Source organism: Gillisia sp. JM1, from assembly GCF_000424645.1.
GTDB lineage: Bacteria > Bacteroidota > Bacteroidia > Flavobacteriales > Flavobacteriaceae > Gillisia.
The window spans coordinates 2,343,466-2,401,136 of sequence record NZ_KE384218.1 but is presented as its reverse complement, the minus strand read 5'-3'; the positions used below and the strand labels follow the sequence as shown (position 1 = coordinate 2,401,136).

Here is a 57,671-nt window from a genome sequence, read left to right as displayed (position 1 = left end):
GGTAAAATAGTAAAAGGTGTTGAAATATACATAAAGCTTACTATAATCGAAGATACAAATAAAGCTATTTGTATTTCATTTCATAAAGCAGAGCATCCAATGAATTTTCCATTTAAAAATTGATTATCATGAAAAGTCCAATTACAGGCAAGGAAATGTCTTTACAGAAAAAGGAAGAAATAATCACATTCAGAAAAGAAGAGTTTAATTACTTACATTTTAATTATTTATGTGAGGATAGTGGGGAGAACTTTTCCACTACGGAATTAGATGAATTAAATATTAATCAAGTTTATAATCAGTATCGCGATAAGCATAATTTGCCATTCCTAGACGAGATCAAATATTTTAGAGAGAAATTAGATATTCCAGCATCTAAAATGTCTCAAATATTAGGTTTTGGGGCTAACAGTTTTCGTAATTACGAGAAAGGTGAAGTTCCAAGTTTGGCAAATGGAAATTTAATTAAACTTGTTATTAATGATGTTAATCAGTTCAAAAATTTAGTTAAATCAAATGATGAAATCTCATTAGATGAAAAGGAAAAGATTTTTTTAAAAATTGATAATCTTTTAGAAGAGGAAAAAAGATCATATAGTGATGCTGAATTTGTAAAAAACTTATTTAATCACAATCTTTTACCTGATAATTTTTCTGGCTATATAAAACCTAATATGAATAAGCTCTCAGAAATGATAGTTTATTTTACTGAAAAACTGAAACCATCTAAAACAATGATGAATAAATTGTTGTTTTATTCAGATTTCTTGAATTTTAAAAAGTGTGGTTTTTCAATATCTGGCACTAGATATGTAGCTATACAATACGGCCCAGTTCCAGATCGGTATTATGGTATTTTTGATTATTTAACACATAAGGATTTCGTGAAAATTGTTTCCGAGGAATACGGTTATGGATACGTAGGAGAAACATTCTATCCAACTAAGAAGTCTTTTGATTTCGATTTGTTTACAGAAATTGAGTTAGAATCTATAAAGCATGTGTTTAATAAATTTAAATCTTTGAAAGCTACTCAAATAATGGAAATGAGTCACGAAGAGGAAGCTTGGTTAGAAAATAAAGATTCTAAAAATTTAATAGATTATAATTATAGTTTTGAACTGAAAAATATTTAAAAATAATTATGCCTAACGGTCTTGGTTAAGGCAAGTGGCGTGGAGTAGGGACGGCTTATTGTCGGCTTATTTATTTGTTTCTTGGTCTCTAAAATATTACTTTTTACTGAAATACCCGCTATTTGCGCTTAACCGATGTTGGCTAAAGTAAGTTCCAGATAGCTCTCAATATCATCTGTTAATTTCACAAGAATCTTTTCAATCTCAGTATTTGTCAATGAATTCAGAGGCTTGGTAGGGTCATTAGCTGCCTGAAATTGAGATAAATTTTCGTTCTTTGCAAATCTACTATGTCCAACAATCAATGGTATAATTTTAGTTCCTTTTTCCTGAGCATTTTCTAGGAGAACTGGTAACTCGTTATTTTGAATAAATTCTGAGGCTAAAAAATCTGTAGATATTATTAAAATTGCTATCGAGCAATCATCTAAAGCATTTTTTATTTCTTCTTTCCATTTCTCTCCAGATTTGATACGTGTGTCCTCCCAAATTTCAAATGGTTCATTCAGGTCAAATTGTAGAACTTTTAAATTAGTTAACACCTTTTTTAACCATTGAGGATCTTGATGAGAATAGCTTATAAAAATTTTATTCTGTTTTCTAGGTTCTAATTTTTTAAAATCATTATTTTTAATTTCTATTCTTTCCATTTGGCTTTTTAACCGTAATAAGGATGCCATTGCATTTCCTTTAATGGTGCTTAAATATTTATAATTTTTGTCAATCGAATTCCTGCTTTCTAATTGTCCATAGAAATAAATAGAATTTAAGCTGTTTAAGTTTTTTAAAATATCTTGAATAGGAAAGTCCTTAAAATCTAAATTGTTGAGCCATAATTGTTTTAATGTTTTAATTTTCAAAATTTCTTCAGGAAATGCCTCTATTGGATTTTTAGCAATATTTAGTTTTGTTAATTTCTCTAGAGCTGAAAATTCATTAGGTAATTTATGGATTCTATTGTTTGCAATTGATAAAGTATTTAAACTTTTCAGGTTTCCAATTTGCTTAGGAATTCTGCGAATTGAATTATTATTTAAGTTTAGTTTTTTTAAAGATGACAACTGACAAAGCTTCGCGTAAAAATCAGAAATTCGATTATTGGAAATATCGAGATTTTCAAGTAATTGTAATTCTTCAATTTCCTTAGGAATCGTTTTAATATTATTTCCGCTCAAATTTAATTTTCTAAGATTTTTCAGATCAAATATTTCTTTAGGAATTGTTCCTAGGTTTTTGTTTGATAAATCTAGTTTTGAAATGTTTTTATTGGGAATAGTCATTTGTGTATTTTTCAGTGGTCGAATTTAATAATTAAATGTTAAGTTTGCTATTCCCTTAGGAGGTATAGGGAATAATAAATTAACTAAAGGCTAATGACTCGGGTGGCTCTCAAGATGAAGTCAACCGAGATGGGTCAGGAGACTTTTTTGCTTCGGCATCCTCACGAATAAATAACTAGTTATTCTATCCCGAGCCGGTTCGACCACTCGGGATTTTTCTTACTTATTTTTGCCAACGGTCTTGGTTAAGGCAAGTAGCGTGGAATAAGGACGCGAACTTGTCGGCTTTGTTGATTGTTTCTTGGTGTCTAAAATATAACTTTTTGTTCGAATACCCGCTATTTGCGCTTAACCGATGTTACCTACTGTAGCGACCAGATTTGAGTAAGAACGAACGATTCCGCATTCCTCTCTTTATTGCTAAAATTTTCAGTAGAACTTTTGTATTTGATTGAGAGTAAGTATTTTCTGAATTTATTCTTTAGATTTATTTTCATCTAATTCCGTTCGAGTAAGATTTTTAGAGAGATATTTTCTTTTCTAATTTCTTAAATTTTTATTTTAGTTCTTTACTTCTATTTTTCATTTAATTCCGTTCGAGTAAGAATCAGAACGAATTATTCTCATTTCTGAATTGCTCATTTATAGCTTTTGTTCTTTAAGATATTTTTCATTTAATTCCGTTCGAGTGAGAGTCAGCTGGAATTATTTTCTTTGAAATATTCTTAGTTTTTGACGGTGGAGCTATAGTAGGTAAGGGTCTTGGTTAAGGCAAGTAGCGTGGAGTAGGGACGCTTTCTTGTCGGCTTAGTTGTTTGTTACTTGGTGTCTAAAATATAACTTTTTACTCGATTGCCCGCTATTTGCGCTTAACCGATGTTATGTTTAGTTTTTATAGTTCGGATATTGAATTGAATAGATCAAAATGATGTTTTTCAGTTCTAAGTTCAATTGTTAATTTATCGTTTTTATTTTCAATTTTATAAACTTCTCCAGATTTAAATAGAGGAGTCAATTTTTTTATCAGTTCAGTGATTAGCTCGGAATTGTTTGTCTTAGATATCAAAATATAATGATCAGAAACTTTTAATCTCTGTAATGATTTTGAAAACATAAATAGGAAAAAGTCAGTCCTGGTCTTTTTTCTTATCAAAAATCCAGAATTATGAGAAATTCTATTTGTTGTCCATTCCGCAAGAGTAAGAAGATTTTGATATTTAGAAGTAAAAAGTAAATTTCCACCGGAATAAGTTGCTTTCTTATATTTCAAGATCCAATTTTTTGGATTATTTATTTTGCCGAATATTGTATACGACCAAGCGTTATAATTTCCATTTACTTTTCCGTTTTTCTCAGAAATAAAATTTTCAAATTCTCGACAAAATTTCTCATTCGCAATATAAAATGGAGACGTTTTTTCATTCTCAGATGCATTTGGCTTAATAATCATTTTTTCTTTGAAAAATTAAACATAACGGTCTTGGTTAAGGCAAGTGGCGTGGAGTAGGGACGCGAACCTGTCGGCTTTGTTGTTTGTTACTTGATGTCTAAAATATCACTTTTCATTGGAATACCCGCTATTTGCGCTTAACCGATGTTGTGCAACGTATTTTTTTTTAGTATTTACATTAATCTTTTTTATGTTCTTGTTCAGTATGTGTTTGGTTTCCATTAATCATTTTATCTTCGTCATACATTGCATTGGACATTCCAAGCATAACAGCTGTAATGATTAAAATGAATTTTCTTTTTATCCAATGAGCAAAATGCTTAGATTTTTCTAAATAAATTTTATTCTTTTGTTTATACATTTTAGTAATGATAAATGATTAGACATTTATTATATCATTTTATGCAGCAACGTGCATATTCTCATAGAAAAGAGAGCTTTTCTATGCTATGTATAAACTTGAATATTGGATGTTAGATGTATTTATTTTTTTTAAAAATACGCGATGGGCAATTATAGAAGTTATTTTTTGGTAAAGCCCAATACGTAATTTTAAAATAATTAGAGTTTTAGTACTATAAGCCTTTCTTAAATTGTGATATGTAATTAATAGAATTGAAAATATACTTTCAGAAAGAACTTTTCCAGTATACACAAACAATTCCGAGTGCTTTTGTCTAAATTCTTTTCTACTATCAATGTATGAGACTTGAATATATTTTGAAGAACTTATTCCCGAATATGTAGAACACTCGTTAACCGTCAGACCGAAAATCAGAAGTAAAGAAAGTAGATATTTTAAATACTTTATCAATCTATTGTATTCAAATTATTTTGTCCAAGTTATCATTTTTTTTTAATATGTTGCACAACGGTCTTGGTTAAGGCAAGTGGCGTGGAGTAAGGACGCAAACTTGTCGGCTTAGTTGTTTGTTTCTTGGTCTCTAAAATAGAACTTTTAGTTTAATTACCCGCTATTTGCGCTTAACCGATGTTGCATAGCGGTTTTTACTACAATTATGTTGTTTTGTTGTCTGCCTTTTTTTTATTTTTCTTCTTTCCTGAATTATAATTTTATTTTTCACGTAGGAGTAAGAATCAGTTTTTTGATTTTTTGGTTTTTAATTGTTTTTGTCAATTTTCATTTTAGAGTGAAAGTCAGAGTTATAAATCGAAAGGCATCCAATTTATTCATTTTCGTGCTTGAGTAAAAGTCAGGATAATAAGCAGAATGCATCTATTTTTAGCTTTTACAGGTCCGAGTAAAAGTCAGCTTAGTGATTTTAAAAATCATCAATTATTACTTTTTCTTTTAAATTCAAATTTTATTTAGAATCCACGTACTGATTTTAAGATCATCTAATTTTCACATTTTTCATCTTTGTAAATTTTTCAAATAAACCTCAGAGTTGAGCAGTTTATGTTTTTTACTAAAATCTTAAAAAAGTCAGCGCAACAGTTGCGAGAGATGAGTTTTTTATATTCAGATTTTTTTGAGTTTTTTCTTTCTGAAAACTGATTTGCAACGGTCTTGGTTAAGGCAAGTAGCGTGGAGTTAGGACACGTTGTTGTCGGCTTAGTTGTTTGGTTCTTGGTCTCTAAAATATCACTTTTTACTGGAATACCCGCTATTTGCGCTTAACCGATGTTGGCTGTAGTCCTTTCAACCGAGTTTATTTTCATTCATCGGTATCAGCACTTGGACATTTATTGTGCTTAAACTTCCTGATTTTGTTTTTAAGTGATTTGCTTGATCAGTCCTTATTGAGTGTGGTTAGATTTATATTAAATCTACCCTCTGTAAGAAATGTCTTTTTATTGGGGTTCTCAGGATCAGTAAGAGTAATTTTTTGAAATTCTCCAATTATTAGGCTATCCTGCACTTCTGTTATTTTTATAAATTGAGGACTTACTTCTTCTTTTGTAAGGTAGAATATTAAACCAGGGTTACCAATAATTACAGATGTAGGTCTTACTCTAGGGATTTGGTTCGGATATTCTAGATCTACATTTTGAATTAAATAATTTCCTGGTTGCTCAACGTCATCAATTAAAATGTAAATACTTTTATCGGTTCTATTGTCGACATCTATATACCAAGCACCATCTCTTTTACGTGCCTTTAGACCGTATTGGGTACCAGAAGGAAAACGATGAATATTTTTAGGAATATATTTTTCCCCATTCAAACGGGCAAAAAAAGAATTTTCGCCACTTGTAGGAAGATCGTCTTCTACACTACAAGAATGGAAAAGGATACCTGTCGAAACAATAAATAAAATTTTTATGAATTTCATAAGATGGTGTTTATGGAATTAAATTAGTTATTTTTATATTGCTGACAAAGTTTAATTTCATATTGAAACTCTCAACTTCCTTAATTATTTTTTCTTTTTTTAACAAGATCGTTTTTTTTGGATTACAGCCAACGGTCTTGGTTAAGCCAAGTAGCGTGGAGTAAGGGCGCGAACTTGTCGGCTTAGTTGGTTTTTAATTGGTCTCTAAAATAACACTTTTCATCAGAATGCCCGCTATTTGCGCTTAACCGATGTTGTGCTGCGTTTAATTCTCTGATTCTACCTCTTTCAATATTTGTCCATCATTTAGTTTCCACTCGGTTAAACCGTTCGCACTTCTTCCCATTACAACTGCAGCTGCTGCAGATGGACTAGAAAACAAATAATCTTCTTTGAAAACGAGTTTGTTATTCAACGGAGTTATGATATTATCGTCAATTAAACTTTGTCTTTTATTAATCCAGTTTTTAGGAAAAGAGCTAGTCAGTGAAGTTGCAATTTCTGAATTTTGTAAAACTACGAATCCTTCGTTTGTCATTTGTCCTTTCGCATCTGCTCCTCTGGCGGAATTTATATAAAAAGTATTTTTGATCTGTTCTTCTAAAGTCTGATCTTTTCTTAATTCTTCGAATATTTTAAATCCTAAAGCATTCACTAGAAGTTTTATGTTATCAAGGAATGTTTCCATCTCTGCTTGGTCGGATTCTGAAATTGTTGATCTCGGTGGAATATTACCGTTTTCTAAATCATATCTATTGACTTTTATCGCAATTTCATGTAATCTACTTTCCAAATATTTGATGTGTGCTTTATTTAAGTTTTCATCTTTACTTACAAACACTAAAGCTTCATTCCAGAAATCTTTAGCTGATAAATGTTGATTTAATCTTTTATAAATCCCCTCAGCTTCACCAATATAAGCTAATTCTTTATTCTCAGATTTGTGAGATTTTCCTAATAAAATATAGATTCCGGTATTTTCTAATTCTGGTCTGTCATAAGAATCTTTTATTTTATTTCGAGGGATTTTCAATGCTTTCCCTGTCCAATTTGATAATTCGCATGTCATTCTTCCATTAGGTTCTCCGTCTATTAAGAAGATTTTTATAGTTTTACCAAAATTTCTCATTAATGTTTTTTAGTTGGATTTTGTGTTAAATGCTGCACAACGGTCTTGGTTAAGGCAAGTAGCGTGGAGTAGGGACGCGAACTTGTCGGCTTTGTTGTTTGTTTCTTGGTCTCTAAAATATAACTTTTTACTCAATTGCCCGCTATTTGCGCTTAACCGATGTTAGGCACAGGCACTACTACTATTTACTCAATGCTTTTAAAATCCGTTCTTCGTTTATTAAAATATCTCTAAATAAAACATGAGGGAACTCTTGATATTTGGATATTTTGAAAGCTTCAAAAATATTTGATAAAGTCAGAGCAGTCACAAGAGATAAATTCATTTCCGTATCCATTTCACAATCGGTAACAAAATCATCACTAAATTCAGGAGCTACAAGTAAAATTTTTACAATTCTCAAATCATTTTTTAGAGCCAAGTTTTGATATGATTTTAATTGGCGAGATACCGTACTAAATTTGTTATACCCACGTTCTTTACTGGTTTTGCATTCCACAATGATAACTTCATTATTTCCTAAGTTTAAAAGAATATCGATCATATCCTTGTTTGTATTCAGTTGATTTTTAAACTTCTCATCAACATCAAAACCAAGTCCGTTGAAAATTACCTTCGTTAATTCCTCGAATTTTATACCAAGTTCACTTTCCTTAACAGTAATTCCGTTTTCTTTTAATAAGTTAAGATTTCGATATCCAACATTCATGTAGTTTTCTAAATATAAATTTTCTACATCCTTGTAATGTTCTAAAATATTTAGAATATTTTCTCCTCTTTGTCGAATTCCATTTTCTTTAATGAAAAAGGTTAAATCTGATTTCGTTATTAAATCCAAGATGTCTCTTGGTTTGATATTATAAGCAAGTAAAAATTCAGCTTTAAGAACATATTCATCTTGTAATTCGAATTGATCTTTTATCTCTTTATTTAGCTTGGGTAATGATTGATTCAATTCAGTTAATAACTTATCAAACCCATCTAATGAAATTCCGACTTTTTCGTCTTTCTCAACAGAATCAAAATGTTCAATTAAACTATTGATTTTTTCATCCAAGGTGCTCCCTCTCAAATTTTTAATTTCAAGACCTTTTTCACACAGTTCATTTAGCGTCTTCTTACTTTCGGTCAATGTGCTTCCAGTCTTATAAATGCCTGTAAGCATAAGATTTGTAAATGATACTCCTTCTTTAATTATTCCTTCTATTTTTTGAGAATAGTCAAGTTTGCGGTCAATATTATGGTCTTTTGCAATTTGGTTGATGATTGGTTCTCTCAAAAGTTTTAAAGTTCTCCTGTAGAATTTTTCTGCAACTTCTTTTTGGCGAATTTTTCTTAGAACTCTTACCATTTCATCTGCAACATAAATAGTATTTTCTTTACTAGAATAGAAAATAACACCAATATTTTTGAGTCCTTTAATTACTTCTTGAATTTCAATTTTTTTGATTGGTAAAATTGAATAATTAATTAGTTTTATTTCTTCTTGGGATAGACCAAGTTGTTTTGAAAGAGTAAGGATTATAGATAGCTCATCTGAGCTAACTTTAGAATCTCGGTTGTTCTCAACATCATTATAATAAGCTGTGTGAAGACAAGCTTTATATATTTTATAGTCTCTTTTTCTTTTATCACTTAATTCAGATTTGTCATTTTCAAAATCTGCATTTAGTGCTTTTATTTTATTTTTAAGATTCTTTATTTCTGTATCATACAATCTTGAAAACCAATCTTGCTTCATTATACAATTTCCGTCTCTTATAATTATATCAATAAGAATATCTAATTGGGAAGTGATTTCCTGAAACTCACATTCAATATATTTCCTAAATTCATCAGAAGTTAAATTGAAGATTGTTGAAATATTCTGGTTATCAACCGACTTAAGACCTTTGTCTGAAGAACTCAATAGTTTTTCTATTTCTTTCCCGTTTTTAGGGTTTTTGGAGATTATATTGTCAATTATCTTTATAAATGAGTTCTTTTCTAGTGATCCTAGCTTATCCAAAATTTTCTCTAATTTCATAATTATGTTCTTTTGTCGGTTGTTTATTGCTTGTGCCTAACGGTCTTGGTTAAGGCAAGTGGCGTGGAGTAAGGACGCGAACTTGTCGGCTTTGTTGTTTGCTTCTTGGTCTCTAAAATAACACTTTTCATCAGAATGCCCGCTATTTGCTCTTAACCGATGTTGTGTGCAGTTTTAGTTCTTTAATTTAAAGTTAAATCTTTTATTTATTGAATCAAATGAAATTAATATTTCGTTTAAGTTCTCTTGTTTTAAATCAGATCGACTTATTCCAGCAGTATTAAAATTTAGATTTTTCTGGTTGTCTAATTGCGCTTTAACTTGAAAAATAATAAAAGGTTCTGACACATATTCTTGCCAAACTTTTTTAAAATTCAACTCATAGATAGGAGATGAATTATTCGCTAATATGGCGATGGTATCATGTTTAGAATTTCCACTCGTAAATATTAATTCCTGGATATCATAATCTGAACTGTTAATAAATTTCAAGTTTATGGGCACTGATTTTGAACATGAATTCAGCACTATTGATATTAGAAATAATAGATAAATTGATTGTTTTTTCAAATCGATTTTTTTTTAATTGCACACAACGGTCTTGGTTAAGGCAAGTAGCGTGGAGTAAGGACACGTTCTTGTCGGCTTAGTTGTTTGTTTCTTGTTCTCTAAAATAACACTTTTCATCAGCATGCCCGCTATTTGCGCTTAACCGATGTTACCTGCAGTGCTTACTAATTCTCTAATATAAATTTATTCCATTTATCAGAACTAAAGAACTTGCTAGGATGTTTGACAAAATATATTTTTGAACTATACTTGTTATTTAACTTAATTACTTTGGGATGAGTATTATTGATTTTTTCAGGAAAATGCAAGCTTTCTGAATTTATCATTTCTTTCTCTACAGATGCAAATTTATTCCAATCAGTACCAAGAAATATACAAGTTTCAATCTCTAATTTTTCAATAATTTTATTTAACAGTTTAGCTCCAAGTTCATAATCAGCTTTGGTTGGTCTTTCATCTATAGTTTTCATTGGCCTTTGAACTAATTCGTGGAAAGCGATATTCTCCCAAAAGTTAATATGTTCATTTTTATCAGATAATTTTCTCCCTTTAATTAATTTTTCAATATTTCTAGCGAAATATCTTTGTGGTATAATATTATCAATTCCATGATCATAAGCTACAACTCTAGAAAAGTCAAATTTGTCAAGAGCATTAAATGCTTCCTTTCTTTTATCTTCTTCTTTTTCCCAATTATATACACTTTCACCAACTATTAGAGTTTTATTGTCAGAAGAATTAAATTCTGTTCCAATCCAGGGATAATATTTCAGACCCTCTGTTTCCAAGGTTTTAAAAAAAATATCAGATTCAAAATTACAGTGTTCAGAATAAACCATATTAACTTAATTTAGAGATTTCAAAATTTGTATATCCGCAACTTCCTGCATCAATTTTAGTATTGTATTTTTCATTTATCTTTTCTGCAATAAGCTTCTGTGGTGGTTTATTAACACTGTTAGTTTGAAAAATTTCTACTGACATACCTTTTTCAAGTCTGCCATTTCTTTTTATTGCATTTAATTTCCATACGGAAGTTCCCATAATTATTTTGATTTGGTTAGTATAATTTTTAACGAATATATGTTTTTTTTCGGGGCATTGCAGGTAACGGTCTTGGTTAAGCCAAGTGGCGTGGAGTAGGGACACGTTCTTGTCGGCTTTGTTAATTGTTTCTTGGTCACTAAAATATTACTTTTTGTTGAAAGACCCGCTATTTGGGCTTAACCGATGTTGCCTGCAGTAATTTTGTAAATTAATTCGTATTATCATTCAAAAATATCATAATACAATTCCTTACCACATTCACATTCTTCTATCAAATTCGGTTCATAAAAATTTACCAATTTTCTTACTGATATTATTGCTTTTGTATAATCAAACTTTAATAATTTTCGGTAAATTATTTTATACTGAGTGTTTGTGTCTTTTTCAACGGGTTTTAAATGAATAATTTCATTTCGTAATTCTATTAATTTTCTAATTAATTGGTTATCCTTATTATGCTTTGTATTAAATGTTTTGTTTTTAATTATTGGTAACGTAGAATTTAATTTATGGAAAACGGAAGGTTCAAATTCATCACCGTTCTTGTCTTTATATTCTTGATCTTCTGGAATCAATCTATTTGCTAAACTTTCTAATGATGACTGTAAATTAATAATACAATTGGATGCAAGTTTAAAAAAATCACCAAAATGATTTGGATTTATTGGTTTTTGAAAATCTTTTAAAGTCGGTGAATTTTTAAAAAGATCTTCTCTAAAAGAAATTAATCTTTTATGAGACATTACAGCATTTGAATAGAAAATTGTTGTCGGATTAATTTCAGGAATTATATATTTTTGTCCATTGTGTAAATAGTCAAATCCAAATATCATTTCATCATCAAATACAATTGATAAATCTTTGTTGTAATCTTCTAAGAGTTTTTTTGATTTTTTGTATTTTTTCACCATTTCTAAACTCTCTGCTGGTATATCAACATTATTGTTAATACCCATAGGGTCAAAGTTTATATCAAATCTTTGTGTTGGTTTTAATTTAATGTGAGTGAAGTGCATTTATAGATGAATTTTGTGAATTATTGCAGGCAACGGTCTTGTTTAACGCAAGTGGCGTGGTGTAAGGACGCGAACTTGTCGGTTTTGTTGATTGTTAATTGGTCTCTAAAATAACACTTTTCACTAGAATGCCCGCTATTTGCTGTTAAACGATGTTGCATACCGTTGTGATGTTCAAATGTTGTTGTTTTCTTGTCAATCTTTTTTTGTTCTTTTTGTTCTTTTCTGAATCTCAAATTAACTTTCCACATTCGAGTAAGAATCAGTTTAGAATTTATTGGTTCTTAATTATTTTTTTCATTTTTCACGTTTGAGTGAAAGTCAGAATTATAAATCTAAAGGCATTCAAATTATCCCTTTTTCACGTCCGAGTAAAGGTCAGCGCACTGATCGGCAGGGAATTCATTTATCACATTTTTATCTTTTAAAAATTATTGTCAATAAAGTCAGAGTTGAGTGGTTTTTGTTTTTTACTAGAATCTTGAAAAAGGCAGCGCAACAGTTGCGAGAGATTGGTTTTTCTTCATTCAGATTTGCCGTTATTTTTTTGCGTTTTTCATTCTGAACAATGGTTTGCAACGGTCTTGGTTAAGGCAAGTAGCGTGGAGTAGGGACACGTTCTTGTCGGCTTTGTTGTTTGTTTCTTGGTCTCTAAAATATCACTTTTTAATCAAATACCCGCTATTTGCGCTTAACCGATGTTGCCTATAGTTTTCTTTACGGATTATAATTTCCGTTAGCCCAATTTATTGTCGGTTCAATCCACTCTTTTAGTGGTTTAAATAAAAATCCGTGATTCATCCCAGTGTTCAGTTCAATTTCCTTAAAATGTTTAATGTCACATGTTGAATTTTCTACTCGCACTTTTGCTGAAACACCAAATGGATCGGATTTCTCATATATCGTTAGAATATTTCCGCAATAGTTAATTTCAGGAATGTTCAAAATATCCTCATTTCTAAAACTTGCTATAAATACAAAATTCAGATCAGGATTATTCGCTAAAGTTGAAACATATTGGGCAATATATCCGCCTTTTGATGTTCCAACTATAGTTATATTTTTCGGTTCTGTTCCGATTTTTATTAAGCTGTCAATTTGTATTACAAGTCGGCCAGCGTATTCCCTAGCACTAGCATTTCCGTTTCTTTTTTCACTAATAACCTCAAATCCACTTTTTTTAAATTCGTTTATTATTTCTAAATATTCAGTTCTTCCATATTCTGGATGTAATTGACTTAAATCGTGTTCTTCTAAAAATCGATTGTGAAGGAAAAATATAAATTTGTCATCATTATTATTACCGCATGCGAATAAAGTCGAACAAAAAAGAATGCCAATTATTAGACTTATTTTCATTGAATTTCGATCTTTTAAAATTATAGGCAACGGTCTTGTTTAACGCAAGTGGCGTGGAGTAAGGACGCAAACTTGTCGACTTTGTTGTTTGTTAATTGGTCTCTAAAATAACACTTTTCAGCAGAATGCCCGCTATTTGCTGTTAAACGATGTTGTACACTGTTTTTATACTAATAGCCAATTATGAAAACAAATCAAAAATCAATTTTGAATACTTCAAATCTTTCTATTTTTCCAATGTTTTGTCAGCAAGTAAATTTTTGAATTTGTCCGCTACTTTCGAAGCTCCATTATCTCCACCATCATCGATATTAGACAATATGATTACAGTATAGTTATCTTCCATAAAGTTCATCAATTCACAATGTATTCCGTACCATCCACCACTATGACCTAAAATAGTTTGATTATATCTGTTATCTACATCAATTCCATAGCCTAGCTGCGTATTGTAACCTTTTATTTTTGGCTCAAACATCAATTCAGTTGTTTCTTTCTCCAATAATTTAAAATTTCTCAAGGCTTTAGAAAAATTAAATAAATCCTTCACTGTAGAATAATAAAATCCTGCTGGCGAAGCCTTAGTTAAGTAATAGTCATTTTTCTTTAGAATTTTATTTTCTCCGAACATTGAGGTATAACCACTAGCTTTATTTTTAACTATAGAATCAATTTCTAATTCTGTTGTTTCAAACATTTGAGATGGATTGAGAATATGCTTTTTCACATAATTGTAATAGCTATCTCCTGATATTTTTTCGATAATCAATCCAAGTACTACGAACCCAGATCCGCTATAATCATATTTAGTTCCTGGTTTCGATAACAAAGTATCATTTACAAATAAGGGCAGGAAACCCGAAATTTCTTTATAATCTAAATTCTTTATTTTTTCCCAATCGTTAATATAAAAATTATTTAGTCCAGAAGTGTGTGTCAATAATTGATGAACAGTTACTGAGTCTCTTACAAGTTTGATTGGATAATCTGGTAAATAGTTTCCAATTGGTTTTTTCAATTCTAATTTCCCCTGTTCATACAATTGTAATGTCGCAACGGCTGTAAACATTTTGGTGATAGAAGCAATATTGAACTTAGTATCAATTTTATTCTTAATCTCATATTCTATGCTAGAATATCCGTAAGATCTCTCTTGAAGTATCTCATTATTATGAGCAACTAATATTGTTCCTGAAAAATCTTCATTATCTATTTGATCTAAATATTTTTCTATTTGGGAGTTTGTCGATTGTGAATAACCGGAAAACACAAGTAATATCATTATCAATGTAATCTTAATTTTATCTCTCATTTAAAATCAATTTTTTGTTGAAAAATAGTGTACAACGGTCTTGGTTAAGGCAAGTAGCGTGGAGTAAGGACGCGAACTTGTCGGTTTAGTTGTTTGTTACTTGGTTTCTAAAACAACATTTTTCAATTAATTGCCCGCTATTTGCGCTTAACCGATGTTGTGCTGCGTTAGTTTGAATTAAATTAACAAATTGTCAATAGAATATAGGTCTAATTCTCTGAGTCTATCGTTCAAATTAACTAGTTCATTAATCTTTTGCTCCTTATCTGATCCAAGTACAGAAGTATTATTTAATTTTATAGCTGTACCGGCCATGCAGACCATTATCATTCCTTTTCCAGCTCCTAATTCTGAATAATCAATATCGGTAGCCAAAATTGCATTGCCACCCTTATCTAAAGCTTGCTTTCTTAATTGTGTAAAACACAAATCTTCGCCAGCTTTTAATTTTTGATTGTGACGTCCAGATTGCGCTCCAATTAAATCTGTAAATGAAGAAGTAAATTCAGAAATCACACCAGTTCCCGTAGTTGATTGTCCCGTTACCATTTCTAATATATTATAATCCCAATTTAATGGAGAATGAGTTGAAATTACAGGAATATTAGAAATTAAATTTCCAATTTTTTCTGTAAGTTGTTTCTTCTCTAATTGCATTTGCTTCTTGTATTTTTCATAAAGATCTTTTCCACATTTATTACAATATGAATCCGTCTGCTTATCATGATATTCATTAATGATTTTTGTTTTATTATCACTTAAGAGTTTCGAATTTGACATGAATCCGCCTTTTAAGTATTCATTGCAGTTAGGACATTGTATAATTTCGCTCATTTTATCAAATTTCGAGTTGGTTTTAATGCTGCACAACGGTCTTGGTTCTAAGGCAAGTGGCGTGGAGTAGGGACGCGTTCTTGTCGGCTTAGTTGTTTTGTTTCTTGGTCTCTAAAATAAGACTTTTAATTAGAATGCCCGCTATTTGCGCTTAACCGATGTTGTGAACTGGGGCGACTACCCGAGTGAGAACTTTTTTTTACAATTTGATCAGATTTTTATGTTTTAATACCACTCATTTTTGTCATTTTTCACGTCCGAGTCAAAGTCAATCTTCTAAATTAAAAGCATTCAAATTATCCATTTTTCATACTTGAGTAAAAGTCGGAATAATTGTCTAAATGTCCGTTTTTTTACTTTTTTACCTCCGAGTTAAAGTCGGTGAAATTATCTAATCTATTTGTTCTTTATTTCTACTTTTCAATTTACTTTTTCATACGCGAGTAATGGTTAGCATAACGTTTCCTTAATCAAATATTTTTTGTCATTTTGAAATCAGATAATAATTAAAATCACCCCGCTTTTATTTTTCTGTTTTTCGTTTCTTTTGTCCGTATTGTAGTGATGCAGAAATTATAAATGCAGGTGTAATAAAAACAGCAACGAGAGTTTTAATTTCAATCAGCTCATAATATCCAACAATTATTGATGCAAATAATATAATATTAAGAATAATAAATCCGGTTTTATTTATTTTCATAGTTTGTTTTGTTTTGTTTTTTTGGAGCCCTTGTTTACAACGGTCTTGTTTAACGCAAGTGGCGTGGAATAGGGACGCGGACTTGTCGGCTTTGTTGTTTGTTAATTGATCTCTAAAATAACATTTTTCAGCAGAATGCCCGCTATTTGCTGTTAAACGATGTTGGCAACTGGCTTTCTCCGCTTATTACTTTTCCTCTGTGATTTTATAATTCCGATTAAGATACTTTAACGTGTCAGAATATTTTTCATCCACATCGTCACTTATCTTTTTGAGAACTGCTTTGTATTTATAATCTAAATTCACATTATAAGGTTCAGCTGTAATTTGAAATTCATTTTTTTTAATCATTTTGTATTTGTTTAAAAAAACTATAGAATCAACTCCAACTTGTACTTTTTCAATTCCTCGTATTAAGTAAGTTGAGTCAGTTTTATAATCTATTCTGGCGATATGGTCATCTACATTCTCATAAGTTTCAATTTGAAAATTATTCAATCTATAAATTTTACCAATCAATTCGTCGTTTTCATACAATTCAAATGTTCCGTTTTTAATCGGATTTGTATTTTGAGCGCAAGAAAATATTAATAAAAAAAATAAAATCAGAGTAATAAAGTTTTTCATTTAGTTCGGTTTTTTTTAGCTTGTTGCCAACGGTCTTGGTTAAGGCAAGTAGCGTGGAGTAAGGACACGTTTTTGTCGGCTTTGTTGGTTTTTACTTGGTGTCTAAAATAGCACTTTTCACATAATTGCCCGCTATTTGCGCTTAACCGATGTTGGTTGCAGTACTTTAACCGAAATGATATTTTAAATTATTACTAAAATCTTTATAATTTATCCCTATTTCTTTCAATATGTATAAGGTCAATATAGCTCTTAGTGTTCTAGTTAATTCATAAAGTTCCGATCCTTTTTTGGCGGTTTCTTTTAGTTTTCGGTCATAATGAGTATAGTAATTTCTAGAGGAGGTAACTTCCCAGCAGAACTTTTTAATTTTGCCTGCTCTATCTTTAATAGTTTTGGATTCACTTACTTCGATAAGTTCTTTTAATCTATTTTTTAAAGTTGGTTCATTACCTTGTAATCTTCCAGTCAACCATTCGGAATCTTTTGAATCTAAATTAACTTGATTAATGATTTTAGATACTAATTTATCAAATCTCTCTTGAGTTATTCTTTCATTATTAAATTTTATTCGATGAAAATTTTCAACTGCACGAATAGTATCCATAAACTTATCAGACGAAAATCTATATTTATCTTTGAAATGTTTTAAGAATAATAAAAGAACTGAATCTAAATTTTCATAAAGTTCGAACCATTTAGAAATCAAAACTGGAAAATCAGATTCTATATCATCAAAATCGACTATGAACTCACCTATATGTCTAGTTTTATGCTGAGAATTGTAGAAGCTATTTTGATAATTACAATGTATTAATTTCTCTTCGTTTATCCTTGATTTCTCTCTCTTAAGGGAGCTATCCTTCAATGTGATTTTAGTTGGATAGCTTTGTTCGTTGGTAAAGATTGTAATAGAGTCTATAAAAGTTGTAATATCTTTGATAATAAGTTCTAGCTTCTTACTTTTTTGGTATTTCAATGTAACATAAGCTTCTTCGTGTAGCTCCATTCTATTTGCTTTTCCTCCTAAACTAACAGGACCATCAAAAGTTATACTTCCATCTATTTGCTTGTTTAAAGAAAAATTAATCTCTTCTATAGCCTTGTAAGAGATATAATATTCGTCAGAATTGTCATATTTAAAATCAGATTTCTGACCTGTTTTCCCAATCCATTCAAAAAGATTGAAAACTTGAAAAATAACTTTATCAAATTTTATATCATCAATTTTTTTAAAATTATGACCTTCCAGAATTATATTAGGATGATAAGTTCCAATAACTACATTGTCTCGAGTAGTCTTTGTTTTTTTATACCAATTGTCAATTAATGTAACTTTACCCTCTGAAGTATGTCCCATAATTATGGGCTTAGTTGATCGATCGAAAAGGAAGGGATTAAAGCTGCCAAAAATTTCTAATTCAGAACCTCTTTCAGGATCATAACTTAATGTTCCATTAAACCATTCATCTGAATCTGGAGTTTTAAATTTTCCTTTGTATGTTTTAGTAGTTATCATAGTGAGGTATTGCAACCAACGGTCTTGGTTAAGGCAAGTAGCGTGAGTAGGGACGCAAATTTGTCGGCTTTGTTGATTGTTTCTTGGTCTCTAAAATATAACTTTTAGTTCAAATGCCCCCTATTTGCGCTTAACCGATGTTGGCGTGTCGTGCTTAATAATACGAATACTATACTTTAGCTATTTTAAGTGCTGGTTCATGACAATCTTCATTTGTAAGATATAGGTCAAATGCTTCATTTAAGACCTCCTTTATAATTTTCTCAATTCGTTTTTCTAAACTTCCTTTTTTATCAGATTGAGAATTGTTTTCAATATAAAATAATATATCGTTCGCCTCTGTTTCGTAATTATTGAGATCCTTTATATCGATTGATTTGTCACCCAATGGATTCCAATCCACGAGTATTTTTTTTACTTCATTCACTTTTCTGTCATTCATAGCTGTGATGTATATTGAGATCGTGCTTGGCCTGTATTCTGAATATTTCTTTTTTTGCAATATTCATTTAAGTCATTTATGTCAATTGTCATTTCTTTAATCTTAAATCCGAAAGTTTTGAGTTCTTTTTTAGTTTTTAAAAAGGATTTATGCCAATCATTCCAATTTTCATGCATACTTTCTGGATCATCTATTGACTTTAAAAGTTTTTTCCAATCGGTTTTTCTGTAATATGCTATTTTTATTTCACTTTCCATTTTTATCTAAATGTATGTGCATGCACGCCAACGGTCTTGGTTAAGGCAAGTAGCGTGGAGTAGGGACACGTTCTTGTCGGCTTTGTTGTTTGATACTTGGTGTCTAAAATATCACTTTTTAAGCAAATGCCAGCTATTTGCGCTTAACCGATGTTGTGAACTGGGGCGATTACCCGAGTAAGAACTTTTTTTAGCGTTCTGATTAAAAATATCATCATTTTAATCCTCATTGGTTTTGTCACTTTTCACGTCAGATTAAGGTCAGATTTCTAGTTTTAAAATCATTTAATTTTTTATTGCTCACATTCCTGAGTAAAAGTCAGAATAATAACTCAAATCTTCGCTTCGAGCAAAAGTCAGCGAAAAGCTTTTAAATTATTTTTGTTCTTTAATTCTCATTTTTATACGACTTTTTCACGCCCGAGTAAATTCAGCGATTTAAATTTAAAAATCATTCAATTTTTTGTAGCTAACAATCCTGAGTAAAATTCAGAATAATCACTCAAATCTTTTAGGTTCGAGTAAAAGTCAACGAACTTCATTTTAAGCATTTTTCAATCTTATAAATTCAGCGCAACAGTTCCGAAAGATTGGCTTTCAATTAAGACCTGAATTTTGTTCTTACTTTTTTTTAGAGCCCTTGTTTACAACGGTCTTGTTTAACGCAAGTAGCGTGGAGTAAGGACGCGTTCTTGTCGGTTTTGTTGTTTTTTACTTGGTCTCTAGAATAACACTTTTCACCAGAATACACGCTATTTGCTGTTAAACGATGTTGTGCAACGTTTTAGTACCATCTAATCTGATAAGGATATTTTTCATATTTCACATTGTCTTCATTTATCGTAAAACCTTTTTCTGCAAATAATTTACAGTCTTTAGTTAATTCGTCTCCTTCTTTTACTTTTCCAAGACGTCTTAATGATTCTGCTTTGTAACACAAAACATCTGAAAATTGAGGATAAATTATTAAAGCCTTATCGAACATTTCAATTGCACCTTCATAATCTTTTTGTTCATACCTACTTATCCCATAATAAAATAAATCTAAGTGATGAAGCCAATCTTTATCTTTTTCATTCAATGTGCGGTCATAATCTTTTTGGAAAATATCTTCAGCTTTTTTGAATTCATTCAGTTGTAGATAGGAAAGTCCGATATAAAAATCGTATGAATGATCCATTACATAACCGTATCCATATTTTTTTTTATAATCTTGAAAATCGGCTATTGCATCACGATAATCTTTTGCAAATATACATTTCATAAATGCCCGATATTCTTGCCATTTTCTTCTATCGTATTTTACGGCTTTATCAATAAATTCCATTCCAATTTCATATTTTCCTTGCTTAAACAACGGCATTGCCTTTTGTTGCCATAAATAAGCAATGGTTGAATCTTTAGCAAGTCCTTTATTTATTTCTTCCTGATATTCTCTTGAATAAGATTCGTGTTTCCAAGCACCATTTTTTAGATATTTGTCGATAATATCTTCCTGTTCTTCTTTGCCAATTTTCAGATTATTTTCGGTATTAACTGCTAGGTTTTTCGAAGTTTCTGCTTTGTTTACACAAGCAGAAACTGTAATAAAAAATAAAATCAGAAGTATTTTGTTCATATTTTCAATTTTTGTGAATGTTGCACAACGGTCTTGGTTAAGGCAAGTGGCGTGGAGTAGGGACACGTTCTTGTCGGCTTAGTTGTTTGTTACTTGATGTCTAAAATAATACTTTTCACTCAATTGCCCGCTATTTGCGCTTAACCGATGTTAGCTTTTGTTGTGTTGATCAGTAAGCATCTCGATTTCACTTTTTAGTTTTGGTAAGTGAATAATCAAAATAGACCAAATATTTTCATCTGAAATACTATCATATGCATGAATCACTTGATTGCGAAGTCCGATAATAGATTTTGTATTTGTAATTTTATTTTCGAAACTTGAATCCTTTTTTATTATCCGATTTATAGCTTCTCCGATAATTTCTAAATCTCGCTCAACCGCTCTTTTTAGCATCAAGTTTTCTCGATACTTGAAAAAGTCCATTTCTGAATTCTCAAAATAACTGTCGATTTCAGCTATGGCTATTTTGACATCAAATAACCATTTTAGAATTCTTTCATCCATAAATTAATTCTTTCGTTTTATTAATAGAATTAATCAAAATCGGATTTTTTAAAGTTTGTTCTTCTAGCAGATCTATATCTCTTCCTAGTAAATTCTTTAAATTCTCTTTGAAATTCATATAATTATCGAAGTATTCTGCTATGTCAAAAGGTTTAAATTTAACTAAGAAATCAATATCACTTTTCTCTGAAAAGTTGGAATTCAGAGCCGAACCAAAAAGATACATTTTGTCCACATGGTATGTGTTACAAAGTCGGTGCAATTTTTCAATATGATTCTCAATTAATTTCATATTTCAAATTTAACTAAAAATTCTTTAGCACATTTGTTCTTAGTTCGAATTTAATAAAAGCTAACGGTCTTGGTTAAGGCAAGTAGCGTGGAGTAGGGACACGTTCTTGTCGGCTTAGTTGTTTGGTTCTTGGTCTCTAAAATATTACTTTTTATTCAAATGCCCGCTATTTGCGCTTAACCGATGTTGTGCGCAGGCTTTAATCAACATACCTAGGATAAATTCCACTTCCCGGAAAAACTTTATTCACTAGGTAATTTTTGTCGGTGTAATTCTGATACCATTTTTTATATTTTCTATTTCTAAAATCATAAATGTCAATTATTACATAATCTCTCTTAAAATCATTTTTTGAAAGTGACAGCTGGAAATTGGTTATCTCATTCTTATTTTTTTTGAATGTTTGATAATTAAAAGACAAAATAATTTCATTAGTAGAATCAGAATTTATTTTAGACCATAATTTTTTGTTTAAAATCAAATTCCCAGGAACATATTTTAGATCAGTTGAAGATTCTTTTTTATTGTCGACATTATAAATCAACTTTAAACCAATTATTCCATCTGTGATTATTTCATTGTTCACTTGTATAATGAAATTTGAATTTTGTGCTAATGAAATATTTGAAATACCCAAAATTATAATTAAGAAGAGCTTTTTAATCATCATTTTTGTTTTTTTTGCTTGCGCACAACGGTCTTGTTTAACGCAAGTGGCGTGGAGTAAGGACGCGAATTTGTCGGTTTTATTGTCAGGGCAAACGCATTAAAAAAAGTTTAAGTTAATTGGGTAAAAAAGAGTGCCAATCACTTAAAAAACCAGCAGAATATTTGCTGTTTTCAGTTTAAAATATTGTATATTATACTGATAATAAATATTTTACACATTTGAAAACCGCCCAAAAACTAAAGACCATATTTGGTCAAATACCCGACTTTAGACGTTCCCACAAGCAACTTTATGATTTGGAAAGCATCCTTCTCATCGGGATCATTTCAGTAATCTGTGGGGCAGATTCATGGAACGAAATGGAAAACTATGCCAACTCAAAAGAAGAATTCCTTCGCAGCTTCCTTGATCTGCCCAATGGCATCCCTTCGCACGACACATTTAATCGCGTTTTTTCCAATATTGACAGTGATCAATTTGAAAAGTGCTTTATACAATGGGTCAGTGATCTTGCACAACTCCAGCCCAGGGAAATCATTGCCATAGATGGCAAAACAATCAGGGGTGCCAAAGCTGGCGGTAAAAAATCCCCGGTGCACATGGTCAGTGCTTGGGCAAACGACAATAATTTGGTCTTGGGACAAGTCAAGGTTTCTGAGAAGTCAAATGAGATTACTGCCATTCCAGAATTATTAAAGGCCTTGTCCATAGAAAACACCATTGTAACCATTGATGCCATGGGATGTCAGACAGAAATAGCCAAGGCCATCGTCAATAAAAATGCAGACTATATCTTGGCCGTAAAAGACAATCAACCTCAGTTGCTGGAGCATATTGAAGATGAATTTAGATTTGGGAAAACCATGGAATCAAACCTTGTCCAAGAACTGGACCATGGCAGGATAGAAACCAGGACATGCAGTGTGATCGACAACTTTCAGTTTATTGAAAAGACCAATAACTGGGAAAACCTGACAAGTGTTATAAAAATAGAAAGCAAACGTGAGTTTAAAAACTCAGAAAAGCCTGCACAACATGCAATAAGATATTATATTTCAAGTATAAAGGCCAGCTCCCAAGATTTCCAAAAGGCCATTCGTTCCCATTGGTCCATAGAAAACAAGTTGCACTGGACTTTAGATGTTGCTTTTTCAGAAGATGCTTCTAGAAAAAGAACAGGCAACTCCACTCAAAATTTCTCGATACTCAATAAAATCGCATTGAATTTGTTGAAAAATGAAAAATCATCCAAAATAGGCGTTAAAAGCAGAAGGCTCAAAGCGGGATGGGACAACCACTATCTGATAGAAGTGCTGAATCTAATGAAAGTTTAATGCGTTTGCCCTGGTTTTATTGTTTGTTAATTGGTCTCTAAAATAATACTTTTCAGCAAATTACCCGCTATTTGCTGTTAAACGATGTTGCATAGCGTTACGATCCTCCAAATATGTTATTATGTTGCGAACCATTTATTTCATTTTATTCTTTTGTAAATCTTATATCAATTTTTCAGGTTCGAGTGAGTGTTAGTTTTTATTTCTTGATCTTTTTTGTCATTTTTCTTAGAAAATTAAAGTTACAATTATGTAGGCAATCAATTTATCCATTTTTCACGTTTGAGTAAAAGTTTCCGTAAATATTTCAAAAATGATCACTTAAATAATTATTGGCTTAATACAAATCTTTTCATTTTTCGTAAGAATCCACGTACTGATTTTAAGGGCATCCAATTTTGTCATTTTTCGTGTTTGTAAACTTTTACCATAAACCTCAGAGTTGAGTGGTTTTGTTTTATCAAAAATCTCGAAAAAGTCAGCGCAACAGTTGCGTGAGATTAGTTTGTATATTCAGATTTCCAACAGTAGTTTTTTGCGTATTGTCAATCTGAGTAATGCTTTGCAACGGTCTTGGTTAAGGCAAGTAGCGTGGAGTAGGGACGGCTTCTTGTCAGCTTTGTTGTTTTTTACTTGGTGTCTAAAATAAAACTTTTCACTTAATTGCCCGCTATTTGCGCTTAACCGATGTTGTGAACTGGGGCGACTGTTACAAATAGTATTTAAAGTTTAAAATCCACTAAGATGGATTATCAAAAATTTTGTCATAAGTTTTTAATTATATTTCATATCAAATCGGCCTTCTCGTATTTCTACAATTTCTCCTTTTTCGTTTATGGCATCGAACCAGAATTTGCCTGAGATAATTCCATTTATATCATCAAATTTTGTGAATTCAATTTCTCCAGAATAGTCCCGACCAGTTTCATACGTGCTAGATCCTGAATCATATATAACTAATTTAGAATTTTGTTCATCATATCTTAAATCGTAAGCATCTCCTTCAATAATCTCGATTCCAGAAATATTAATCCCAATAGCTTTATTTGAATTATTATTTATAGCAATAAGGCTAAAAAATAATTCTCCTTCTAAATCAATATTATAGTTTGCTTGTTGGGTCGGACCACTAAACTGGCTTCCTCCCGGTTTAAATATTTCTCCATTAACTAAGCAACCAAAAGTTCCTACTCCAGATTGTGTTTCTGGCGGCAAACAATCTACTGGATTGTCGCAATTATCTTCTTTGGAACAAGAAGTAACTATCATAAGAAGAGAAAGTAAAATCGAATAAATATATGTTTTCATAGCATCAATTTATATTATGCAATATTCTTTTCAGGATTTGCATTTTTATTAATCTTTAAGCATTGATCTGATTTCTGATGATGTGAAAATTTTGATATTATTTATATCTTAATTTCCAATAGTAAATTTTTCAAATCTGAAATTTAATTATGTTTTAAAACTTGATTTTTTTGGAGCCCTTGTTTACAACGGTCTTGGTTAAGGCAAGTAGCGTGGAGTAGTGACGCAAACTTGTCAGCTTTGTTGTTTGTTACTTAATGTCTAAAATAGCACTTTTCACCAGAATACCCGCTATTTGCGCTTAACCGATGTTGGCATTTCGTTGTTTTCTTAACCTATATTTTACTGTCTTAGTTATTTCAGATATAGTTCCGTAAAATATTCAATGTGTTTTCCTGGAATTATCATTTTCCAAATATGTTTTTTCGGAATTATATTTTTATCAGATAGTCTTTTACCATCTACATAAGTTCTAAAAATTAATAAATAGAAAAAGAATATTCCAATTAAATACGTCGAATTTATTGAGTCTGTATTATACAACCAGATTATAATTGCAAGAGGCATCAAAATTGTCAGGTAATAAATAAAGATGTTTTTCATATTCTGATTTTAATTGACTTTTTGATTTCCGATTTAGTGAGCAACTCCGCAATTTACTAAATTCGGCATTTAGTTCAGGTTTTGTTTTTCAATTCAGTTTTAGATTCCAAAAACGAGATGAAAGCCAAACGTTTTTTTAAATTATTCTTTTTTATATTCCTTATGTTCAATATTTCTCTTTTCTAAATTTTTAAAGAATTTTATTATCAAAATTTTTTGGTCTAATTTGTAATACTTTTCAAGTCCGATTGAGTGAGAAATTCCACATCTAAACATTTTATAGTTTTCTATTCAGTTTTCGATTCCACGAACCATCTATAAAGTTGGTTCCTAAAGTTATTCGGATTTAGATTTCATACTTTTATTAAATTTTGATTCCGTACTAAAAATCAAAATTATTGACGCTAAAATAATAAGCGAAGAAACAGTCAAAGACCAATATTCTTTTGGTTCGGAAATATTTGAAAATTCGATATTTGAAATACTCCAAATACAAGAGATTATTATAAATATTGAAGCTAGATTTCTTTTTATCATTTTATAAAATTTTGATTGAGAACAATGAATGCCAACGGTCTTGGTTAAGGCAAGTAGCGTGGAGTAGGGACGCGAATTTGTCGGCTTTGTTGTTTGTTTATTGGTGTCTAAAATATCACTTTTTACTGAAATACCCGCTATTTGCGCTTAACCGATGTTGGCAATAGTACTTATTTCCTTTTATTATCATTCAAGTAATTTACCAATTTATAAACTGTAGTAATTGGATTTTGTTTATGATATATTAAGTCAGATTGTTTCTTAAGAAGTTTTTCAGCACGTTTAATTGCTTTTGCTTGTGATGCTTCTTTATCATTTTCTATTCTTGAATAAATACTTTGACAGAACTTGTATGCTTTTCCATCTTTCTCATAGTTCAAATCCCATTTTTCTCCAAGTGATTTATAGTAATAAGTTCTATGATTTTGTTGTTCTGTATAATTATAATGTAGGTAAAACCATAACTCAAATGCATCATTTGAATATGCTATTTTATATCCTAAAGATTTTCCTTTTTTAATTGCATTATCAAAATCAGCAAATTCCTTTTCCCCTTGTTTATAATCCATATCAAAAACACACCAAACTTCATCATACTTTGTTTTACTATTTTCAATTATAGATTGAGTGGATTCGATAAGTTTTAATTTACTTTGACCTTTTAAATCAATAGCTTCGACTGTTAATGCTAATACTGGGAAAGATTCAAAATATAGTTTTTCAGTTTGACCTTCTCCAACGATCAAAATTGTCTTGTTTTTTTCTTTTATCTCAATTTGATAAAGTGATGCATCTATTTTTTTTAGCCAAGCTTTTTGACCTTTAATATCCGTTTGTTTTATAGCTTTTGTTTTTTTAGGCATCTTCTTCAGTATTTATCAATTTACTGAAATCGCCTAAAAAAGGTATTGCTCCATATTTTCCTTGTATGTAATCCTTTTCAAACGAAGCAGTATTTCTAATTCCTTTAAATTGGACTAAAGAATATAGGTGACTTGCTCCATATTTATCTTTTTCGACAAATTCAATTTGGTCTCTTCTTAATAAGTCTGAAGATAGTAGATTTGTATCGTGTGTTGTGAAAATTAATTGAGAACCAGCATTTTCATCCGAGTTAAATAATTGCAAGATTTTCTTTGTAAGTAAAGGATGAAACCTTGCATCAAATTCATCTATAATTATTGGTCTTTTGTTCTTTAAAGCTTCATAGATAAATGGACTTAACTCAAATAATTTTTGAGTTCCTTCAGATTCGTGAGATCCAAAAGTAAAAGATTCTGTGTCTTTAGAAATAAGATCTTCATTGTATTTCTTTCTTGTAGAAATAAGCAACTTTCGTTTTTTCTTATTATCAAAGTTTTTACGAATGTCATCGTCAATATCATTAGGTAAGTCATCGGAAGAAATTTCTATCGCATTTACATCTTCAATTCCTATATCTCCATATTTAAGAAAGTCAATAATATATTTTTTCTTTTTATCATCGCTCAGAGCATCTCCAGCAACTTTATACATTCCTTGATGTCCTAAACCACTAATTATAATCATTGAAGCAAAACTATCTATTAGTTGTTTAGATAATTTACCAAAACCAAAAGTAGCAAGGGTTGACAAAAATAATGAGTTACTTCTGAAAATTTCGTTATCCTCGGACTCATCATCTTTTAATAAGGTCATTAACTTATCTCCTTCACCGTAATTCGTTTTATCAAGTTCAATTATTTGTTGATTATCTCTAATAAAAAAAGGTAGTTCTCTGTCTTTTGGTTTTCCATATAACCATTCAGCTGTGATATTCTCATCATCTAACTCAAACCCATAACGATATTTGGTGTTTTTGAACCAAAAAATGATTTGAAAAAAACTTGGTTGGTTTTCTGTTTCTGTAGATAATCTAAAAGAGTCTACCAAGTGAAGTATCTTTTCATCTTTTACAGAAGTTTTTACAATACGAATAAATGTAACAAAAGCTTTTATAATGTTACTTTTTCCACTCGCATTTGCTCCATAAATCGCTTTGGACTTTAAAAATGAAATATCTTCATTATTTTTTCCAGCAATTACATTTTGAATGTCTATATCTTGATATTTGGATTTTATTTTTGCAGAGGATAGATTTAAAGTTTGGATATCTTTAAAAGATTTAAAATTGCCAAAACTAAATTCTTGAATTTTCATCTTAATTTAAAATTTACATTTATTATGCAAATATACAATTAAGAAATGAAATCAATGTTATCTTGTGATTGTTTTTGTATTATTGCCAACGGTCTTGTTTAACGCAAGTGGCGTGGATTAGGGACGCGTTCTTGTCGGCTTAGTTGGTTTTTACTTGGTCTCTAAAATAAAACTTTTCAGCAAAATACCCGCTATTTGCTGTTAAACGATGTTGTAGCACGTTTTTTTAATTTATCTTTTTTTTGTCTACCAATTTATTCAAGTTAGATGAATAATATTGTTTTTCGCCAATTTTGTCTATTGGTACAATTTCAAATGATAGCGACTTAATTTCTTTCCTTTTCTCGGAACTGGCCGAAGTTCCAAGTCCAAAAAATGTCGATGGATTAAATCCCACACACTGTTCGGTTAAGTCTTTTCCACTTTTGTCAAAGACAATTGGTTTAGAATACAATTTGTTAAAAGTCCATTCATTTAAATACCCAATTCCGTTTGAGTCAACGGTCAAAATGTTTTCTGTTACATTGGATTTTACAAGGCTAATTTGTCCTATGTAATTCTCAGGAACGACAATTTTTAAGGTCGGTGAGTAGAGTTGGTAATGGAAAATAGCAAAAGATATGGCTGTTATGGTGAAATAAATTGTCCAAAATGGAAGTCGTTTTAAAATCAATTTAGTGAACCAAGTCAAGATAAGTCCGCCAATCAAAATCAAAAATATTACCATTCCGCCAAGAAATAGTCCTGATAGAATTATTCCGCTTGGGATTTCAGTCAACTTGTAAATTAAAGTCGCTAAAAGTCCAAGTGAAATTAGTCCTGCCGCTATTTTAGGATTTCGGTTCATTTATGTGTGCTGTTATAACAGGGTTATTTTTTAATTATTTTGGTGATTTTCCTCTTTCTGAATAGTTGGGTTATTAAGAATGAAATGCTCAATGTAATCCAAAGCCAATATTCGTATTCAAAAGCCCAATTTATAAATGGTGGAATTATTAAAAGCCATTCAATAAGTAAAATCAATTTAATTCTGGAGGTTTTTAAGTTGAAACTTATAATGTCGAGAAGTATGATTGCAATAAGAAAACCACCAATAATCCTAAGTCCATAGACGAAAAATAGAAGGGGAATTGTGAGAAGACTTAAAAATAGAATTGCATTCCATTCTTCATTTGCAGACCCTTCAATTCCAATTAGTTTAAATAAAATCAAACTTAAATATGTTGTCACATAAAAACCAACGAAGTGAACCCAATTTGTTGAAAGTATTTTTAATGTGTTTTTAACTTTATTCAATGTTCTGTCGGTTTTTTTAAATGTGCTACAACGGTCTTGGTTAAGGCAAGTAGCGTGGAGTAGGGACGCGTTCTTGTCGGCTTTGTTGTTTGTTTCTTGATGACTAAAATATAACTTTTACATGAATACCCGCTAATTTGCGCTTAACCGATGTTACCTGTAGTTTATTTTGCTAATTCTTTTAATAGTTCCGCTGTTTTTGAATCAATTTCTCCAACATATTTTAAATCGCTAGGATCATTCTTTGTAATAATTTCGTAAAAGATAGATGCGCTTAAAAATGCACCAAGATCAGAAGGATGCATTGTATCCTCTAAAATATTTATCTCAGGATATTTGTCATAAACTTTCTGAAATATATTTCCATGGTCAGTTTTTTCTAGTGAATTGTTATCCGCAAGAGTCTTGTAGGAATCATTTGTAAACTCAAGATATTCCTTAGAATTATTTATCTCAGGAGAACAATATTCTGTCATTCTATCGAGTGATTGACTTATTTGCATTCCTCGATAACAATATTTTTTAGGATATTCCACTTTGGTTGTCCAAGTATTAAACAGAATAAATCGTGCATTATCATTTTTCACTAATTCTTTAATCTTTTTGATTGCAGGATCCACTTTGTATTCTAATGATTCTGGAATTAAAACCGCAACTCCTCCAGTTTGGAGAATAATTATATCCCAATTCTTTTCTGCTAATTTCTTTTCGGCTGCAGTTAATTCTCCAGGCGCTTTTGTCGTTGTTTTAGTATTATTCTCAGAAGACTCTACAATTACATTTTCTAGATGGGCACTTAGAGAGAACCCGGGAAATGTTATTTGATCTATTTTAATATTCGGATTTGTTTCATTCATCATTTCTTGAAGTTTTTGAGGCATATCATTATAATATGTCAAACTATTCCCAATGAATAAAACATTGATTTCTTTTGTGTCTTTTGAATTGTTAAATCCACAACTCAATAAAATAACAGCTAATAATAGAAGCAGAATTTTTCTCATAAATTACAGGTAACGGTCTTGGTTAAGGTAAGTAGCGTGGAGTAGGGACGCAAACTTGTCGGTTTTGTTGTTTTTTACTTGATGTCTAAAATAGTACTTTTCACTTGAATGCCCGCTATTTGCTCTTAACCGATGTTAGCAGCTGTTTTTTTAACTTTTCCAAGTTCTAAAATTTTCAATTATTTTCCATTTACCATTAATTTTTCTTAAATAAAATGCTCGTCCGTTTCCGCAAAGATGTCCACAACGGTGATCTAATTCAACATAAGCTGTTCGTTTATCGAAAGAAAAAATAGGAATTGACATTTCATAAAAATCATAATCTTCCCCATTATTTATTTTTTTTAGTTCATTTTGAAATGTTGTTGTGTTCAATTTATCTGTAATCTTTTTGTCAATTTTAATTCTTTTTGGATTAGAATTTTGAGCCAGTATGAATGAAGAATCTTTACTTGAAAAGAAAACTTCATCACTTATATTATCATATAAAATAGTTGTTATATAACGATTTTCGGGTGCTGGCGCAGAGATTAAACCTTCATTGTAACCAACAGGAACTTCTATTTCTATTTTTTTTAGTTCACTACAGAATTTAGTCGTTTTTAATTTCTTTGTCAGAATATTTAAATCTTCATGAAAAATTATAACCTCAATAATTTTACTGATATCATTATTTCCTCTAGATGTATTTCCTGATTTGTTATTAATATTTTGACTTTGTAATAAAGTTATGACTAATAGTAAAATTATTTTATTCATTGTATTAGTTCATTTTTTGTTTAAAATAGCTGCTAACGGTCTTGTATAACGCAAGTGGCGTGGAGTAGGAACACGTCTTTGTCGGTTTTGTTGTTTTTTACTTGGTGTCTAAAATAACACTTTTCATTAGAATGCCCGCTATTTGCTATTATACGATGTTGCCATACGTTTTTTTATAATTCTTTATATAAATTAAACTCGTCATTGAATGGTGGTGGAGGCGGTGGAGGAATTTGTCTGAAATAACTAAAGAAAATATTCAATTTTATTGAATCTTGAATTTCAGTTTTAATTTCATCAAAAGTCCGAGTTACAGTTTTCAATACTTGTTCTAAATCTTTTCCTGTATTGTTTGTGTCAATTGTTATTTCCACCGCTGCTTGATAATAATTAGCTGAATAATATGGAATTTTACCATTATTGGTATAATGTCTTTTAAGTAATCTTTTCAATTCTGAAATCTGATATCCATCGTCAATCAGAATAGAGTCAGTTTTAATTTTAAGTACATTTTTGATTTTAAAAAGTCCATTCCCATACACGTGTGGTAAGATTTTTTTAGTGATATTTCCATCATCAAATTGAACAATCATATGTGTTTTATTTTCATAGTGATGTTCTAATTTATTTGTAATCTCTCGAAAGTTCAATTTAGTGGTATCCAATCCAATTATTTCGACATTTTCATCTAAACTATACTCATCATTTGGATAATAGCGAATTTCTCTTGTTTTTTTATTACAAGCTAAAATCAGTAAAATTGTCGATATGAGCAGAATTTTCTTCAAAATGGATGGCAACGGTCTTGTTTAACGCAAGTGGCGTGGAGTAGGGACGCAAACTTGTCGGCTTAGTTGTTTTTTACTTGATGTCTAAAATAACACTTTTCAGCAGAATGCCCGCTATTTGCAGTTAAACGATGTTGTAGAGAGGTGTTTACTTCAAAATTTGTTGTTTTACTGGCTGCTTTTTTTGTTTTTCTTCTTTTCTAAATCTCAAATTATTTTTTCATGTTTTAGTAAGAGTCCGTTTCAATTCTTTTCTTCTAAATTCTTTTGGTTATTTTTTCGTTTGATTCAAAGTCAGATTTTAAAATTTAAAAGCATTAAAATTCTACATATTTCACACCCGAGTAAGAAATTCAGCATTTTGGATTTAAAAATTATAGCTAAGTTCTAATTAGCATATTGAATAGTTGTTGTTTGTACTCGTACCATGCGCTATTTGAAGCAAAGACAATAGCTTCAACTGTTGGCAGCAATTGTAGAGAACCTCACCTCAATGCCACAACTATAAACATACAGATAGAAATGATAAAAGCATAAATGACTTTTACATGCAATCCTCCCCCGTATTAATTTTTTCTCAACTACATTTTCTAGCTGTGAGAATTGTGGAACTATTAACAGTACCTGTAACGGGATTAATTGTGATGTCCCTATCTTTAATTAGCAAAAGAACATTTCCTCACACAATTTAATTAAAGATGAATTAATATGGCCATACAAACAATTAATCCAAACACAAACAAAACAGTAAAGTCATTCGAAGAAATGACGGAGAAAACAGTTGATGCTAAAGTGATGAAAGCCCATCTGGCTTTTACTACCTGGAAAGAAACGAGCTACCAGCAACGGGCTGATTTGTTACATAAAGTAGCTAAACTCATGCGAATCAAGAAATCTGAACTTGCCAAAACCATCACCTTAGAAATGGGCAAACTCCTTACCCAAGCGGAAGGCGAAATCGACTTGAGCGCCGATATCTTTGATTACTATGCCGATCACGGAGAAACTTTTCTTGCCGATAAAGTACTTGACCCGGAACATGGAGAGGCTATAATTCGAAATAGTCCCATTGGTGTGTTGTTGGGTGTGATGCCTTGGAATTTTCCCTTTTATCAGGTGGCTCGCTTTGCAGCTCCCAATATTATGGTGGGCAATACTATATTGCTTAAACATGCCTCCAGTGTACCACAATGTGCTGCTGCTATTGAAAAACTGTTCGAAGAAGCAGAAGCTCCTGAAGGATTGTACACCAATTTATACATCTCTGGCAAAAATGCATCAGCATTGGTTTCTGATAAAAGAATAAAAGGTGTTTCCTTAACAGGAAGTGAAGAAGCAGGTGCAAGTATTGCCATGGAAGCCGGAAAATATTTGAAAAAGGTGGTGCTGGAGCTTGGCGGTAATGATGTGTTCATTATACTGGAAGATGCCGACATGGAAAAAACGATTGAGTGGGCAGTTGTGGGCAGGATGAATAACAACGGTCAATCTTGTATAGCCTCCAAGCGGTTTATTGCTGTGGAAGCAATAGCCGATGAATTTATTCAAAAGTTTAAGGACAAGTTATCAAAAATGAAAGTGGGCGATCCAATGGATCCCGCAACAGAATTAGGCCCTCTAAGCAGTGAAGCAGCGGCAGTTCATTTAGCCGACCAGGTAAAACGTTCAGTTGATCAAGGTGCAAAAGTTTTATTGGGTGGTAAACGTGCCGATCGTGAAGGCGCCTTTATGGAACCCACCATACTCACCAATTTGAAACCTGGCATTGCTGCTTATAATGAAGAACTATTTGGCCCGGTTGCATCCTTCTATGTAGTTAAAGACGAACAAGCTGCCATTGACTTGGCTAATGATTCTGATTTTGGATTAGGCGCATCCATATTTACGCAAGACCTCGAACGTGCTAAAAAAGTAGCCAATCATATTGATTCTGGAATGGTCTTTATAAATCACCCTACTTGGACACAAGCCGATCTTCCTTTTGGTGGCACAAAGCGTTCAGGCTTCGGTCGGGAACTATCAGAGTTGGGAATTCAGGAGTTTGTTAATAAGAAACTCATTCGAGTAAGCGGACTGAACGATCCGTTTTGAAAATATTGAAATCAAAAAAAATTTAAAAATGATGGAAAATTTAATCAAGCATACTTATCTCATCAATGGTATGAGTTGTGGCGGACGAATTCAACAGTTAAAAATAAATCGTCTGCTGCCCACTGGGTAACATCGGTATCAGTTGACCTCGAAAAGAAAGAGGCTGCGATTACTTCAGGGTGCATTAAAGAATATGCATTACGCAATAGCAGAAGCTTAGAGCGCCATTATCCTTATAACATAACAACACGTCAAAATAAGATTCAATAAAAAGGGCGATAACCAATCTGAAGATCGTGCAACAGAGGAACGAACTAAAAGAGAAATAAATAATTCTATTAATTAACAACAACTATTCAATATGCTAATTAGAACTTAGCTAAAATTATCAATTAACATTTCTAAATTTCAATTCAGAGTTTTACATCTTTGAAAAATACACGCACTGATTTTAAGAGCATCCAATTTTCCCGTTTTTCATCATTTAAACTTTTTCATACAACTTGAGCCTGAGTGTTTTTTGTTTTTACTAAAATCTCGAAAAAGTCAGCGCAACAGTTGCGAAAGATTGGTTTTTTTTCATTCAGATTTGCCGTTTTATTTTGCGTTTTTCTTTCTGAACTCTTCTCTACAACGGTCTTGTTTAACGCAAGTGGCGTGGAGTAGGGACGCGAACTTGTCGGCTTTGTTGTTTGTTGCTTGGTGTCGAAAATAACACTTTTCACCAGAATTCCCGCTATTTGCTGTTAAACGATGTTGGCATTTCGTTTACTTACTCAATACTTAAATATTTTTTAATTGCTACAATTTTAAATCCGGTTCCAAAATTTACATAATCTCCTGTTTTTTTATTTAATAAAGTTTGAGCAAATTCCTTATTTTCTGTTAATGGAGTTACTTCTTCGCCCTCTATGTTTTGTGAATCAATCCCAATAGAGTACCACTTTAGGTTTCCATCTTTATTTTCTAATTGTGTTGTACAATATTTTGTTATTCTCTCTATGTCAATTTTCATTAAATCTTCTAAATCAAATTGAGTTAAAGCTTTGTTTGTTTGGGGATGAGAATACTCCAGTTTGTAAATTTCATCGATTTTTGAAATTTTAAGTCCGTGTTCAGATTTCAAATGGCTAATATGTCCGACAACTCCACTTAGTTCTCTACCACTTCTTTTTACTAATTCATTTTTAGTTGCTCCACTTAATAATTCGTAGTCAATTATTCCACAATCTTTGGTATGTCCAAGCCAGCTTTCGCCATTAAATAAAGGTTTTCTGTTTTTAAGAATAAGAATATTTGTTTCTTTTATATCGTTTCTTTTATCTCTGTTAAATGTCATAATTTTATAAGTTAAAATATTCTTTTGCTTCTTTAATGAATATATTTCGATTTCTTCCAATATTGATTTTTGTCAAATAGAAATTCCCACTTCCAATTAGCCAAAATATTTTATCTACCTTAAAAGCAGTTGTATTATTGTCTAATGCTATTTTGTCAATAATTTTTAAGGTTTCGTAATCTTGTTTTATTGTTGATTTTTCATTTGGATTAATTAATTTTAGTTCTTTAAATATCTCTTTAAGGTGAATATCTGGTTTTCCAAAATTTAAATAACCTATTTCTTTTAAAAAATCACAAGCCAACGGAAATCCAATTCCAGATATTTCAAGACTAATTAGCATTGGAAGTGCTTGTTTGGATTTTTCATCGTTAGCAAAAAGATCAGCCCATTTATAAAATGAATTAGCATCATTAAATTCATTTAAAAAGTGCGCAGAATCAATAATGGATTGGCAGAACAAGGGCCAAATACTTCTTGAAGTTCTTCTTATTTGTCCTTTTGGATTTAATTCTAATATTATTTTATCCAATAATTTTTCAGAATCAGTTTTTGAGAAATTTTTAGAAACTTCTTTGGGGCAAAATTTGAAAAGTATATTTTTTAGGTTTTCAACTCCTCCAATGGAACCTCCAATAACTTTTGTACTCATCTGCTTGTTTTGTGCAGTTTCACAAAGTCTTTGAAATATAGTATTAATACTTTTCGGTTTATTATGTTCTGGTTGAAATTGTTTTTGAATAATTTTTTCTGTAATATTTTCTTTATCTAAGAGGAACTGATATGCAAATTTATAGAGTTCTATATTTGTCATCTGGATTTTCTTGTAAATGAATGCCAACGGTCTTGTTTAACGCAAGTAGCGTGGAGTTGGGACGTGTCCTTGTCGGCGTAATTGTTTTTTACTTGGTCTCTAAAATAACACTTTTCACTCAATTGCCCGCTATTTGCTGTTAAACGATGTTAGGCACTGTACATTATACTCCATAATATTGTTGAATTATTTCTGCCAATATACTTCCAGCAGCGCCAATGCTTACTTGCCAAGATCCATTAAGAGCTTTACCAATCATATTTTGAATCCACAAGTTTACTTTGTCCCCAAATCGCTCATTTTCAAGGTCTGGATTATCATTATCAATTATTTCGATTAATTCCTCAGCATCTTTTTCAGTTAATCCAACTTCTTTAATTCTATTTCTTATGTCAGTTTTATTCCCTTTTGAAATTTTTATTGATGATTTAATTTTTGCGTTTTCACCGGTGTTAATCAAATTTCCGTCACCTGAGGGTTTAATTATTGTCTTGTTCACTATTTTTTGAATTTCCTGACTCTTATATTTTAAATCTTTTATCTCTGTAATACTTCCAAATTCTTCATCAATTTTTAATACAAAATCTAAAAGCTTATTTCTTACAACAGATAATATTTCATTTATAGCACTGATAGATAAACTTTTTCGAGCATCAATTAAATTATAGTAAGGGTTTCCTTTTTTTCTAATATTATCACCTATATAACTTATTAATTCTGCAGGTAGTTCTTGTGTCAAACTCCCTGAATTGTTTTCGACAATATCTTGTTCTAAGCTACTAATGCTTTGGTAAAAACTCATATACTTTAGTCTTTCCGAGATGTTTTCATCCAATCCTGTTGTTCCAATAGAAACATTTGTATATTTCATGTTTCCATTAATGTACGAGCCAGTTAAATGACATTTATAAACTCTATATTCGGGAAGTTCTTCTGACGTATCATATCCGCCCAATTCTTTGTTTAACCAATCAAGTAGTTCCTTATTTTGAATTCTACTAGCAAAAACTTTTGCTTTTAAAATTGGGGAACTGATTGTTTTATCTGTGTCAATCAATTCATTTATAATATTACTTAGTAGCTGCATTTTCAAATGTATTGTGCCTAACGGTCTTGGTTAAGGCAAGTAGCGTGGTGTAGGGACGCGAACTTGTCGGCTTTATTGTTTATTTCTTGGTCTCTAAAATAATACTTTTCACTAAAATACCCGCTATTTGCGCTTAACCGATGTTGGGCACAGTAAATGGTTACTTCCAATATACTGTATTGAAAATATCTAAAAATTCTATTGTGTTTTTGAACTCTTCTCTATCAACTAAAATCTGATTTCTGAACTTTGGAATGAAAATATTCAAATCAATAGGATTTTCGCAATAATCAAGATAATCTAATCCAAAACACACAAATATTTCGGAACCTAGTCTTTCGTTTTTCACGATCCAATTCTCAAGGTCTTTTCGATTTAAACCTTTAAGTCTATCAATTTCCTTTGAAAAATAATTTTCATATTTATGAAAACTGCAAATCGTATCTAAAGCAGAATAAAAATTTTCAAATAGCAATTGATCCTTGTCAAGAGAAATAAAATTATTTTTATAATCTTTTTCTATTTGTCTGTAAAAATCTGAATACTTTAATAGCCACCAATTTATAATTTTTATCTCTAATTTATCATTATCTCTTAGTTCTAATAATTCTCGAATTGAACCATGAGTGATTGAATCTATCATCAAAATATTATTGGGATAAATCTTTTATGCATAAGGAAAGCATAATCGCAAATTTTGCATTTTCTGGTAAATTTGTGCTGTATTGTGGTTTATCTGTAAGTGGGTTTTCATAGAAAATATTGTAAAGGCCAGGGAAGAAATATTGCTTTGAATCTTCTTGTTTTTGAAATTCACTTTCTATGAAATCTATTCTACTACTGATAAGGTCAAAAGTCTTATTCTTAGATAAATTAACCTGATAATCCTTTCTTAATCCATTTAGAAATTTTAAATATTTCAACTTTTCATTTCCTGATAAATCTTGAGAATTCAAAATAACATAAGCAGAAAAAATCAATACTTCATATTTTCCATTTGGAGTTAGGGTTTTGTAATTTTCTAAATCCTTTATTTGCTCTTTTGAAGTTTTTAAAATTTCTTCGAAAATTGGATTTGTTTTGCTTTTAAATAGATTAAACATTTTATCTTATTTAGTTAGTAATTAATTTTATTGTGCCCAACGGTCTTGGTTAAGGCAAGTGGCGTGGAGTAAGGACACGTTCTTGTCGGCTTTGTTGTTTGTTTCTTGGTCTCTAAAATAACACTTTTCACTCAATTGCCCGCTATTTGACCTTAACCGATGTTAGGTGTAGTTTTTTAGGATTTTGTAAGTTTCGCTATCTATATGAAGTTTTGCAGGATAATAGTTTCTTTCCATTATTGGAATTTTTAAATCTTTGAATATAAAAGAAGTATAATCTGCATAAGTGCCATTGAGATCATAAATTTCAAAGAACTGTTTTATTGATACTTTTAAATTAGTTTGAGCTAATAAAACCAAAAATATTTTCTGAAAAATTGAGTTTTCATTCTCCCACATGTTATTTATGAAGAAGATTAAAACTCCTGGGTTTTCAGTGAAGTCTGGCTTTTCATCGATAAGACGATTAAAAAAAACATGCCAAAATTGCTCATTATAATGCTTAAAGTACTGATTGAATTCTTGAAAATAATAATTGGGATTTGAAGATAAACATACCATTATTGCTGTCTCATTAGGCAACTTATTCAATACTTCAATATCAGGAATTCTTGGTAAGGCAGAAAGATATTTTGCAGTTAGAAACTCTTGCAAAGATTTATGAGAGAATTGAAAAGAATTAAATCCTGTTTGAATAAAAATTCCTGTATGGTTTTCTAGTTCAATTACTACTTTTTTGGCTTGTGAAGTTGGAAGATTGTGAGATCGATGTATTTTTTTGTAACATTTTCTAATATCATCTCCATCGAAAACATTCTTACCTAGTTGAAAAGATAACCAAAATGATAAATGTCCTAAAAATTCTTTTTTCTTTTCAATATAGAAATCTGCGTAATCAGATTGTCTTACTATACTTCTTTGCTGATCCCAAGCTTCTAATAGTAAATTTAAAACGAAGTCATAAATGTACCTCGGTTTGGGTGGTATAGTTTGTTTTCTTTCATAAATCGCACATAAATGAGAAAGAGTAAGAGGTCTCATTGTTGTATCATAATATGGCGAAGATTTGATTTTATCATATAACTCCTTTGACTTTTTTTTACTTGAAATCCATTTACCTATTAGGAGTTTAATTTGTTGATCATTTAAGGAGCAGATTTCATAAACATTCGTATTAGGTAATAATAATTGAAAATCATTACTTCTTGAAGTTAATATAAATCTTGATCCTTTTAATTCTAATGCAAGTGAATTGAAATCTCTTTCAATCCTTTTCTTAATGCTATTGTCTGGGATTTCGTCAAAACCATCTGCAATAAGAAGTACCTCACAGTCATTGAAAAAATTAATTACAGTATTTTTTAGAATGTAGTCATATTCACTTGAAAAGTCCTCAATAAACCTCTCTGGAAAAGCAATATTAATTCCAATTAAATCAACTAATATTTTGAATAATCCATGCTTTTTGTAATTCTCATTTTCATAATTTAGTTCTCTAAATCTAATTACCACTGGAAATGAAAAATCATTATTTTTCTGAGTAACTTCTTTGAAAATTTTCTTAATTAATGTTGTTTTTCCTGCGCCAGCCCCACCATAAACTATTTTATTTTTTGTAAAATCCTTTATTAAGTTTTTACTGTTAATTGTTCGTGTTAATTCCTCTGAGTCAAATCTGGTTTTAATTGGGGATAAGTGTAAATCAATATCAACAAAAATATTGTTCAACTTTTTTGATGAAATTGCTGTTGAGAAATTCACTTCATTTGACCAAGTTTGGGCAGCTTCATAATTACTTTTTAGGTGTTTAAGAACTTCATTTTCTGAAATTTCTAAATCATAATTATCACGAAAATATCTATAATCATCGTTCTCAAGTTTTTTCTTTGCAATTATGTTTACTTTCTTCATTTGAGTTTCAAAAAGTGATGATACACTTTTAACTCCTTTTTCAATAAAACTTTTAATTAAAGCTTGAGTAAAAATCGTTTCAATTTCATTCATTAACTGGATTTTTGTTAAAAATCACACCTAACGGTCTTGGTTAAGGCAAGTAGTGTGGAGTAGGGACACGTTCTTGTCGGCTTTGTTGTTTTTTTCTTGGTGTCTAAAATATAACTTTTCAACCAAATACCCGCTATTTGCGCTTAACCGATGTTGCATAGCGGTTTTTACTACAATTATGTTGTTTTGTTGTCTGCCTTTTTTTTTATTTTTCTTCTTTCCTGAATTATAATTTTATTTTTCACGTCGGAGTAAGAATCAGTTTTTTAATTTTTTGGCTCTTAATCATTTTTGTCAATTTTCATTTTAGAGTAAAAGTCAGAGTTGTAAATCGAAAGGCATCTAATTTATTCATTTTTCGTGCTTGAGTAAAAGTCAGAATAATAAGCAGAATGCATCTATTTTTAGCTTTTACAGGTCCGAGTAAAAGTCAGCGTAGTGATTTTAAAAATCATCAATTATTACTTCTTCTTTTCAATTCAAATTTACTTTAGAATCCACGTACTGATTTTAAGGTCATCTAATTTTCACATTTTTCATCTTTGTAAACTTTACAAAGAAGCCTCAGATTTGAGTAGTTTATGTTTTTTACTAAAATCTTGAAAAAGTCAGCGCAACAGTTGCGAGAGATGAGTTTTTATATTCAGATTTTTTTGAGTTTTTCTTTCTAAAAACTGATTTGCAACGGTCTTGGTTAAGGCAAGTAGCGTGGAATAGGGACGCGTTCTTGTCAGCTTAGTTGTTTGTTACTTGGTGTCTAAAATATCACATTTTACTGAAATACCCGCTATTTGCGCTTAACCGATGTTGCATAGTGTTGTTTACTACGGAATATGTTATTAAGTTACTCAGCTTTTATGTTTTTTGTTTTTTCCTAACTTATACTTTTATTTTTCACGACTGAGTAAAATTCAGCGCATTAAATCTAGGCATTCCTTTTTTACCAGTTTTCGTGCTTGAGTAAAAGTCAGAATAATATCCTAAATGTATATTTATTTTCTTTTTTTTTACGTCTGAGCAAAAGTTAAGATTCAAATTTAAAAGCATTCAAATTATCCATTTTTTTTGCTTGAGTAAAAGTCGGAATAATCATCTAAATGCCCGTTTTTTCTTTTTTTCAAGTCCGAGTTAAAGTCGGCGAAATTATTTAATCATTTGTTCCTTATTTCTATTCCTCATTTGACTTTTACAGATCGGAGTAAGAATCTGCGCAATGATTTTAAGAGCATCTAATTTTTACATTTTTCATCTTTTAAAATTCGATTCAATAATGTTGTCAGCGCAACAGTTGCGAGAGAAGGGTTTGATTATTCATATACTTTTTTTTGAGATTGTTATTCTGAACAATACTTTGCAACGGTCTTGGTTAAGGCAAGTAGCGTGGAGTAGGGACGTAAACTTGTCGGCTTTGTTGTATGTTTCTTGGTCTCTAAAATAACACTTTTCACTCAATTGCCCGCTATTTGCGCTTAACCGATGTTGTGTGTAGTGCTTTATGCTATCATTGTTAATTCTTCAAATCTCTTTTCAAGTTCCTTTTTATATTTATCATCATTGCAATTATCCATAGCAAGACCTGCTTGGGTTATAGCTTCTTCTTTAACACCAATATTTTCAGCACATTGACTTAATAAATCATGATATATTGATATTCTTTTTTTTGCAAAACTATCTTCTTGTGCTAAGTCAAAAGCAGTTACTGCAGATTTATAGCAATCAGGAGAATTCATTCTTAATTGCACTTTAGATTTTTGATAAATTAACCAGTGGTCGACTGAATCCATTGGCACCTTATCTACTGCAAGTAATGCTTTTGGTAAAATATTTGCCGCTAAATATGTTTTAGCCAGTGATCTCCCTTCGTAAGAGGTTAGTTTTTTGTTTTCAAAAATTTTATCAGCAAAAGTTGTACTTGCATTCATTATTTTATGAGAAAGTTTTTGTTTATCGTCTCGTAAAGCTGAAATAGCTACGTTAGTTAACCCTTCACTTGCATTCAACCAATTTTTTTTATCGACATTTTCAGGTTGAATTGTCAGAAGCTCAGGCATAATTTCAACAAGATTAAGACATATAGAACCATGATGATATCCAAAAATAGAAGTAAAAGAAAGAAATGCTTCAAAGAATTGTCCAAAACCTTCTAATGATGATATTACAATTATATCAGATAATTTTTTAACTTCATTGGGTTTTAAATTAATCTCATTGCTTACTTTTTTATAAGATCTTATTCTAGCAATTGATCCAAGAGAGACTCTTAATGGTACAACGGAATAGTCTTTGAAAATACAATCTAATAATTTCTTTAAATATTCTTCGCCTCTTTCTTTAAATACTTTATCAACTCCATATTGAGAACCAATATGCGCAATTTGGAGATATGTTGCGTACATATTAGGCTCTATCGTTAATAGGTCTAAAAATGATTTTAACGATTTTTCAAATAAACCACAACGTCTAAGAGTTTTTCCAAGATGATGCAATAATTCAACCCTTATTACGTCATCCGAAATTATTTTTAAGGCATGCTCATATTCAGTAATACATGTCTTAAAGTAAACATCTCTTTCCTTTTTATCCTCGATTGCATAAGCATGAGCTTCTTTTGAGTCAATTATGCAAAGAATAGAGGAAAGATCCATATCTGCAAGAATTGATTCTTTATGGAGAAATTTCTGTATTTCTTCTCTTTTTGAACCCTCGACTTGTAGAAGAGCATATGTAACCCAGTTTTTGTCATTTAAGGATTTTTGATTTTGGACTAATATATTATAACACAAATGGATTTGTCTAATGACACTTGGAGACATGTTTGCATTGTTTTTATAAATGTATTGGGCAATGGCTAAGGAAATCTCATTAGAATTAAGATTATCTTGAATGGCAGAAGCAACTAAATCATGTATTTTAAGAAAACCAGGAACATTAGCGGAAAGCAATATTGAAAGGCGCTGTAAATTTACCCTATTAATAGTTCCAATAAAATGTTGTAGAAATTCAGAATCATTAGTATTAGTTCCAGAATTGGCTATTTTTTTTAAAGCATTTAGCATTTCTGGTTCCAGTTTGCTGAGAATACCCCTCATAATAGATTTACCCTCCGAATTTGTAATTTCATTCGGTTTTTTCAACACTTCTTCGTATAGATCTTCACGACTAATATTATCTTCTTCAACAAGGTTTCTAATTGTAGATAATATCAATGGAGAAAATTTACATAATTGGATTACTTTTTCAACTTGATCCGATTTTGAATTAATATTTTCTCCAATAATTTTATATGCAATAGAGTCTGATATTTCTGGTATTGGCAAATAATAATTAACATTACTTTTTGATAATTGTGAAGTTATTAAAAGTTTACTTCCATTAGAAAATCCTTCCTCTATTTCAGATAATTCGGAAAGTTCTATTATTCTCTTACAGTCATCGATTATTAAGATTGTTTTATTTGTATTGAAGATACCAGCAATATTTAGAGGTGAGCCACCTCTTGTTCTTTGAATACTTGAAAAAGAGCTGTTTTTTTTCCAATCTTCACCCGAAATCCAAATATAATTTTCAAAATTGTTTTTCTCTGAGTGTAGATAATTAATTGCCATTTGAGTTTTCCCTGAGCCGCTAATTCCGTGGATTACACAAATCTTTTTATCGACAAAATGTTTAATGATTTTGTCTGTTGTATTGATGTCTTCTATATGGTTTTCACAGAAAGAAGGAGCTTTGCCATAGTATTCATAATTATCTAAATCCTGAGAATAGCCAGGGAAAAATTGTTTGTAAAAAGAAGCATATTCTAATGATTTAATTGATTGTTCATATATAAGTTTAGCTAATTCTCTATTGTCGTATATTATTGTAATATCTCTGCATTTTTTTTCAATAGATGTTTTATTAAACTTACTCCTAAACGATGGAGGTTCCTGTTGAGATACTATCAAATATATCTTATCAAGCTTGCTTGAATCATTGTGATCAACAGCATGCTTAATATCATTTTTCAATTTTTTTATAAATAGGAATTAATGCACCCTTTCTCGATGAATCTCCGAAGTAATTCTTATCAGTACTATATTCTGCTATGATTTTAGAATTGTTATTGAAACTATCAACTGTGTAACCTGAAGGTTTATAATCTTTGTTAATTCCATGATGAATCATTCTTTGATTCTCTAATATAGAAACTATATTATTACCAATTAATTCTAAATTTGTAGGACTTATACATTCAATTTCTTCTATTAAATTCTTTACTATTCTTTGCTTTATATATTCAAACATAATTATTTAATCGTATTTTTTTTGCATTACACACAACGGTCTTGGTTAAGGCAAGTGGCGTGGGTTAAGGACGTGAATTTGTCGGCTTAGTTGTTTATTAATTGGTCTCTAAAATAATACTTTTTACTCAAATGCCCGCTATTTGCGCTTAACCGATGTTGTGAACTGGGGCGACTACCCGAGTAAGAACTTTTTTTAGCGTTCAGATTAAAAATATCATCATTTTAATCCTCATTGGTTTTGTCACTTTTCACGTCAGAGTAAGGTCAGATTTCTAGTTTTAAAATCATTCAATTTTTTATTGCTAACATTCCTGAGTAAAAGTCAGAATAATAACTCAAATCTTCGCTTCGAGCAAAAGTCAGCGAAAAGCTTTTAAATTATTTTTGTTCTTTAATTCTCATTTTTATACTACTTTTTCACGCCCGAGTAAATTCAGCGATATAAATTTAAAAATCATTCAATTTTTTGTAGCTAACAATCCTGAGTAAAATTCAGAATAATGAATCAAATCTTTTAGGTTCGAGTAAAAGTCAACGAACTTCATTTTAAGCATTTTTCAATCTTATAAATTCAGCGCAAGAGTTGCGAAAGATTGGCTTTCAATTAAGACCAGAATTTTGTTCTTACTTTTTTTTAGAGCCCTTGTTTACAACGGTCTTGGTTAAGGCAAGTGGCGTGGAGTAGGGACACGTTCTTGTCGGCTTAGTTGTTTGTTTCTTGGTCTCTAAAATATAACTATTTGTTCAAATACCCGCTATTTGCGCTTAACCGATGTTGTACAACGTTGCGATCCTCGGAATATGTTGTTTTGTTGTCACCCTTTTTATGTCGTTTTAATCTTTTCTGAATCTTGATTTTATTTTTTCACGTCCGAGTTAGAATCCGTTTTTTATTCCTTTGTTCTTGATCATTTTTTCGCCTGAGTGAACATCAGATTAATAAATCAAAAGCATTCAATTTTTACATTTATCTTTCTTTAGTAAAAGTCAGCGAACTGATTTTAAGAGCATCCAGTTTTGGCATTTTTTATCTTTTAAAATCTATTGTCAATAAAGTCAGAGTTGAGAGGGTTTTGTTTCTTACTTAAATCATAAAAAAAATCAGCACAACAGTTTCGGGAGATTGGTTTTTTTACTCAGAATTTTGATTTTTTTTTTGAGTTTTTCAATCTGAGCAATGTTTTACAACGGTCTTGGTTAAGGCAAGTGGCGCGGAGTAGGGACGCGAACTTGTCGGCTTTGTTGTTTGTTTCTTGGTCTCTAAAATATAACTTTTCAATCAAATACCCGCTATTTGCGCTTAACCGATGTTAGCTGTAGTTTATGTCTCGAATTTATGTAAAATTGACCCATAAAAGACCTTTTCTATATCTTTTAACTTTGGAAATTCTTTCCCTTCATTTAAATATGCAAATATTGAATTGCAATATAAATTTAAAAACCTGCCAAAATCAATACTTGATTTATTCGTAGCGTATATCAAAATTGAATTCGCAATAAGTACCGAGTTTTTTAGAATGTTTAGTTTTCTAAATTCTATTGATTGATCATTATTTACAATTCGTAGCGCATCCCAATATCCTTCATCTGCTCTTGGATGAATAAATGAGGAACCTAAATCATAACCCATACTATATAAAAATGAAAGATTAAGTTCTTTTGCAAATTTTTCCAATTTTGGTTCTATCCAATCAATATTTTTTTTCTTTAGATCTTGATATTTTCTGATTTGTTCGGGACTATCTTTTAAATAATCCTTAGTCATTGAATCATTAAATTCTGATTTACTTCTTGTATTATTTCTCGACTCAAACGTCTTAATATATGACCAATCTTTAAATTCTTGATATTTGTTTTTTTGTTCTAAATATTCTAAATAAAAATACCTTTCAATTAAAAGTCGATATAATGCCATAGCCTCTCCTTCTTGATTTTCTGAAATCAAAATAGAAATACTGTTTAAAAGTGAGTGAGATTTAGCAATAAAATTTCTTAGAATTATTTGCTTTGTTTCTGATTTATCATTCTCGAAAATAAGAATAACAAATCGAGTAATTCTTTTATATGAATCGACCAATTCAATTAATTCCTTTTTTTGATCTTTTTCGTTACTCATAAATTACAGCTAACGGTCTTGGTTAAGGCAAGTGGCGTGGAGTAAGGACACGTTTTTGTCGGCTTAATTGTTTGTTTCTTGGTCTCTAAAATAACACTTTTTACTCAAATGCCCGCTATTTGCGCTTAACCGATGTTATGCTGCGGTTTTTAGATCTTAATTTTATTTGGATCTTGTCGATTGGAAAATATAGACAGTATTTCAATAGTGTCATTTTTAGTCCGATAATAAAGATTATTAAATCGTGCTACAACTGCTCTTCTTACTTCTTTTTTCTTTTTTGAAACTTGGAAAAGTTCAGGATTTTTTGAGATAAGTTCAATTGTATGATCTAGTTCTTCTGAAAAGTTTGAAAGTTCTCTTTCTGTCCAATTTTCCTCTAAATGTTCAATTGTATCTTTTAATTCTGAAATAGCGTGGTCAGTCCACAAAATCTTATAACCACTTTTCATAAATCTTCTTTACATCAGAGTGAGAATTCAATTTTCCAGCATCAGCATCCTTAATTCCTTTTTCTAAAGATTTTTTCTCAGTCACAGAAATTTCATTCCACCAATCAGATTTTTCTCGTTCTCGAAGTTTAATTATTTTTTCAATAATTGACATATCATTCAGAGTAGATAGCCACTGAATTAATTCTATTTTTTTATTTTGAATATTTACGTCCATAATTCAAATTTACAAATTTGTATTCAAATATGATTATTTGTTCGGATTTTTTAACTGCTGCATAACGGTCTTGTTTAACGCAAGTGGCGTGGAATAGGGACGCTTTCTTGTCGGTTTTGTTGTTTGTTACTTGGTCTCTAAAATAACACTCTTCAGCTAAATGCCCGCCATTTGCTGTTAAACGATGTTGTGCTTAGTGGTTTTACAGATTTAATATGATTATAAACTGCATTTAAAATCAATATTTTTGAAATCGTGAACAATCTTATTTTGAAAAGTGTTTTATTTCTGAACTTCTGCAACGGGTGGATTACCAAGTAGGCCAGCTTTTACATTTTTCCAATCTGAGGAAATAAATATAGCTGCTACAAGTAATATAATTATTACAATTGATATTTTATGTTTATTTTTCATTTACAATAGATATGATGGTTATTTTAATTTTTTATCCAAATATGTAATCTTAATTTTTTTTAAATCTAAGGAAACACTTTTTCCGCAATAGTTTGTTTCTTTTAATTACAAATGCTAAATAAAACCATTATGTACAACGGTCTTGTTTAACGCAAGTAGCGTGGAGTTAGGACGCGTTCTTGTCGGTTATGTTGTTTTTTACTTGGTCTCTAAAATAATACTTTTCAGCAGAATGCCCGCTATTTGCTGTTAAACGATGTTGTAGGGAGGTGTTTACTCCAAAATTTGTTGTTTTGCTGGATGCCTTTTTTTGTTTTTCATATTTTTTAAATCTCAAATCATTTTTTCAGGCTTGAGTAAGAGTCTGTTTGAATTCTTTTCTTCTAAATTCTTTTGCTCATTTTTTACGTTTGATTGAAAGTTAGAATTAAAAATCTAAAAGGATCAAAATTACACATTTTTCACGCCTGAGTAGGAAATTCAGCGTTTTGGATTTAAAAATCATCAATTAACATTTCTAAATTTCAATTCAGATTTTTACATTTTCGTAAGAATCCACGAACTAATTTTAAGAGCATCCAATTTTCACATTTTTCATCATTTCAACTTTTTCATACAATTTACGTCTGAGTGGTTTTTTTTTACTGAAATCTCAAAAAAGTCAGCGTAACAGTTGCGAAAGATTGGTTTTTTTTCATTCAGATTTGCCATTTTATTTTGCGTTTTTCATTCTGAACACTTCTCTACAACGGTCTTGTTTAACGCAAGTGGCGTGGAGTAGGAACGCAAACTTGTCGGCTTAGTTGTTTTTTACTTGATGTCTAAAATAACACTTTTCAGCAGAATGCCCGCTATTTGCAGTTAAACGATGTTGTAGAGAGGTGTTTACTTCAAAATTTGTTGTTTTACTGGCTGCCTTTTTTTGTTTTTCTTCTTTTCTAAATCTCAAATTATTTTTTCACGTTCTAGTAAGAGTCCGTTTCAATTCTTTTCTTCTAAATTCTTTTGGTTATTTTTTACGTTTGATTCAAAGTCAGATTTAAAAATTTAAAGGCATTAAAATCCTACACTTTTCACGCCCGAGTAAAAAATTCAGCATTCTGGATTTAAAAATTATCGATTAACATTTCTAAATTTCAATTCAGAGTTTTACATCTTTGAAAAATACACGCACTGATTTTAATAGCATCCAATTTTCCCATTTTTCATCATTTAAACTTTTCCATACAACTTGAGCCTGAGTGGTTTTTGTTTTTTCTAAAATCTCGAAAAAGTCAGCGCAACCGTTGCGAAAGATTGGTTTTTTTTCATTCAGATTTGCCGTTTTATTTTGCGTTTTTCTTTCTGAACACTTCTCTACAACGGTCTTGGTTAAGGCAAGTGGCGTGGACTAGGGACACGTCTTTGTCGGCTTAGTTGTTTGTTACTTGGTCTCTAAAATATAACTTTTAGTTCAAATACACGTTATTTGCGCTTAACCGATGTTGTATAGCGGTTTTTACTACAAATATGTTGTTTTGTTGTCTGCCTTTTTTTTATTTTTTATTCTTTCTGAATTATAATTTTATTTTTTACTTCCTTAATCAAATTTGTCATTTTTCACATCCAAATAAAAGTCAGAGTTATAAATCTAACAACATTCAATTTATCCATTTTTCGTGCTTGAGTAAAAGTCAGAATAATAACCTAAATGTATGTATTTTACTTTTTTTTAGGTTCGAGTAAAAGTCGGCGTAGTGATTTTAAAAATTATCGATTATTAGTTCTTATTTTCAATTCAAATTTTTTGATTTGGTAAAAATATGTACTGTTAAAACATCTATTTTTCACATTTTTCATCATTTAATCTTCTTTTCGATAATGTCAATATTAATAAATATTGATCTTTTATAGATTTTTTAAAAATTAGCGCGTCAAATTTAAAAGCATCCGTATTTCACATTTTTCATCATTTAATCTTCTTTTAATAATGTCAGATTTAAGTGAATATCTATCTTCTAAAATCTTGAATAAGTCAGCGCAACAGTTGCGAGAGATTGGTTTTTTTTACTCAAATTATGAGTTTTTTTTTGAGTTTTTCTCTCTGAAAACTGCTTTACAACGGTCTTGGTTAAGGCAAGTAGCGTGGAGTAGGCACGTGTTCTTGTCGGCTTAGTTGTTTGTTTCTTGGTCTCTAAATAACGCTTTTCACTAGAAATACCCGCTATTTGCGCTTAACCGATGTTACCCACTGGCGCATTACTCTAAATTTCTTGCTGAGAATAACTTTTCTATCTTCTTATTTTCAATTATTGTCTTCTCTTGTCTTTCTTCATAGTATTGATTTCTTTTTTTCTCCCTTTTAATAGATTCTTGATTATTTAATTCATTTTCTTCTATTTGTCTAAATAATTGTTCATCATCATAATATCGAGGTATATCCATATCCATATCCGCACATAATTCATTAAATAAATCTTGCTTTAAATTATTAACTTCATCATAAATAAAGTGATCATAATCTTCCATATCCTTAACCTGATCTTTGTGTGAAGACATTAATTCCTTCTCTGTCTCTACTACGATTTCAGATAACATATTCAAAATTGTATTTTGTCCAGATTCTTCTGATATATACTTTTTGTAATCAAATCCTAAATTTTCAAAAATTAGCGGAATCTCAATAGCCATATCATAATCATCAATTGATTGAATATAGCTTTCAATAATTTTTAAGAAATTTTGTACAACGTATTCTTTAGATTTACAAGAATCCTTTATATTTTCTAAAGCATATTTTAAATTTTTTCTAATCCACCAAACTTTGCTCAAATCTAATTTTTTAAATAGTTTTAATAAGCACTCATCTATGTCAATTGAACTACAGTATTTGACTAAAATTTCTAAATAAAATCCTTCTATCCTGTATTCCTTATATTTATCAATACTGTCAAATTCATCATTACACACTTTATTTAATATAATTTTTTGAATTTCTTCTTCAATTTTAAACTGTTTTTTTTCGGGATTAAAAATTTCAAGTTGTTCAATATATATTGCCGAAGCAATAGTCGCTTTTTTAAGATTATAATGTTTATTTAAAAAAGTAACTAAATAGTCAGAAATTGATGGATTGATAAAGGAATAAATTTTTCTATTCTTATCGATATCAACTATTGTAGAAACTATAAAACCGTTCAAAAGATTTCTTACAGAATCAATAAATTGCTCTGAATTTATCGAGATATTGTTAGTGGTTTTCTCAAATACTAATCTTTCGCCAAATGCTTTTATCAAATTGTTTTCTTCAACATCTCTTTGAAATGTAAATAATGTCATTAAGAGAAGTCTATCTTGTAGCCGAATTTGATTGTGAAAGGAATCATTCCAAATTTCTTCTGGATGATTTAAATTATAGGTTATAAACCTCTTATAATCTTCACTTTTAAACCTTTTTATTCTATTATAGTCAGTAATAAATTCAATTATCCTTGGTGTATAATTTTTATGTTTTATAATATCTAAGTAAAATTTATCCTTTACTACAACTGAGAACAATTCCTCAGTAATTCTTTGAAAGTATAAATGATTGTAAAGAATCTTCGCTTTATCATAGTTAGTGTAACTATTTAATATTATTTCATATTTCCCTGATTCTATTCTAGATCTTTTAATTTTTTCTGATTTAGATTTTGCTTGTTCTAATATTATTGTTCTAGTGGATAATATGATAAATTTGTTAGGCGTATGTTTAATTCTATCAATGAACCTTGAAATTTCACTTTCTTTCTGACTTCCACTTAAAATTTCATAATAAACCTCTCCTAAAAAGTCGTCGAAATAAAATAATTGCTTTGAATTGTCAGGTGTAATAACATCTTCAGCATCTCTGATTGTGTTAATCAAATAAATTTGATGGTTCAACCGAGCACGCTCTATTATCAACATTTCTGCAAGAGTAGTTTTACCCACTCCAGGCTGGCCAGTAATTAGTAAAATTTTCTCCTTATTTAGAACTTTATTTGCAGTATCAAAATCTTTTGTTAGTACAAAAAGAGGAATTTTAGATTTGATTCGTTCAATATAACTTCTAGTTCGACCTTGAATCGCATTATTCAGAATATTATTTAATACCTCGGTACTAGAAAACCATAATTTAAAATGACTTCTCTCTACTTTCTTATGTTTCCTTAAAAGTTTGTTCAAGTCTTCATTTCCAAAGATGTCATTCGCTGAAATAATGTAAGGCTCAAAGATTTCTTTTATAGAATCTTTTTCTTTTGCAGAAAGCTGCATAGAAGTGACGATCAAATACCTGTTTGGTTTTAATCTCTTTACTTTAGGTAATTCTTCATTTTCAAGCTTATATTTTAAAATTGAAAAACTTGATTTTAGATAATGCTTTGCTTGGACAACAATTGAGTTTTTGTTGTTTTGATTTGAAAATCGTAAGTCAATACCTCCGTCTCTGCCAGTTTTAAAGTCTTGTAGATTAAGTTTATACTCGGCGTTAAGAAGATCCAATGATAAAATCTCAAAATCTTTATCATTAAGTGTGGAAAAATTGTAATTGTTCATTCATCAAATTTTGTTCAAGCGCTTGTGGGTAACGGTCTTGTTTAACGCAAGTGGCGTGGAGTAAGGACGCGTTTCTGTCGGTTTTGTTGTTTGTAACTTGGTGTCTAAAATATCACTATTTACTGAAATGCCCGCTATTTGCTGTTAAACGATGTTGCCCACAGTATTTTTCGAAGCGCAATGTTTTTAATGCTTTGATAAATTCCGCTTGAGTTTTTTCAGTTAAGTACCATCCATAAAAACTAATTCCGATTTTATTATATTTCTCTTTGCTACCAGTTAAACTGTCAATATATATTCCAGTTCCACCATAGCTTCTATCCCTTGGTGTAATTATTTTAGCTTTGAAACAATCAACAGAATCTATTTTAAATTGATATTGCAAATATTCATTAAAGTCAACGTCTGCGTAAAGTAAATCTTCAACAATTAGATATTTAGTTTTCGGTAATAATTCACGCTCTTTTTTTGTCAGTTCATTCAATCCAATTGAATCATAGACCATTGGATAATCACTTTTACTTAAATCATTAGAATATCTACCGAAATCAAAATTTAAAGTATCATTTGTATTGGTAATAATTCCGCCTACATAGCTGTCAATTCCTTTACTTTCATATTTGTTCCATTTTTTAGGAACAGTAATTTTAAATTGTCCGAAATCAATAGTTTTATAATTACGTTGTGCACAAGAGCAAAGCAGAAGTATAGTTAGTATAGATATCGTTTTTTTCATATTGTGGGCAACGGTCTTGGTTAAGGCAAGTAGCGTGGAGTAAGGACACGTTATTGTCGGCTTAGTTGATTTAACTCGGTGTCTAAAATAGCACTTTTCACCTAAAGGCCCGCTATTTGCGCTTAACCGATGTTAGGCACAGTTTGATTCACTAATATTCTCGTCTCTTTTTCCAATCATATTTGCTTTTGTTCTCGATGTTTTTTTCTGCTAAATCTGAAAGCATTGTATCAATTTTTTCTTTGCTTATCCATTTGCCATTCACAAATACACCAGAAATCTTTCGAGTATTTTCGATATTCTCGATAGGGTTTTTGTCTAGTAACACTAAGTCAGCAAACTTACCTATTTCTATCGTTCCTATTTTATCATCTATCTCAAGCCAAGTTGCAGGTAAACGTGTTGCTGAAACTAAAGCTTCTTCAGTTGTTAATCCAGCATCTACTAAAAGTTCTAATTCATCGTGAAGTGAATAGCCCCATACGATACCTGATGTTCCTGCATCTGTACCTGCAACCATTGGTATTCCTGCTTCTTTAAAAACTTTCACTAGCTGGACGTGAAAATCAACTAGTGAATCAAAATGCGCCACACGTTTAGGTGAGGTTCCTTTATTATATTGATTAGAGACAATCCATTTACTCTGCATAAGAGGATGTACATATTTAAAACTCTTTAAATAACGCACACTATCAAGAGAACGAGCTTGTGCTGCAATACGAACTAAATTCGAGAGATTTGGCATAAACCAAGTTCCATTATCTTTGGTCATTTTAGCAAACTCTTCAGCTTTAAGTTTATTATATTCATTGGTCTGACTTGAGAACTCTTCAGCGTGCGCTACCATACCAAAATGTGGTATGAAAGCATCTTTTGTATTTCCTCTAAAGACATTTGGGATATGACCAATAACTTTCATATTCTCTTTTTTTGCTTCATCTATAATAGCTTTATACGTTTCAGCATTTAGGTTTGAATACACCTTAATAAACTCAAAGCCTTGTGTTTTTGCAAGCCTAACAATCTGTCTTCCATCACTAGGGGTATTTGCATTATTACCAGAATCACCACCATCTATTAAAATTGCTAATGCAATACGCGGTCCAAGTACATTACCTTTTATTATTTCGTTTCTCTGTCCAAAATGCTCCACGCGACCGCTTAATTCAAATGTTGTTGTTACACCATTTACTATGTACAATAACATTGTGTCTTGATTATCCATAAATAGCGTAGCGCCTTTAGTCGCGTAATTTGGACTCAAACTTGTATCAGCTAAATTATGAACGTGCATATCAATAAGACCAGGAATTAGCCACTTATTTGTCCCATCGATCGTTTTTGCATCTGTTGGTATTGAATCATTAATTGATAAGATTTTCTTATTTTGAATAACTACAGTAGCATTTTTAATGACTTTATTTTCTTTAGTCATTGGAATGATATTCACATTTTTTATAACGTAAGTATTATTTCCTTGTTCGTTATTTTCTGCTTGGGAATTGTTTGGTTCTTTTTCTTTACAACTACATAGTAGAGTAATAAAAGCCAATAGTGTGACTAAATATTTTTTTTTCAAAATTTTCATATTTTTCGGATGTGTGTCTTGTCCTGAAATAGGTTGACCTTTTTTGTGTTAAAGGTTTTCATTTATAAATATCGTTTTTCTTCACGGAACATTGACAACTTCTTCAAAATTTTTCCTTCGGTTTTGAAAAAGTTGCCAACATTCCTAGGCCATTTTCTTTTTATAGGATTTGTATTTTATTGTATTGTACTTTTTGTGGATATGATCTGGTGTTTCCAGGCCAAGGCTCCAATGCAGTCTTTGCCCGTTATATACCTGAACTGCCTGCTTCATGATCTGTCTTGCTATGATGACGTTCTTGATTGTTTTCTTTAGTCCGAACTCATATTTGAGTATTCCGTTTATCCTTTCTGCAACTGCATTTTCGTAGGGGTCGTATTGTTGAGTTGTACTTAATACAAAATTGTTCTTGTCGGCAAATTCCGTGAACTCCGGACAGCAATACTGTATTCCCCTATCTGAATGGTGTATGATGCTCATATGTTTGAATTTCAGGTTCTTGATTGCCATGTCCAAGGCCTGCACGACCAATGTTGCCCTCATGTTGTCGTCGAGTGCCCATCCCATCAGTTTTTTGGAATATGCATCTGTTACCAGAGCCAGATAGGCGTGTCCATCATCAGTCTTTATATAGGTGATATCGCTTACGAATACTTGTTCACTGTGCGAGATTTCCATATCCTTTATTAGGTTTGGTGATTTATAGAATAAGTGTTTTGAGTCTGTTGTAATGTGGTAACGTTTGGTCTTCTTGACCAGCATTCCATAACTTCTTAGCAGGTCGAAGAGCGCGTCCCTGCCCATTTTTACATTTTGCTCCATAATCCCTTTTTTGATGTACTTGACCAGTTTTCTGGTGCCTGCCTTTGCGTGTGTTTTTCTTTCTTTACGTACAAGTTCCAGGACTATTTCGTCCCTTTTCTCTTTGGTATAATTTGCTTTGATTCTTTTGTAATAAGCCTGTTTGCTTATCCCGAGGCATTGATAGAGCCATTTTATTTTGAAAGGCTTTGTTTCTTTTTCTCTATCTCTTTTGCTAATGCTTCGGGCAAGTACTTTTTTGAAAGGTGCTCCCCGGTAATATTTTCAAAATCGGCAATGACATCTTGTTGAAATTCTTTTACAAACTCCAGTTCTTCAATACGTTGCTTCAATTTTTTGATCTGATCGTTCTTGCTCATACTCATGGATTTATTCTCGAAGTTACTCAATTTCTTAATCCAGTATTCAATGGAACTTCGAGAAATGTTATACTTGTTTGAAGCATGATTTACGGAGATCTGTCCGTTAGCTATTTCATCAATTATCGAAAGTTTCATGTCGAAACTAACTTTTTGATACTTCTTTTTTCGGCAGGTGCCATTCTTTGGTGTTTCCATAGGTGACTAAAAGTGTTTAATTTTTGGTCAACCTATTTTAGGACGAGGCAGTGTCTTAAATTGTGCCTAACGGTCTTGGTTAAGGCAAGTAGCGTGGAGTAAGGACGGCTTCTTGTCGGTTTAGTTGTTTGTTACTTGGTGTCTAAAATAATACTTTTCACTCGATTGCCCGCTATTTGCGCTTAACCGATGTTGCCTACAGTTATGTCTCTATTTCCTCGTTTTACAAATAATTGTATGTTCCCCATTTTTCGAATAGCATCCATTTTTTAAATCTGCGAAAAAATAGGCAAATTTCTTTTCCAAATCTAGGATATCATTTAGAGCTGAATAGAAATTCAAAAATTTAACTCCTTCTGGTAATTCATATTGTTGTCTAGGATTACCATAATTTTTCATTTCATATTTTCCATCTATTTTTTGTTCGAAGCTGTACCACTCTCCATCCAAAATAGGTTTCCAATTCATTATTTCATTATCGGAAGGTAACTCCGTTATCTTAGAAGATTTTATCAATTTTATAGTTTCTGAAATTCCATTGTCTGATAATTCTATTTTTTGGAAAAATGCTTTTTCATCAATTTTACCCGATAGTATTTTATCTTGTTTTTTTGATGATTTATAAGCTTTAGTTACAAAATTTACAATTGTACCTATTCTGGTTGAATCAGATAATATTCTTATTTCTATAATTTGTCCTTTGTTCCAAAATCTGAAGCTAAATATGTCATCTGAGTTCTCTAAATCTTCAAATTTTAATTCTGATTTATTAACTTTTTGAATTTTATTCTCAGAATCTTCTTGTGCATAAATGCCAACAAAATTTAAAAATATCAAAATGAGCAGAATTTTCTTCATAATTGTAGGCAACGGTCTTGGTTAAGGCAAGTAGCGTGGAGTAAGGACGCTTTCTTGTCGGCTTTGTTGTTGTTTACTTGGTTTCTAAAATATTACTTTTTACTGAAATACCCGCTATTTGCGCTTAACCGATGTTAGGCACAGGCACTACTACTATTTACTCAATGCTTTTAAAATCCGTTCTTCGTTTATTAAAATATCTCTAAATAAAACATGAGGGAACTCTTGATATTTAGATATTTTGAAAGCTTCAAAAATATTTGATAAAGTCAGAGCAGTCACAAGAGATAAATTCATTTCCGTATCCATTTCACAATCAGTAACAAAATCATCACTAAACTCAGGAGCTACAAGTAAAATTTTTACAATTCTCAAATCATTTTTCAGAGCCAAATTTTGATATGATTTTAATTGGCGAGATACCGTACTAAATTTATTATACCCCCGTTCTTTACTGGTTTTGCATTCAACAATGATAACTTCATTATTTCCTAAGTTTAAAAGAATATCGATCATATCCTTGTTTGTATTCAGTTGATTTTTAAACTTCTCATCAACATCAAAACCAAGTCCGTTGAAAATTACCTTCGTTAATTCCTCGAATTTTATACCAAGTTCACTTTCCTTAACAGTAATTCCGTTTTCTTTTAATAAGTTAAGATTACGATATCCAACATTCATGTAGTTTTCTAAATAAAGATTTTCTACATCCTTGTAATGTTCTAAAATATTTAG

The 57,671-nt window shown here is 30.8% G+C and carries 52 protein-coding genes (2 of these 52 only partly in view); 4 read left to right on the top strand and 48 right to left on the bottom strand.

What is annotated here, in order from left to right:
- Window positions 1-123, top strand: the end of a protein-coding gene (locus tag H033_RS0114265; RefSeq protein WP_026836965.1) for a type II toxin-antitoxin system MqsR family toxin. The gene continues 231 nt to the left of window position 1, outside the view; only the last 123 of its 354 coding nucleotides appear in the window; its start codon lies beyond the left edge, outside the window; the stop codon is at window positions 121-123.
- Between the two features lie 5 nt (window positions 124-128).
- The gene (locus H033_RS0114260) at window positions 129-1,136 is read left to right on the top strand and encodes a type II toxin-antitoxin system antitoxin SocA domain-containing protein (RefSeq protein ID WP_026836964.1); all 1,008 of its coding nucleotides are present in this window, start codon (window positions 129-131) and stop codon (window positions 1,134-1,136) included.
- A 128-nt stretch (window positions 1,137-1,264) separates the two neighbouring features.
- Here H033_RS0114260 and H033_RS21050 read toward each other — a convergent pair whose 3' ends face one another.
- The 22 genes from H033_RS21050 to H033_RS0114150 all read right to left on the bottom strand — a co-directional run bounded on the left by H033_RS21050 (window position 1,265) and on the right by H033_RS0114150 (window position 22,088).
- Window positions 1,265-2,416, bottom strand: a complete 1,152-nt coding sequence (locus H033_RS21050) for a leucine-rich repeat domain-containing protein (RefSeq protein WP_051227749.1) — start codon at window positions 2,414-2,416, stop codon at window positions 1,265-1,267.
- A gap of 892 nt (window positions 2,417-3,308) precedes the next feature.
- Window positions 3,309-3,866: a hypothetical protein gene (locus tag H033_RS0114250; RefSeq protein ID WP_026836967.1), complete on the bottom strand. Its 558-nt coding sequence runs from the start codon at window positions 3,864-3,866 to the stop codon at window positions 3,309-3,311.
- A 178-nt stretch (window positions 3,867-4,044) separates the two neighbouring features.
- Entirely contained in the window at window positions 4,045-4,227 is a 183-nt protein-coding gene (locus tag H033_RS0114245; RefSeq protein ID WP_026836970.1) for a hypothetical protein, read from the bottom strand.
- A 1,393-nt stretch (window positions 4,228-5,620) separates the two neighbouring features.
- Window positions 5,621-6,163 (bottom strand): hypothetical protein, encoded by a 543-nt coding sequence (locus tag H033_RS0114240; RefSeq protein ID WP_026837004.1) that lies wholly within the window; start codon window positions 6,161-6,163, stop codon window positions 5,621-5,623.
- A 265-nt stretch (window positions 6,164-6,428) separates the two neighbouring features.
- Window positions 6,429-7,292: a GIY-YIG nuclease family protein gene (locus tag H033_RS0114235; protein WP_026837003.1), complete on the bottom strand. Its 864-nt coding sequence runs from the start codon at window positions 7,290-7,292 to the stop codon at window positions 6,429-6,431.
- 181 nt (window positions 7,293-7,473) lie between these two features.
- A complete protein-coding gene (locus H033_RS0114230; protein WP_026838907.1) occupies window positions 7,474-9,318 on the bottom strand; it encodes a hypothetical protein in 1,845 nt (614 codons plus the stop codon).
- Window positions 9,319-9,492: 174 nt separating this feature from the next.
- Complete coding sequence (locus H033_RS0114225; protein ID WP_026836975.1) at window positions 9,493-9,810, bottom strand: hypothetical protein; 318 nt, start codon at window positions 9,808-9,810, stop codon at window positions 9,493-9,495.
- Between the two features lie 242 nt (window positions 9,811-10,052).
- Window positions 10,053-10,727, bottom strand: a complete 675-nt coding sequence (locus tag H033_RS0114220; RefSeq protein ID WP_026838905.1) for a hypothetical protein — start codon at window positions 10,725-10,727, stop codon at window positions 10,053-10,055.
- A gap of 1 nt (window position 10,728) precedes the next feature.
- Window positions 10,729-10,932: a hypothetical protein gene (locus H033_RS0114215; RefSeq protein ID WP_026838904.1), complete on the bottom strand. Its 204-nt coding sequence runs from the start codon at window positions 10,930-10,932 to the stop codon at window positions 10,729-10,731.
- A 224-nt stretch (window positions 10,933-11,156) separates the two neighbouring features.
- Complete coding sequence (locus H033_RS0114210) at window positions 11,157-11,891, bottom strand: hypothetical protein (protein ID WP_026838903.1); 735 nt, start codon at window positions 11,889-11,891, stop codon at window positions 11,157-11,159.
- A 777-nt stretch (window positions 11,892-12,668) separates the two neighbouring features.
- Window positions 12,669-13,310, bottom strand: coding sequence for a hypothetical protein (locus H033_RS0114205; protein ID WP_034886238.1), 642 nt, complete (start codon window positions 13,308-13,310; stop codon window positions 12,669-12,671).
- Between the two features lie 226 nt (window positions 13,311-13,536).
- Window positions 13,537-14,622, bottom strand: a complete 1,086-nt coding sequence (locus H033_RS0114200) for a serine hydrolase domain-containing protein (protein WP_026838901.1) — start codon at window positions 14,620-14,622, stop codon at window positions 13,537-13,539.
- A 177-nt stretch (window positions 14,623-14,799) separates the two neighbouring features.
- Window positions 14,800-15,456, bottom strand: a complete 657-nt coding sequence (locus H033_RS0114195) for a heavy metal-binding domain-containing protein (protein ID WP_026838900.1) — start codon at window positions 15,454-15,456, stop codon at window positions 14,800-14,802.
- Between the two features lie 523 nt (window positions 15,457-15,979).
- The gene (locus H033_RS21660) at window positions 15,980-16,156 is read right to left on the bottom strand and encodes a hypothetical protein (protein WP_155827832.1); all 177 of its coding nucleotides are present in this window, start codon (window positions 16,154-16,156) and stop codon (window positions 15,980-15,982) included.
- A gap of 186 nt (window positions 16,157-16,342) precedes the next feature.
- Window positions 16,343-16,783: a hypothetical protein gene (locus H033_RS0114185; RefSeq protein WP_026838899.1), complete on the bottom strand. Its 441-nt coding sequence runs from the start codon at window positions 16,781-16,783 to the stop codon at window positions 16,343-16,345.
- Window positions 16,784-16,949: 166 nt separating this feature from the next.
- Window positions 16,950-18,302 carry a HEPN domain-containing protein gene (locus tag H033_RS0114180; RefSeq protein ID WP_026838898.1) on the bottom strand — a complete coding sequence of 451 codons (1,353 nt, stop codon included), beginning with the start codon at window positions 18,300-18,302 and terminating at the stop codon, window positions 16,950-16,952.
- Between the two features lie 169 nt (window positions 18,303-18,471).
- Window positions 18,472-18,744, bottom strand: coding sequence for a hypothetical protein (locus tag H033_RS0114175; protein ID WP_026838897.1), 273 nt, complete (start codon window positions 18,742-18,744; stop codon window positions 18,472-18,474).
- Entirely contained in the window at window positions 18,741-19,001 is a 261-nt protein-coding gene (locus H033_RS0114170; RefSeq protein ID WP_026838896.1) for a hypothetical protein, read from the bottom strand. The genes H033_RS0114175 and H033_RS0114170 overlap by 4 nt, the downstream gene beginning before the upstream one ends.
- 784 nt (window positions 19,002-19,785) lie before the next feature.
- A complete protein-coding gene (locus tag H033_RS0114165) occupies window positions 19,786-20,619 on the bottom strand; it encodes a tetratricopeptide repeat protein (RefSeq protein ID WP_034886237.1) in 834 nt (277 codons plus the stop codon).
- A gap of 150 nt (window positions 20,620-20,769) precedes the next feature.
- Window positions 20,770-21,126, bottom strand: coding sequence for a DUF86 domain-containing protein (locus H033_RS0114160; protein ID WP_026838894.1), 357 nt, complete (start codon window positions 21,124-21,126; stop codon window positions 20,770-20,772).
- Complete coding sequence (locus H033_RS0114155) at window positions 21,119-21,418, bottom strand: nucleotidyltransferase family protein (protein WP_026838893.1); 300 nt, start codon at window positions 21,416-21,418, stop codon at window positions 21,119-21,121. Before H033_RS0114155 ends, H033_RS0114160 begins: the two co-directional genes overlap by 8 nt.
- Window positions 21,419-21,617: 199 nt before the next feature.
- Entirely contained in the window at window positions 21,618-22,088 is a 471-nt protein-coding gene (locus H033_RS0114150) for a hypothetical protein (protein WP_034886236.1), read from the bottom strand.
- A gap of 218 nt (window positions 22,089-22,306) precedes the next feature.
- Here H033_RS0114150 and H033_RS0114145 point away from each other — a divergent pair, with 218 nt between their 5' ends.
- The gene (locus H033_RS0114145; RefSeq protein WP_026836489.1) at window positions 22,307-23,422 is read left to right on the top strand and encodes an ISAs1 family transposase; all 1,116 of its coding nucleotides are present in this window, start codon (window positions 22,307-22,309) and stop codon (window positions 23,420-23,422) included.
- A 774-nt stretch (window positions 23,423-24,196) separates the two neighbouring features.
- Here the strand turns inward: H033_RS0114145 and H033_RS0114140 are convergent.
- The 8 genes from H033_RS0114140 to H033_RS0114100 form a co-directional block, all read right to left on the bottom strand.
- A complete protein-coding gene (locus H033_RS0114140; protein ID WP_155827830.1) occupies window positions 24,197-24,730 on the bottom strand; it encodes a DUF6252 family protein in 534 nt (177 codons plus the stop codon).
- Window positions 24,731-26,040: 1,310 nt separating this feature from the next.
- Window positions 26,041-26,733: an RloB family protein gene (locus H033_RS0114130; protein ID WP_026838889.1), complete on the bottom strand. Its 693-nt coding sequence runs from the start codon at window positions 26,731-26,733 to the stop codon at window positions 26,041-26,043.
- Window positions 26,726-28,048, bottom strand: coding sequence for an AAA family ATPase (locus H033_RS0114125; RefSeq protein ID WP_026838888.1), 1,323 nt, complete (start codon window positions 28,046-28,048; stop codon window positions 26,726-26,728). Before H033_RS0114125 ends, H033_RS0114130 begins: the two co-directional genes overlap by 8 nt.
- 226 nt (window positions 28,049-28,274) lie before the next feature.
- Window positions 28,275-28,775: a hypothetical protein gene (locus H033_RS0114120; RefSeq protein WP_231367626.1), complete on the bottom strand. Its 501-nt coding sequence runs from the start codon at window positions 28,773-28,775 to the stop codon at window positions 28,275-28,277.
- 143 nt (window positions 28,776-28,918) lie between these two features.
- Complete coding sequence (locus H033_RS0114115) at window positions 28,919-29,344, bottom strand: hypothetical protein (protein WP_026838886.1); 426 nt, start codon at window positions 29,342-29,344, stop codon at window positions 28,919-28,921.
- 164 nt (window positions 29,345-29,508) lie between these two features.
- A complete protein-coding gene (locus tag H033_RS0114110; RefSeq protein ID WP_026838885.1) occupies window positions 29,509-30,348 on the bottom strand; it encodes a DUF4886 domain-containing protein in 840 nt (279 codons plus the stop codon).
- 150 nt (window positions 30,349-30,498) lie between these two features.
- Complete coding sequence (locus H033_RS0114105) at window positions 30,499-31,107, bottom strand: hypothetical protein (RefSeq protein WP_026838884.1); 609 nt, start codon at window positions 31,105-31,107, stop codon at window positions 30,499-30,501.
- A gap of 173 nt (window positions 31,108-31,280) precedes the next feature.
- Complete coding sequence (locus H033_RS0114100; RefSeq protein WP_026838883.1) at window positions 31,281-31,895, bottom strand: hypothetical protein; 615 nt, start codon at window positions 31,893-31,895, stop codon at window positions 31,281-31,283.
- 708 nt (window positions 31,896-32,603) lie between these two features.
- Here H033_RS0114100 and H033_RS0114095 point away from each other — a divergent pair.
- A complete protein-coding gene (locus tag H033_RS0114095) occupies window positions 32,604-33,986 on the top strand; it encodes an NAD-dependent succinate-semialdehyde dehydrogenase (protein ID WP_026838882.1) in 1,383 nt (460 codons plus the stop codon).
- 772 nt (window positions 33,987-34,758) lie between these two features.
- On the opposite strand, the gene H033_RS0114090 is transcribed toward H033_RS0114095, so the two are convergent.
- The 18 genes from H033_RS0114090 to H033_RS20320 form a co-directional block, all read right to left on the bottom strand.
- Window positions 34,759-35,325, bottom strand: a complete 567-nt coding sequence (locus H033_RS0114090) for a hypothetical protein (RefSeq protein WP_155827828.1) — start codon at window positions 35,323-35,325, stop codon at window positions 34,759-34,761.
- A 4-nt stretch (window positions 35,326-35,329) separates the two neighbouring features.
- Window positions 35,330-36,139, bottom strand: coding sequence for a hypothetical protein (locus H033_RS20335; protein WP_051227924.1), 810 nt, complete (start codon window positions 36,137-36,139; stop codon window positions 35,330-35,332).
- A 163-nt stretch (window positions 36,140-36,302) separates the two neighbouring features.
- A complete protein-coding gene (locus H033_RS0114080; RefSeq protein WP_026838880.1) occupies window positions 36,303-37,226 on the bottom strand; it encodes a hypothetical protein in 924 nt (307 codons plus the stop codon).
- Window positions 37,227-37,386: 160 nt separating this feature from the next.
- Window positions 37,387-37,869: a hypothetical protein gene (locus tag H033_RS0114075; protein WP_026838879.1), complete on the bottom strand. Its 483-nt coding sequence runs from the start codon at window positions 37,867-37,869 to the stop codon at window positions 37,387-37,389.
- Window positions 37,870-37,876: 7 nt separating this feature from the next.
- Complete coding sequence (locus tag H033_RS0114070) at window positions 37,877-38,329, bottom strand: hypothetical protein (protein WP_026838878.1); 453 nt, start codon at window positions 38,327-38,329, stop codon at window positions 37,877-37,879.
- 162 nt (window positions 38,330-38,491) lie between these two features.
- Entirely contained in the window at window positions 38,492-40,333 is a 1,842-nt protein-coding gene (locus H033_RS21045; RefSeq protein ID WP_026838877.1) for an NACHT domain-containing protein, read from the bottom strand.
- Window positions 40,334-41,826: 1,493 nt separating this feature from the next.
- Window positions 41,827-44,340, bottom strand: coding sequence for a hypothetical protein (locus H033_RS0114060; RefSeq protein ID WP_026838876.1), 2,514 nt, complete (start codon window positions 44,338-44,340; stop codon window positions 41,827-41,829).
- Window positions 44,330-44,617, bottom strand: a complete 288-nt coding sequence (locus H033_RS0114055; protein WP_026838875.1) for a hypothetical protein — start codon at window positions 44,615-44,617, stop codon at window positions 44,330-44,332. The genes H033_RS0114060 and H033_RS0114055 overlap by 11 nt, the downstream gene beginning before the upstream one ends.
- A 1,323-nt stretch (window positions 44,618-45,940) precedes the next feature.
- On the bottom strand, window positions 45,941-46,735 hold the full coding sequence (locus H033_RS0114050; RefSeq protein WP_026838874.1) for a DUF5677 domain-containing protein: 795 nt from the start codon (window positions 46,733-46,735) through the stop codon (window positions 45,941-45,943).
- Between the two features lie 149 nt (window positions 46,736-46,884).
- Window positions 46,885-47,187 carry a type II toxin-antitoxin system RelE/ParE family toxin gene (locus H033_RS0114045; RefSeq protein WP_026838873.1) on the bottom strand — a complete coding sequence of 101 codons (303 nt, stop codon included), beginning with the start codon at window positions 47,185-47,187 and terminating at the stop codon, window positions 46,885-46,887.
- Window positions 47,171-47,404, bottom strand: a complete 234-nt coding sequence (locus H033_RS0114040) for a hypothetical protein (protein WP_026838872.1) — start codon at window positions 47,402-47,404, stop codon at window positions 47,171-47,173. The genes H033_RS0114045 and H033_RS0114040 overlap by 17 nt, the downstream gene beginning before the upstream one ends.
- Before the next feature lie 2,652 nt (window positions 47,405-50,056).
- On the bottom strand, window positions 50,057-52,375 hold the full coding sequence (locus H033_RS0114025) for a restriction endonuclease (RefSeq protein ID WP_026838871.1): 2,319 nt from the start codon (window positions 52,373-52,375) through the stop codon (window positions 50,057-50,059).
- Window positions 52,376-52,490: 115 nt separating this feature from the next.
- On the bottom strand, window positions 52,491-53,111 hold the full coding sequence (locus H033_RS0114020; RefSeq protein WP_026838870.1) for a hypothetical protein: 621 nt from the start codon (window positions 53,109-53,111) through the stop codon (window positions 52,491-52,493).
- Window positions 53,112-53,262: 151 nt separating this feature from the next.
- Window positions 53,263-54,690 (bottom strand): amidohydrolase family protein, encoded by a 1,428-nt coding sequence (locus H033_RS0114015; RefSeq protein WP_231367625.1) that lies wholly within the window; start codon window positions 54,688-54,690, stop codon window positions 53,263-53,265.
- Between the two features lie 153 nt (window positions 54,691-54,843).
- Window positions 54,844-55,671, bottom strand: coding sequence for an IS3 family transposase (locus tag H033_RS0114010; RefSeq protein WP_026836979.1), 828 nt, complete (start codon window positions 55,669-55,671; stop codon window positions 54,844-54,846).
- Window positions 55,672-55,694: 23 nt separating this feature from the next.
- Window positions 55,695-56,078 carry a helix-turn-helix domain-containing protein gene (locus H033_RS20325; RefSeq protein WP_034886061.1) on the bottom strand — a complete coding sequence of 128 codons (384 nt, stop codon included), beginning with the start codon at window positions 56,076-56,078 and terminating at the stop codon, window positions 55,695-55,697.
- 210 nt (window positions 56,079-56,288) lie between these two features.
- The gene (locus tag H033_RS0114000) at window positions 56,289-56,936 is read right to left on the bottom strand and encodes a hypothetical protein (protein WP_026838868.1); all 648 of its coding nucleotides are present in this window, start codon (window positions 56,934-56,936) and stop codon (window positions 56,289-56,291) included.
- Window positions 56,937-57,089: 153 nt separating this feature from the next.
- Window positions 57,090-57,671: the 3' portion of a hypothetical protein gene (locus H033_RS20320; RefSeq protein WP_231367624.1), read on the bottom strand. The gene runs 369 nt beyond the window's last position; only the last 582 of its 951 coding nucleotides appear in the window; the start codon falls outside the window, past its right edge; it ends in the stop codon at window positions 57,090-57,092.

Bases quoted from the DNA above. Each gene is read 5' to 3' on its own strand.
- H033_RS0114205 (WP_034886238.1), bottom strand. From the start codon at position 13,310: ATGAAAATAAGTCTAATAATTGGCATTCTTTTTTGTTCGACTTTATTC.
- H033_RS20335 (WP_051227924.1), bottom strand. From the start codon at position 36,139: ATGACAAATATAGAACTCTATAAATTTGCATATCAGTTCCTCTTAGAT.
- H033_RS0114170 (WP_026838896.1), bottom strand. From the start codon at position 19,001: ATGGAAAGTGAAATAAAAATAGCATATTACAGAAAAACCGATTGGAAA.
- H033_RS0114000 (WP_026838868.1), bottom strand. From the start codon at position 56,936: ATGAAGAAAATTCTGCTCATTTTGATATTTTTAAATTTTGTTGGCATT.
- H033_RS0114230 (WP_026838907.1), bottom strand. From the start codon at position 9,318: ATGAAATTAGAGAAAATTTTGGATAAGCTAGGATCACTAGAAAAGAAC.
- H033_RS0114150 (WP_034886236.1), bottom strand. From the start codon at position 22,088: ATGATGATTAAAAAGCTCTTCTTAATTATAATTTTGGGTATTTCAAAT.
- H033_RS0114220 (WP_026838905.1), bottom strand. From the start codon at position 10,727: ATGGTTTATTCTGAACACTGTAATTTTGAATCTGATATTTTTTTTAAA.
- H033_RS0114240 (WP_026837004.1), bottom strand. From the start codon at position 6,163: ATGAAATTCATAAAAATTTTATTTATTGTTTCGACAGGTATCCTTTTC.
- H033_RS0114040 (WP_026838872.1), bottom strand. From the start codon at position 47,404: ATGGACGTAAATATTCAAAATAAAAAAATAGAATTAATTCAGTGGCTA.
- H033_RS0114185 (WP_026838899.1), bottom strand. From the start codon at position 16,783: ATGAAAAACTTTATTACTCTGATTTTATTTTTTTTATTAATATTTTCT.
- H033_RS21045 (WP_026838877.1), bottom strand. From the start codon at position 40,333: ATGAATGAAATTGAAACGATTTTTACTCAAGCTTTAATTAAAAGTTTT.
- H033_RS0114250 (WP_026836967.1), bottom strand. From the start codon at position 3,866: ATGATTATTAAGCCAAATGCATCTGAGAATGAAAAAACGTCTCCATTT.
- H033_RS0114215 (WP_026838904.1), bottom strand. From the start codon at position 10,932: ATGGGAACTTCCGTATGGAAATTAAATGCAATAAAAAGAAATGGCAGA.
- H033_RS0114105 (WP_026838884.1), bottom strand. From the start codon at position 31,107: ATGAATAAAATAATTTTACTATTAGTCATAACTTTATTACAAAGTCAA.
- H033_RS0114140 (WP_155827830.1), bottom strand. From the start codon at position 24,730: ATGAAAACATATATTTATTCGATTTTACTTTCTCTTCTTATGATAGTT.
- H033_RS0114175 (WP_026838897.1), bottom strand. From the start codon at position 18,744: ATGAATGACAGAAAAGTGAATGAAGTAAAAAAAATACTCGTGGATTGG.
- H033_RS0114020 (WP_026838870.1), bottom strand. From the start codon at position 53,111: ATGAAAAAAACGATATCTATACTAACTATACTTCTGCTTTGCTCTTGT.
- H033_RS21050 (WP_051227749.1), bottom strand. From the start codon at position 2,416: ATGACTATTCCCAATAAAAACATTTCAAAACTAGATTTATCAAACAAA.
- H033_RS0114120 (WP_231367626.1), bottom strand. From the start codon at position 28,775: ATGGTAATATTTTTGATTTTGATTGGCGGACTTATCTTGACTTGGTTC.
- H033_RS0114110 (WP_026838885.1), bottom strand. From the start codon at position 30,348: ATGAGAAAAATTCTGCTTCTATTATTAGCTGTTATTTTATTGAGTTGT.
- H033_RS0114260 (WP_026836964.1), top strand. From the start codon at position 129: ATGAAAAGTCCAATTACAGGCAAGGAAATGTCTTTACAGAAAAAGGAA.
- H033_RS0114025 (WP_026838871.1), bottom strand. From the start codon at position 52,375: ATGAACAATTACAATTTTTCCACACTTAATGATAAAGATTTTGAGATT.
- H033_RS0114195 (WP_026838900.1), bottom strand. From the start codon at position 15,456: ATGAGCGAAATTATACAATGTCCTAACTGCAATGAATACTTAAAAGGC.
- H033_RS20325 (WP_034886061.1), bottom strand. From the start codon at position 56,078: ATGGAAACACCAAAGAATGGCACCTGCCGAAAAAAGAAGTATCAAAAA.
- H033_RS0114160 (WP_026838894.1), bottom strand. From the start codon at position 21,126: ATGGATGAAAGAATTCTAAAATGGTTATTTGATGTCAAAATAGCCATA.
- H033_RS21660 (WP_155827832.1), bottom strand. From the start codon at position 16,156: ATGAAAATAAATAAAACCGGATTTATTATTCTTAATATTATATTATTT.
- H033_RS0114130 (WP_026838889.1), bottom strand. From the start codon at position 26,733: ATGCCTAAAAAAACAAAAGCTATAAAACAAACGGATATTAAAGGTCAA.
- H033_RS0114075 (WP_026838879.1), bottom strand. From the start codon at position 37,869: ATGATAGATTCAATCACTCATGGTTCAATTCGAGAATTATTAGAACTA.
- H033_RS0114125 (WP_026838888.1), bottom strand. From the start codon at position 28,048: ATGAAAATTCAAGAATTTAGTTTTGGCAATTTTAAATCTTTTAAAGAT.
- H033_RS0114180 (WP_026838898.1), bottom strand. From the start codon at position 18,302: ATGATAACTACTAAAACATACAAAGGAAAATTTAAAACTCCAGATTCA.
- H033_RS0114235 (WP_026837003.1), bottom strand. From the start codon at position 7,292: ATGAGAAATTTTGGTAAAACTATAAAAATCTTCTTAATAGACGGAGAA.
- H033_RS0114155 (WP_026838893.1), bottom strand. From the start codon at position 21,418: ATGAAATTAATTGAGAATCATATTGAAAAATTGCACCGACTTTGTAAC.
- H033_RS0114080 (WP_026838880.1), bottom strand. From the start codon at position 37,226: ATGCAGCTACTAAGTAATATTATAAATGAATTGATTGACACAGATAAA.
- H033_RS0114210 (WP_026838903.1), bottom strand. From the start codon at position 11,891: ATGGGTATTAACAATAATGTTGATATACCAGCAGAGAGTTTAGAAATG.
- H033_RS0114050 (WP_026838874.1), bottom strand. From the start codon at position 46,735: ATGAGTAACGAAAAAGATCAAAAAAAGGAATTAATTGAATTGGTCGAT.
- H033_RS0114245 (WP_026836970.1), bottom strand. From the start codon at position 4,227: ATGTATAAACAAAAGAATAAAATTTATTTAGAAAAATCTAAGCATTTT.
- H033_RS0114165 (WP_034886237.1), bottom strand. From the start codon at position 20,619: ATGAACAAAATACTTCTGATTTTATTTTTTATTACAGTTTCTGCTTGT.
- H033_RS0114200 (WP_026838901.1), bottom strand. From the start codon at position 14,622: ATGAGAGATAAAATTAAGATTACATTGATAATGATATTACTTGTGTTT.
- H033_RS0114070 (WP_026838878.1), bottom strand. From the start codon at position 38,329: ATGTTTAATCTATTTAAAAGCAAAACAAATCCAATTTTCGAAGAAATT.
- H033_RS0114045 (WP_026838873.1), bottom strand. From the start codon at position 47,187: ATGAAAAGTGGTTATAAGATTTTGTGGACTGACCACGCTATTTCAGAA.
- H033_RS0114095 (WP_026838882.1), top strand. From the start codon at position 32,604: ATGGCCATACAAACAATTAATCCAAACACAAACAAAACAGTAAAGTCA.
- H033_RS0114090 (WP_155827828.1), bottom strand. From the start codon at position 35,325: ATGACATTTAACAGAGATAAAAGAAACGATATAAAAGAAACAAATATT.
- H033_RS0114055 (WP_026838875.1), bottom strand. From the start codon at position 44,617: ATGTTTGAATATATAAAGCAAAGAATAGTAAAGAATTTAATAGAAGAA.